Source organism: Loktanella sp. IMCC34160 (assembly GCF_004145845.1).
In the GTDB taxonomy this organism is placed as follows: Bacteria; Pseudomonadota; Alphaproteobacteria; order Rhodobacterales; family Rhodobacteraceae; genus SELP01.
In genome coordinates this window covers 55,387-109,849 of record NZ_SELP01000004.1, presented here as the reverse complement: position 1 = coordinate 109,849, position 54,463 = coordinate 55,387, and the positions used below count along the sequence as shown (strand labels likewise).

Here is a 54,463-nt window from a genome sequence, read left to right as displayed (position 1 = left end):
ATCAGCATCGCCTGCACACCCAGAACCGACCCGGCGGCCAGACCCATCAGGGCAAAGCCCATGTGCGCGATCGAGGAATAGGCCATCAGGCGCTTGATGTTGGTCTGGCCAATGGCGGCCACGGCCCCAAGGAACATCGACACAACCGACAGGAAGGCGACGATCTGCTGCCATTCACCGGAGACCCCACCGAAAGCATCCCAGACCACACGGGCAAACAGCCCCATCGCGGCAACCTTGGGCGCGGTTGCGAAAAAGGCGGTGACCGGGGTGGGCGACCCTTCGTAGACGTCCGGCGTCCACATGTGGAACGGCGCGGCCGAGACCTTGAAGGCGAAGCCCGAGATCAGGAAGACCAGACCGAACAGCAGGCCCAGCGACGGTTCGTGGCTTGCCGCCTCGATGATGCCCGAGAACAGGGTCGTCCCGGCAAAGCCGTAGGTGAGCGAGGCACCATAGAGCAGAAGGCCCGAAGACAGCGCCCCGAGGACGAAGTATTTCAGACCTGCTTCGGTCGATTTCACACTGTCACGGCGCAGCGAGGCCACAACGTAAAGCGACAGGGATTGCAGTTCGAGGCCCATGTAGAGGGCCATAAGGTCCCCGGCGGAGACCATGACCATCATCCCGACGGCGGCCAGCGCGATCAGGATCGGGTATTCGAACCGCAGCAGACCCCGGCGCGCCATGTAATCCTGCCCCATCACCAGAACGGCGGCGGCGGACAGAAGGATCGTCACCTTGGCAAAGCGCGAGAAGGCATCGTCGACAAAGGCCCCGTCAAAGGCCACGGTCACGCCCGACCCGTTCATGCCGATCCACCCGGCGAGCACCACGAACAGCCCCGCGGTGGCCCAAGTCAGGAAGGGGGCGGCCTTGTCCTTGGTCGTGTAGACGGCACCGATCAGCGCCAGCATCGCGTAAACGGCCAGGACGATTTCCGGCAGGACGGTCTGAATATCGGCAGAGATCATCTTGCCTTCTCCTTAATGCGCGGCGGCGGCGGTTGCGGCATCGGCCATCATCTCGGCCGGAATGCTGGCGTGGACATGGTCGACAAGAGCGGCGACGCTGGGCCCGATCACGTCAAGGATCGGGGCCGGGTAGACGCCCAGAAGCAGGGTAAAGAACACGAGCGGGGCAAAGATCATCTTTTCCCGCGCGGTCATGTCGGTGATGGATTTCAGCGCCTCTTTCACCAGTTCACCCATGACGACCCGGCGATACAGCCACAACGCATAAGCGGCCGAGAGGATCACGCCCGAGGTGGCGACCAGCGCCACCCAGGTATTGACCTGGAAGATCCCCATCAGCGTCAGGAATTCACCGATGAACCCCGAGGTGCCCGGCAGGCCCACGTTGGCCATGGTGAAGAACATGAAGATCAGCGCATAGGCGGGCATCCGGTTCACAAGGCCGCCATAGGCCCCAATCTCGCGGGTATGCATCCGGTCGTAGATCACGCCCACGCAAAGGAAGAGCGCGCCCGAGATGAAACCGTGCGACAGCATCTGGAAGATGGCGCCGTCGATCCCCTGCTGGTTCACCGCGAAGATCCCCATGGTGACGTAACCCATGTGCGCGACCGACGAATAGGCGATCAGCTTTTTCATGTCTTCCTGCACCAACGCGACCAGCGAGGTGTAGACGATGGCAATCGCCGACATCCAAAGCACCAGATCGGTCATCACCGTGGTCCCGACCGGGAACATCGGCAGGCTGAACCGCAGGAAGCCATAGCCGCCCATCTTCAACAGGATCGCCGCCAGAACGACCGAGCCTGCGGTGGGGGCCTGAACGTGGGCGTCCGGCAACCAGGTGTGGACCGGCCACATCGGCATTTTCACAGCGAAGCTGGCGAAGAAGGCGAGGAACAGAAGCGTCTGCAACCCGCCGACAACCTGAATTCCCAGCAGACCAAAGGTCTCATGTGCGAAGACATGGGTCATCAGGGTCGGAATATCGGTGGTGCCCGCGTCCATATACATGGCGATCATGGCAACCAGCATCAGGACCGAGCCGATCAAGGTATAAAGGAAGAACTTGAAGGCCGCATAGATGCGGTCCTTGCCGCCCCAGATGCCGATGATCAGGAACATCGGTATCAGCCCCGCCTCGAAGAAGAGGTAGAACAGCACCAGATCCAGCGCCATGAACACGCCCAGCATGAGCGTTTCAAGGATCAGGAAGGCGATCATGTATTCCTTGACGCGGGTGTTCACCTCCCAGGCCGACCAGATGACCAGCGGCATGAGGAAGGTGGTCAGCATCACGAACAGCACGCTGATCCCGTCCACGCCCATCTTGTATTTCAGGCCAAGGATCCAGTCGCGTTCCTCGACGAACTGGAACCCGGTATCGGCGGCGTCGAAGCCGAAGAAGATGAACAGCGAGGCAAGGAACGTCGCCAGCGTGGCGATCATCGCAACCCATTTGGCATTGCGTTGGGCCGCCGCGTCATCGCCCCGCAGGAACAGCGCCAGAATGGCGGCCGCGATCAGCGGGATGAAGGTGGTAATCGACAGAAGACTTTGCATTAGTTCGCCCCCCCGGTGAGAACCACCCAGGTCAGGATTGCCACGATGCCCAGAACCATCGCGAAGGCATAGGTGAAGACGTAGCCGGACTGGGCCCGGCCCGCGAGGCGGGTGAAGAAGGGCACAATGCCCATCGCCAGCCCGTTGATCGCGCCATCAATGATCTTGCCGTCGCCGACCTTCCAAAGGATGCGGCCAAGCGCCTTGGCGGGCTTCACGAAGATCGCGTCGTAAAGTTCGTCAAAGTACCACTTGTTGAGCAGGAAATTGTACAGCGGGCGCTGTTGCTCGGCCAGTTTGGCCGGCCACTCGGGACGCCAGATATACATGATCCACGACAGGGCAAAGCCCAGGATCATCGCTACGAAAGGCGAAACCTTGACCCATTTCGGGGCGTGGTGTGCATCGTCCATCACATGGTTGTCGGCGGCCATATAGATGGCCCCCTGCCCCGGCGCGGCAACGGCATGACCGTCGGCGGCAGGTGCGGCGTGATCGCCTTCTTCCGTTGCGGTGGCGGCGGCATGATCGTCGGCGGCGGCGTCTTCGCCATGTCCGGCATCGGCCACGGTTTCCTCATGGGTGATCCCGAAGAACTTGTTCACCTGATCATGGTCACCAAAGAACGGCCCGTAGAACACCATGCCCGAGAAAATCGCGCCGATCGCCAGAACGCCCAGCGGGGCGGTCATGACGGCGGGGCTTTCATGGGCGTGGTCATGGGTGTGCTTGTCGCCGCGCGGCGTGCCCCAGAAGGTCAGGAACATCAGCCGCCAGCTGTAGAAGCTGGTCATCGCGGCCGCGACCACCAGAAGCCAGAAGGCATAGGCGGTGCCGCCCGCATAGGCGCTTTCGATGATCGCGTCCTTCGACAGGAAGCCGGCAAAGCCGATGGTGGTCAGCGGGATCCCGACACCGGTGATCGCCAGCGTGCCGATCAGCATCGCCCAGAAGGTCAGCGGCAGCTTCTTGCGCAGCCCGCCATAGTTCCGCATGTCCTGTTCATGGTGCATCCCGTGGATCACGGACCCCGCGCCAAGGAACAGCATCGCCTTGAAGAAGGCGTGGGTCAGCAGGTGGAACATGGCGACCGAATAGACGCCCACACCGGCGGCGACGAACATATAACCCAGCTGCGAACAGGTCGAATAGGCGATGACGCGCTTGATGTCGTTTTGCACCAGACCCACGGTCGCGGCAAAGAAGGCGGTCGAGGCGCCAATGAAGACGATGAACTGCTTTGCCTCGGGCGCGAATTCATAAAGCGGCGACATGCGGCACACCAGGAAGACACCGGCGGTGACCATGGTCGCGGCGTGGATCAGGGCCGACACCGGGGTCGGGCCTTCCATCGCGTCCGGCAACCAGGTGTGCAGGAACAGCTGCGCCGATTTCCCCATCGCGCCGACGAACAGGAGGAAGGCCAGCAGGTTCGCGGCGTTCCAGTCGGTCCAGAGGAAGTGCAGCTGCGTTTCGGCCAGATGCGGCGCCTCGGCAAAGATGACGTCGAAATTGATCGAGTCGGTCAGGAAGAACAGGCCGAAAATGCCAAGGGCAAAGCCGAAGTCACCGACCCGGTTGACCACGAAGGCCTTGATCGCGGCGGCGTTGGCACTGGGTTTCTTGTAGTAGAAGCCAATCAGCAGGTAGGACGCGACCCCCACGCCTTCCCAGCCAAAGAACATCTGAACAAGGTTGTCCGATGTCACCAGCATCAGCATCGCGAAGGTGAAGAACGACAGGTAGGCGAAGAAACGCGCCTTGTAGTTGGCCCCTTCGAAATTGTCGTCATGGGCCATGTAGCCCATCGAATACAGGTGGACGAGCGCCGACACCGTGGTGATCACGATCAGCATGATCGCAGTCAGGCGGTCCAGCCGGATGCCCCAGCTGGTGTCCAGCGCGCCGGACTGGATCCAGCGCAGGATTTCAATGTGCTGGGTGGTGCCGTCATGACCAAGGAAGACGACCCAGGACAGGATCGCGGCAAGGAACAGAAGACCGGTGGTCAGCCATTGGGCCGCCGTTTCCCCGATCATCCGCCAGCCGAAGCCCGCGATGATGGCCCCGACAAGGGGTGCGAAAAGGATTGTCGTTTCCATCAATTACAGTCCTCTTTTCGCAACGCAACCCGGTGCGTCACATGTGGTCGATTGCACTTCGTTTTCCGAAACGATCTGTAGCAGATTGCAGCGATTGCAGCGAAGCTGAACAAGTCCATCTTGCCGAGAGATGACTCTCATTCCGCCAAGGGTGTTTTCTTCGGCCTTCAATGCATTATCCCTTCATCACGTTGACGTCTTCAACGTCGATGGTCCCGCGGTTGCGGAAGAAACACACAAGGATCGCCAGCCCGATGGCAGCCTCGGCGGCGGCCACGGTCAGCACGAACAGGGTGAACACCTGACCCACAAGGTCATTGAGATGCGCCGAGAAGGCGACAAAGTTGATATTCACGCTGAGAAGGATCAGTTCGATGCTCATCAACAGGATGATGACGTTCTTGCGGTTCAGGAAGAGCCCGAAGATGCCGATGACGAACAGCGCCGCCGCAACGGTCAGGTAATGTTCAAGTCCGATCATGATTACAGCCCCTGCCCCGGTTTCACGTCTTTCAGTTCCATCGCCTTGGCCGGGTCGCGCATCATCTGGGCGATGATGTCCTGCCGTTTGATGTCTGTGCGGTGGCGCAGCGTCAGCACGATCGCCCCGATCATCGCGACCAGAAGGATCAGGCCGGCCAGTTGGAACAGCATGATGTATTTGTCGTAGATCAGCGCGCCCAGCCCGGCGGTGTTCTGGATCCCGCCCTCGACCGGGGCGGCCAGCCGGGTTTCAAACCCGTCCGAAAAGCCCCATTCGCCAAAGGCCAGCGCCAGTTGCATGATCAGCACCACGCCGATCAGCAGGGCCAGCGGCATGTAGCGGGCCATCTCCGCCTTGAGCGCGGCAAAGTCGATGTCCAGCATCATCACCACGAAGAGGAACAGAACCGCGACCGCGCCCACATAGACGATCATCAGCAGCATGGCGACGAATTCCGCGCCCAGAAGCACGAACAGCCCGGCCGACGACAGGAAGGCGAGGATCAGCCAAAGCACCGAATGGACGGGGTTGCGGCTGAGCACCGTCATCAACCCGCCGGTCAGCGTGCTGATGGCGAAGAGGTAGAAAATGAAAGCACCCACGGTCATGTGTTGTCCTCTTCCATCACTTGGCTGGCGAGTTCCATCGCCTTTGTCATTGCAGGAACGCCGCCGAACATGGCTGCAAGGCCGATGGTTTCGGCCACTTCCTGTTTGGTGGCCCCTGCCTCGATCGCGTGGCGCACGGTCAGCCGGATCTGGCTTTCCGCCTGCGCCCCCATGATCGTCAGACCCATCAGGGTCAGCAGAAGCCGTGTTTTCGCATCAAGCCCCTCGGGGTTGATCCCCTTGCCGAAGAAGCTTTCCATCACGTCCTTGGACATGGTGGGAAACAGCGCTTCGAACCCTTTGGGTGTGAAGGACTCAAGGGCAGGATTCAGGGCCTTTGCCCAGTCCTGCCCGGCCTTCATCATGGCCTCGAAGGGGTTCGGTGCGTCGGTCATTTCAGGCCCTCCAATCGGGCTACAAGTTCATCGCGAATGGTAATGAACTGCTCAAGCTCCCCCGCTTCGGACCATAGGCCAAGATTTTCAGAGGTTTCCAAGTCGCCATTGGAAAGCTTGATCGCCTCGATTGCCGCGACAACCAGTTCCGGATGCTTCCGCACATCCGCGGCATGGGTTGCGAGGCGATTTGCGTCGAATTCACCCACAGCATCGGAGGGCGCTCCGAATGCAGCCGCAACGACCTCTCCTACAACCAGTGCCGCTGCCCCGCCATCAACTTCGACATAACCACCAGATGCCTCCCGACGGATTTCGGCAATCGCTCGGACAAGTGCCGACACACCGAATTGTTCGTAGTCCGCGACAAAATCCATGGCGCTGTCGTTCTCAAGCGTTTCGATTCCCCACGCCCCCATCACATGTCCCCCTCTCGGCGACATGTGCGCAAATTCGCAATATGGTTGGGGGCACAACGGATCATCTGTAGGGCGCGTCCAGTTCAAGGTTGCGGGCAATCTCGGCTTCCCAGCGTTCGCCGTTCGCCAGAAGCTTGTCCTTGTCGTAGTACAGCTCTTCGCGGGTTTCGGTCGAAAACTCGAAGTTCGGACCTTCGACGATGGCATCCACCGGGCAGGCTTCCTGACAGAAGCCGCAGTAGATGCATTTGGTCATGTCGATGTCATAGCGGGTGGTGCGGCGGCTGCCGTCCTCGCGCGGTTCGGCATCGATGGTGATCGCCTGCGCGGGGCAGATCGCCTCGCACAGTTTGCAGGCGATGCAGCGTTCTTCGCCGTTCGGATAGCGGCGCAGGGCGTGTTCCCCCCGGAACCGCGGCGACAGCGGGCCCTTTTCATGCGGGTAGTTCAGCGTGGCCTTCGGGCGGAAGAAATACTTCAGGCCCAGTTGGAACCCTTTCACGAAGTCCCACAGGAGGAAATATTTCGCGGCGCGGCCGTAATCGATCTGCGTCATGGATCAGCCCCCAATCGCCCAGCGGGCCCAGAAGCCGCCAAGCACTTCGAATTTCGCAAGGAATGCCACGATGACCACCCAGGCCAGCGACATCGGCAGGAACACTTTCCAGCCAAGGCGCATCAGCTGGTCATAGCGGTAGCGCGGCGTGATCGCCTTCACCATCGCGAAGATAAAGAAGAAGAACGCCATTTTCGCAACCATCCAGAACACCCCGTCGGGCAGCCCCGGAATGGGCGACAGCCAGCCGCCGAAGAACAACAGCGAGACCAGCGCGCACATCAGCACCACGGCCATCAGTTCGCCGATCATGAACAGCAGGAACGGGGTCGAGGAATATTCGACCTGATAGCCTGCGACGAGTTCGGATTCCGCTTCGGGAAGGTCGAACGGCGGGCGGTTGGTTTCGGCCAGCGCCGAGATGAAGAACAGGAACAGCATCGGGAAGTGCGGCAGCCAGTACCAGCCAAGGATGCCATAGTCGGTATCCTGCGCGCCCACGATATCGCCAAAGTTCATCGACCCGGTCGAAATGATGACCCCGATGATGATCAGGCCGATCGAAACCTCGTAAGAGATCATCTGAGCGGCGGACCGCAGCGAGCCGAGGAACGGGTATTTGGAGTTCGACGCCCAGCCCCCCATGATCACGCCGTAAACCTCGAGCGAGGAGACGGCGAAGACATAGAGGATGGCGACGTTGATGTCCGAGATCACCCAGCCGTCGTTGAACGGGATCACCGCCCAGGCGATCACGGCCAGCACGAAGGAGATCATCGGCGCAAGGAAGAACACGCCCTTGTCGGCGCCTGCGGGCACGACGACCTCTTTCACGATGTATTTGAGGAAGTCCGCGAAGGACTGAAGCAGCCCGAAGGCCCCCACGATGTTCGGCCCCTTGCGCATCTGGACAGCGGCCCAGATCTTGCGGTCGGCGTACATCAGAAAGGCCAGCGCCACCAGAAGCGGCACCAGCACCAGAAGACATTGGCCAAGGATCAGCAGGACGATCCCAAGGTTTGTCGTGGTGAAGAATTCTACCATTGTCTGTCCTCTCACACCGTTGGGATACCGCGTTGGCCGCAATCGGCCACGGTCACTTCGGCGTCTATTGTCCTCAGCCCGTCAGGCAGGGCCGGCGAGATGGTGTAAACAGCATCCGCGCGCCAGATTCCACCCTCTTCGGCGGTAGTTGTGCGCACGTGCCGGGCAAAGCCGTAGCCCCGGATCAGGGCGTATTGGGCGGCCGCGCATTCGGCGTATTTGGTCACGTCCTCGGGTCCGCTGGCCCCGGCCATGCGCACCCGGAAATTGACCAGATCCCCGTCCAGTAGCCGGGTTTCGACCCCCTGATAAGACGGGTTCGCGGCCGCGCGGCCAACCTCTGCGCCCTCTTGCGGGGCACAGGCCGCGGCGACGGCCAGCGCGGATATGGCAAGCGCCCCCCGCATCCCCTACTCCGCAGCCACCTTCGTGGCCTGCCGCGCCTTGGCCCCGGCCGACAGTTCGGCCATCAGCGCGCTTGCGCGGGCGATCGGGTTGGTCAGGTAGAAATCGCGGACCGCGTTGCGGAAACTGGCCTTGCCCAGTTTCTTGGCCTTCAGCGGGGCAAATTCGTTCTCGGCCACCTCGTCGATCCGGGCCAGATGCGGAACGGCCTCGATCAGGGCGTGGCGCAGTTGCGCCATGCTGTCGAAGGGCAGGGTCGCGCCCAGCCCGGCAGAGAGCGCCCGCAGAATGGCCCAGTTTTCCTTGGCCTCGCCGGGGGCAAAGCCCGCCCGCATGGCCAGTTGCGGCCGGCCTTCGGTGTTCACGAACAGACCGTTTTCTTCGGTATAGGCGGCGCCGGGCAGGATGATGTCGGCGCGATGCGCCCCACGGTCGCCATGGCTGCCCTGATAGATGACAAAGGCACCTTCTCCGATCTCCACCTCGTCAGCGCCAAGGCTGTAGATCACCTCGGCCCCGTCGGTGGCGGCCTTCAGCCCGCCCGTCGTCACGGCACCGATGTCCATCGCGCCCACGCGGGCGGCGGCGGTGTGCAGCACCATGAACTTGGACTTGGTTTCAGCGGCCAGCTGCATGGCAGCGGCCAGGACGGCCTCGCCATCGGCCTCTTGCAGAGCGCCCTGACCGACGATGACGATCGACGGCTCTTCCAGAACCTTGCCGAACTTGCCGCCCAGCAGGCCATCAAGCGCGGCGCGGTCGGTGCCCACGTGGACGTAATCATACGTCAGATCAACGGCTTCGCCGATCAGGCCAACGTTGGCGCCGCGTGTCCACGCCTTGCGGATACGGGCGTTCAGCACCGGCGCTTCGTCGCGCGGGTTGGTGCCGATCAGCTGGATATGCTTTGCCTCGTCGATGTCTTCGATGCTGGCGGTGCCAACATAGGCCGACCGATTCCCGGCGGGCAGTTTCGCCCCGTCGGTGCGGCATTCAACTGTACCGCCCAGCCCTTCGACCAACTGCTTCAGCGCAAAGGCGGCTTCGACCGACACCAGATCGCCGATCAGGCCGGCAACCTTTTTGCCCTTCATCGCGGCGGCGGCGGCGGCAAGCGCCTCGTCCCAGCCCGCTTTGCGCAGTTTGCCGTTCTCGCGGATATAGGGGGTGTCCAGACGCTGGCGGCGCAGACCGTCCCAGACAAAGCGGGATTTGTCGGAAATCCATTCTTCGTTCACGCCGTCATGGTTGCGCGGCAGAATGCGCATCACTTCACGACCCTTGGTGTCGACCCGGATGTTCGACCCAAGCGCATCCATCACGTCGATGGTTTCGGTCTTGGTCAGTTCCCAAGGACGGGCGGTAAAGGCGTAGGGCTTGGACACAAGCGCACCGACCGGGCAGAGGTCGATGATGTTGCCCTGCATGTTCGAATCAAGCGTTTCGCCAAGGTAGCTGGTGATCTCGCTGTCTTCGCCGCGTCCGGTCTGGCCCATCTGGGTGATGCCCGCGACCTCGGTCGTGAAGCGCACGCAGCGGGTGCAGGAAATGCAGCGGGTCATGTGGGTTTCGACCAGCGGACCAAGGTCCAGGTCGATCGCGGCGCGCTTGGGCTCGCGGTAGCGGCTGAAGTCCACGCCATAGGCCATGGCCTGATCCTGAAGATCGCACTCGCCGCCCTGATCGCAGATCGGGCAATCCAGCGGGTGGTTGATCAGAAGGAATTCCATCACCCCTTCGCGGGCCTTCTTGACCATGGGGCTATTGGTTTTCACCACCGGCGGCTGGCCTTCCGGGCCGGGTCGCAGGTCGCGGACCTGCATGGCGCAGGAGGCGGCGGGTTTCGGCGGGCCGCCGACGACCTCTACCAGACACATCCGGCAGTTGCCCGCGATGGACAGTCGCTCGTGATAGCAGAAGCGGGGCACCTCGATCCCGGCCTGTTCGCAGGCCTGAATCAGGGTCATGGTGCCGGGCACCTCGAGCTCGTTTCCATCGATAATGAGTTTGCGCAGATCGGACATGGCCAGCCTTTTGGTTCTCTGTCTCCGCGAAATGGGCACGGCATACCATTGCACCGCGCGCATCCGGTCGCGGGCGTTCTAACGCGGCATGGCGCGTGATGCCAGCCACAAGAGCACCGAAAGGGGGGTTTTTTTGCAGGTGCGGCAGGGCGGGCAACTTGCCCCGCCCCGACCACGGTCGCCGATCAGTCGTTCAGCAGGCGGCCGATTTGGCTACCAGCGGCAATTTCTGCCCGGCCGACAGCGCAATAAGTGTCGTATTGGCCCTCGACCGCGCCCATCGACCACAGACGCTGATAGGCAACGGCCTTGAGCCGATCCGCCTCGGCCCGGTCGTTCACATAAGCGTCGATTTCTTCCTCGGTATAGCCAAGGTCGCGGGCGTGGTTCTGCAAAGATTGCAGGAACAGGACCCCGCGCAGCATCCGGGCCGAAATGCCATCGCATTTGTCACCGATTTCATAGGCGATCCCGGCGGCGATCAGACCTTCGCGCACATAGTCCACATCACGCAGCGCAGGCTTCGCCTGCAACATTCCGGCAAAAGCCACGGCAGCCAGTCCGGTCAGGGCGACAGCGGGAACAAATCGGGGCATCGTCATGAACTCCATTTCTGCGCAACCACCGAAACGGCGGCCACGGCAAAACACATCTGTCTTTACCCGGTGATATTCAATAACCCGCCCCTGTCATGGGGAAACCGGGCGGTCTGCCGCCAATCCCGGGGGTCAGGTACAGACCTTTTTTCGCCACTCGGTCGCTGCTGGCAGGTCCGCCCAGCCAAAGGCGCGCCGGGAGGGTCCGTTGTCGCGCAGGTCTGCCAGCCGGTCCATGGCTTCGTCCAGTGTCGGGACATGTCCCTCGGGGATCCACCACATCACGAAATGCTGGTCGCCCAGGACCTCGAACCATTCGGTCCGGCGGTCATAGAATTTCTTGTGGATCGTGCCCCAGACAAACCGTTCAAGACTGGCGACATCTGCCCAGACCGTCAGGTTGGCCACGAATTGCGGATCGCCGTTCAGGGCGTTTTCGGTATTGCCGGTCCCCGGTTCGCCACTGCCCTCCATCATCCAGACGAACCCCGGCATCCGCTTGCCCAGACCATTGACCAGATCAAGCGCCTGCATGAAATCGCGCACGCGGGGATCGTCGGTTGGCGCCAGAAGACGCCCGACATTCAGTTCGGCAAGATGGTGTCCGTCCGGTTGCTGCATTGCCGCGTCCTTTCCGCTGATCGGTCCGGGAAGTCAGACCACAGCCGCCCCGGAAAGGCAAAGGGCGCGCCAGAGTTTCCCCGGCGCGCCCCAGCATTCAGATCGGATCGGCTGGATCAGCCTTCGACTTCCAGTTCGAAGGCGTCGTGCAGCGCCTGAACCGCCAGTTCCATATACTTGCGGTCGATCAGGACCGAGATCTTGATTTCCGAAGTGGCGATGACCTTGATGTTGACCCCTTCCTTGGACAGGGTTTCGAACATCTTGGCGGCGACGCCCGCGTGCGACCGCATCCCGATCCCCACGACAGACACCTTGGCCACGTCCGTATCCGCCTCGAGCCGGTCAAAGGCGATCCGCCCGTCGGCCTTGGCATCGTTGAGCGCCTTTTCCGCGCGAGCCAGTTGGTCCACCGGGCAAGAGAAGGTCATGTCGGTCACGCCGCCGTCGTGGCCCTTGTAGCCCGACTCGGCGATGTTCTGAACGATCATGTCGACGTTCACGCCCGCATCGGCCAGCGGACCGAAGATCGCCGCGGCGATGCCTGGCTTGTCTTCGACGGTCACCAGCGTGACCTTGGCTTCGTCGCGGCTGTAGGCGACACCGGAAACTGCTTTGGATTCCACGATCATTTCCTCCGCGCAGACAAGGGTGCCCGCGTCATCTGAAGGTTCCTCGAAGCTGGAGAGCACCCGCAGCTTCACATTGTAGCGCATCGCCAGTTCAACGGAACGGGTTTGCAGCACCTTGGCGCCAAGGCTGGCGAGTTCGAGCATTTCCTCGAACGCGATCTTGTCGAGCTTGCGGGCCTTGGAGCTGATCCGCGGGTCGGTGGTATAGACCCCGTCGACATCGGTGTAGATATCGCAGCGCTCGGCCTCGAAGGCGGCGGCAAAGGCGACGGCAGTGGTGTCCGACCCGCCCCGGCCAAGGGTGGTGATCCGCCCTTCGGCGCTGACGCCCTGGAACCCGGCGACGACGGCCACCTGGAAGCCTTCGGCGAATTTTCCGTCGATGTTGTCGCGCGGGATGTCGATGAACCGGGCCGCCCCGTGGGCCGAGGTGGTGTTGATCGGGACCTGCCAGCCCTGCCAGCTGCGGGCGACGATTCCCATTTCCTGTAGCCGCAGCGCCATCAGGCCCGCGGTCACGTTTTCGCCCGAGGACACGATCGCATCGTATTCACGCGCATCATACAGCGGCGAGGTTTCGTTGACGAAGCCCACCAGTTTGTTGGTTTCACCCGACATGGCCGAGACAATGACGATCACGTCATAGCCTTTGGCCACTTCCAGCGCGACCCGTTTGGCCGCCCGCTGGATGCGGTCGAGGTTGGCAACCGACGTGCCGCCGAATTTCATAACTAGGATGGGCATTGGACCCCCCGGATTGACAGTCGCGCCCCCTTTAATTGCAAGGCACGGCCTGCGCAATGCGCGATGTTGCGGAAAAGCCGGTCAGGATTGCGGCATGTTGCCCGGATCAGTTCGCCTGCTTGCGGGGTTTGAAGGGCAAGGGCAGGACCGGCACCCCGTCTTCGATCAGGGCCTTGGCCTCTTCCGGCTTTGCCTCGCCATAGATGGACCGTTCGGGCGCGTCGCCGGTGTGCATGGCCCGCGCCTCCTTGGCGAAGGAGAGGCCGACGTATTCCGAATTCTTCTCGACCTCCTCGCGCATCTTGGCCAGCGCCACCTCACGCGGGTCCTTGGGGGCCGACAGGGGTCGGTCGGTCGTGACCGCCGGGGCCATCAGGGATTTTTCCACGCTGGACGATCCGCATTCGGCGCAAGCGACCATTCCGGCCTTGGCCAGTTTGTCGAAGGCGTCGGCGGACTGGAACCAGCTGTCAAAGGTGTGGTCCCGGTCGCATTTCAGCGTGTAGCGGATCATTCGTGGCAAACCCGGTTGCGGTGACTATCCAGATGTAAGCGCTTTTGGCGGGAAGGCAAAGGGGCCTAGCGCAGTGCCTGTTTCGGGTCAAAGCCGTCGATGATTGCCCGAAGCGCCGGTTCGGCCACCTTTTGCGCGGCCTTCTTGCGGGAAAACCACTTGCGCTTGCGTTCGCCCCGTTCGGGCCAGTCGGATTTCAGTTTCCGAACCGACACCGGGTAGACCAACGCAACGATGGGGGCGTCCGCCTTTCCCACGGATTTGACGTAGGTATAGACCCCAAGGCACCGGTCGATCGGATCGCCGACAATCCCGGCCTCTTCCCAGGCTTCGGTCGCGGCGGCCTGCGCCGGGGTTTCCTTATGCATCGGCCAGCCCTTGGGCAGAATCCAGCGCCCGGTGCCCCGGCTGGTAATCAGGCAGATCTGCACCTTGTCGCCCACCACCCGGAACGGCAGCGCGGCGAACTGGGTACGCACGTCGGTCTTGCCACCGGCGCGCAGTTTCAGCGGAAGTTGCGAGGGCAGGGTCACGCCAGATCGCCCTTTTGGGAAGTGTTGCCTGTTATCCCCAAGGTGGCGCAGGCTGCGCCGGGTTGCAACGACAACCTCAGGCGGCGGCGGGGGTTCCGTGTGGGCGTTCCCGGATCGGCAGGTGGATCAGGGCCGAAAACGCCCCCACCCCGACGCCGACCCACCAGACGGCGGTATAGCTGCCGTAAAGGTCATAGAACTTGCCGCCCAGCCAGACGCCCATGAAGCTGCCCAGCTGGTGGCTGAAGAACACGATGCCATAAAGCGTGCCCATGTAGCGGATGCCGTAGATATGGGCGACCAGCCCGCTGGTCAGCGGCACGGTGGCCAACCACAGGCTGCCCATGACCAGCGAAAAGACGATGACCGTCACCGGCGTCATCGGGGTCATGATGAACCATGCCGCGACAATGGTCCGCCCGGCGTAGATGCCCGACAGAAGGTATTTCTTGGGAAACCTGTTACCCAGCCACCCGGCGGTCAGCGTGCCCGCGATATTCGCCAACCCGATCAGCGAAATCGCAACCGCGCCCAGCGCCGACGTGCTGGTGATCCCGGCGCCCGCAAGGAAGCCCGCGCTGTCGATGGGGCCGCACATTTCCGTCACGAAGGCCGGAAAGTGGGCGGTGACAAAGGCCAGTTGATAGCCGCAGGAAAAGAACCCAAGGAAGATCATCGCATAGGACGGGTCTTTGGCGGCCTTCATCAGGATCTGGCCCATGGTCTCTTCCAGCTCGGCCTTGGTGGCCGGGCGGGTGGGGGACCGCATGAAGGGCAAAAGCAGGAGGACCGCAAGAATCGCGGCGGCAAAGGCAACGAAGACCGATTGCCATGTCATGAATCCCAACAGGTATTCGGCCAGCGGCGCGCCAACCACCTGCCCGGCCGATCCGGCGGCGGTGGCGATGGCAAGGCTCATCGACCGGTTTTCCGGGCTCGAGGCGCGGCCCACGACCGCAAGGATCACGCCAAACCCGGTCCCGGCGATGCCAAAGCCGACCAGCACCTCGTACATCTGGTGGGCCAGCGGGGTTGTCGCCCCGGCCGACAGCAAGAGGCCCGCCGCATAGGCGATTGCCCCCATGATGATCGCCTTGCGATCCCCGATCTTTTCCGCAATCGCCCCAAAGATCGGCTGGCCGATCCCCCAGAACAGGTTCTGGATCGCGATGGCGAGGCTGAAATCGGCCCGAAGCCAGCCAAACTCTTCGGCAATCGGGATCTGGAACACCCCGAAGGACGCACGGATGGCAAAGCCCGTCAGGATGACGACACATCCGACGATCAGAACAGGGGTGAAAAGGGGCGCGGATTTGTGCATTTCCGACTGATGCGACGCGCCCGTCGCCAAGTCAAATAATCTTTGGTGCAAGGGATCATCACCGGTGCTGATACCCTGCCTCTTCCCCTGCCCGGCCCTGACATGGCATAGGGCGGATATGAAACTCTTTGTTGGCCTTGGAAATCCCGGCGCGGAATACGCGCAGAACCGCCATAACATCGGCTTTATGGCGCTGGACCAAATCGCGTCCGACCACGGCTTTGGCCCTTGGCGGTCCAAGTTTCAGGGGCAGGTCAGCGAAGGAAAGATCGGGTCCGAAAAGGTGATCCTTCTCAAGCCGCAGACCTTCATGAACCTGTCTGGTCAGTCCGTGGGTGAAGCGATGCGGTTTCACAAGCTGAGCCCGGCGGATGTGGTGGTATTCCACGACGAATTGGACCTTGCCCCGAGCAAATGCCGTCTGAAGACCGGGGGCGGGCACGCCGGCCACAACGGGCTGCGGTCGATCCACCAGCATATCGGGCCGGACTATGACCGGGTCCGACTGGGGATCGGGCATCCGGGCCACAAGGACAGGGTGGCGGGCTATGTCCTGTCCGATTTCGCCAAGGCGGATCAGGACTGGCTTGACGACCTGCTGCGGGGGATCGGCGATGGCGCGCGCGCGCTGGCGGCGGGCGACGGGCCAAAGTTCTTGAACGCGGTGGCGCTGCGGGTTGCCCCGCCCCGGTCGTCGGGGGGCGAACGGGTGCGGGCCGAGGGCAAGCCGGACCCCCTGAAGGCAAAGCCGCCCGCGCCAGAGCCCGCGCCCAAGGACGACACCCGCAGCCCCCTGCAACGGCTGGCCGACAAGTTCCGCTAAGACCTTCCGTCGGGTTTCCTTTGCCAAGGGCGCGACCCTTGGGGCAGGTTCATCCGCAGATTTGGGCGAGAGGGGCGCAGATGAGGACAGTGTTCAAATGGGTCGGGCGCGCGGCGCTTGCGCTGGTTCTGGCGGCGGCGGTTGTCGGCTTCTGGAAGCGCGAGGAAATCACCCGGCTTCTGGCCGTCAACAGCCTGTTTTCCGAAGACAGGATCGTGGGCAACTTCTCGGGCATGGATGGATTGTTCCACACGGTTTCGGTGCTGCGCGGTGACGGACCGGTCAGCCCCCTGCCCGCCGGGCCAGCCTACGACCTGCCCGCCGATGTCGACCAGTGGATCATCGACCGGAACGTGACCGGCCTGGTTGTGCTGCACGACGGCCGTGTGGTGCACGAAAGCTATTACCTTGGCACCGGCGCGGACGATCTGCGGATCAGCTGGTCGGTGGCGAAATCCTTCCTCTCCGCCTTGGTCGGCGTCCTTATCGAGGAGGGCGCGATTGCAGGCCTTGATGTGAAGGTCACGGACTATGCCCCGTCCCTCGCCGGGTCGGCCTATGACGGTGCGACATTGCGGGACGTGCTGCAAATGTCATCGGGGGTGACGTTTGACGAAGATTATCTGGATTTCAACAGCGACATAAACAAGATGGGCCGGGTTCTTGCGCTTGGCGGGTCGATGGACGCTTTTGCCGCCGGACAAGACGAAAGCTTCGCCACCCCCGGCACGGTCTGGCAGTATGTTTCGATCGACACGCATGTGATCGGGATGGTGGTGCGCGGGGCAACCGGGCGGGACATTCCCGGCCTTCTGGCTGAAAAGATCATCGCGCCGCTGGGGCTGGAAGCGGACCCGCTTTATCTGACCGACGGCTACGGCGTGGCCTTTGTCCTTGGCGGGCTGAACCTGCGCACCCGCGACTATGCCCGGTTCGGGCAGATGATCGCGCAGGGCGGTATGTGGCAGGGGCAGCAGATCGTGCCGGCCGAATGGATCGACGCGTCCACCCGGCCCAGCGCGAAAACTGCACAGGGCGCCACGGGATATGGCTATCAATGGTGGGTGCCCGTCGGCGCGACACCGGGCGAAGAGTTCTTTGCCCGTGGCATTTACGGCCAATACATCTACATTGATCGGGCAAGGAATGTGGTGATCGCGGTCAATTCCGCCGACCGTTTGTTCCGGGAACCGGGCGTACACGAAAAGAACATCCAGATCCTGCGCACCATCGCCCGCGACCTGTGAGGCTGCAATGACCGAGAAATACCCATCTACAAACGTCCTTGGCGGCCCGCTGACCGCCTGTTCCATGGACCCGCTGACCGGGTTCTTCCGGGACGGGGCCTGCAATACCTGCGCCGAGGATGCGGGCAGCCACACGGTCTGTGCCGTGATGACGGCGGAATTTCTGGCCTTTTCGAAGTACGTGGGCAACGATCTTTCCACCCCGCGCCCGGAATATGGCTTTGCGGGGCTGGTGCCCGGTGATCGCTGGTGTCTTTGCGCAGGCCGGTTCCTGCAGGCCCATGACGAAGGCTGCGCGCCGCAGGTCGATCTAGCGGCCACGCATCAGCGGGCGCTGGACATCGTGCCGATCGAGGCCCTGACGGCCAATGCTTTGGGGAGGGTCGGAGACTAGTCCGCCCGACGCCGAAGGCCGGCAAACCCAACGCCGGACACCGCCGCAGGTTCGGCCAGAGTTGACGGGCTGAGCGTGTCGTCCAGCAGATCTTCGATAAACAGCGACAGCAGCTGCGGACGGCCAGACACCCCCGCCTTGCGATAGATCGCGTTGGTCTGCGCCTTGACCGTGCCTTCCGACGTGGACCGCAATGCCGCGATATCCGAAATCGACATGCCCTTGATCGCAAACAGCGCCACATCCTGTTCGGCCGGGGTCAGCCCCCATTCGGCAAACCGTTCGTACATGAGGTCGGTGAACGCCCCGGACACCATCCGAAGCTGCCCGTCCAGCTGGGCGTTGCGGGCAAGGGTCCGGCGCAATGTAATCGCACCCACCACAATTCCAAGAAGCAGGCCAAGCGCGGCCCCAATCTCGATATACTCGCTGATCTGCCAGCTGATCGGGGCAAACCCGAGGACAGACGTCAGGATGTTGCCGACGAAGAACAACGCGCAAAGCAGTTGGACGACAATCAGAACGACAAGCACATAGGTCTTTTTCACCGGGTCGATGTCTCCCGGCAGGTCCCAAGAAGAGCGATACCTCGACCCGGTCTTTGGCGGCGATCAACCGTCACACGTCGTCCTCCTTGTCGTCTTCTTCTTCCTCGTCGTCCTCTTCCTCTTCCTCTTCCTCTTCTTCGTCGTCCTCTTCTTCCTCGTCGTCCTCTTCCTCGTCATCATCGTCGTCGTCGGGTTCATCGTCGTCGACGCCGCCCTGCCCGTCCGGATCAAACAGAACCGGCCCGGTGTTTCCGCTGTCATCGTCATCCAGCGCCTGAATGAAGTCGCGCAGAATTTCGCCTGTCGTGGGATTGAACACGATTTCGCGGCGGTATCGGCTGCTGGTCGCGATGATGCGCACACGCCCAAGCAAGGTGTGCGATACCTCGTAGCTGACGAACCCTTGCTGGGTCAGTTGCGCGATGATCTGATCCTGCACACTGTCCGCCCAAGCGGCGCCGGGTAGTGCCAGCATCGCAGTCAGAAATGTTGAGGCCAAAAGACGTTTCATAGCGGTTTCTACCAAGTTGCCCGGAGCGCGGGAAGCGCCCGAAAGAATCAGCCACCGGACCGGCGGCTTTCACCCATCAACAAAGCGCCCTGTTGCGCCGATTTCCATTGCCTTGGGGTTTACGCGTCAGCCCATCGCGCCCCGATTCCGCCCATAAACCAGAGTTTACCAAGAAAAATGGGCCCTCCGCTGCGGCGGAAGGCCCGACTTTCTTCAGGTTCGGCGCAGTCCTAGTCGGCGTCGCGCCCGACAGTATCGGACATGTCAAAGCCCAGATGCCGGGCGACGGTAAAGATGTCCTTGTCGCCGCGACCACAAAGATTCATGCAGATGATGTGATCCTTGGGCAGGTCGGGGGCGATCTTGGCCACATGAGCCAGCGCGTGGGACGGTTCCAGCGCGGGGATGATGCCCTCGGTCTCGCAGCACAGCTGGAACGCCTCCAGCGCCTCCTTGTCGGTGATCGCGACATATTCGGCGCGCCCGACCTCGTGCAGCCAGGAATGTTCCGGCCCGATCCCGGGATAGTCCAGACCCGCCGAGATCGAGAAGCCTTCGAGGATCTGTCCGTCGTCGTCCTGAAGCAGGTAGGTGCGGTTGCCGTGCAGCACCCCAGGACGCCCGCCGGTCAGCGAGGCGCAATGTTCCATTTTCATGTCGACGCCCTTGCCGCCGGCCTCGACGCCGATGATCCGCACGTCCTTGTCATCGAGGAAGGGGAAGAACAGGCCCATCGCGTTCGACCCGCCACCGATTGCCGCGATGATCGTATCGGGCAGGCGGCCTTCGGCTGCCATCATCTGTTCCTTGGCTTCCTTGCCGATGATCGACTGGAAATCCCGGACCATGGCCGGATAGGGGTGCGGCCCGGCAACGGTGCCGATGCAATAGAAGGTGTCGCGCACGTTGGTTACCCAGTCGCGCAGCGCGTCGTTCATTGCGTCCTTCAGCGTGCCACGGCCGGACGTGACCGGGATCACTTCCGCGCCCAGAAGACGCATCCGGAACACGTTGGGCGCCTGACGTTCAACGTCGTGCTTGCCCATGTAGACGATGCATTTCAGCCCGAACTTGGCGCAGACCGTCGCGGTGGCCACCCCGTGTTGGCCCGCGCCGGTTTCGGCGATGATCCGGGTCTTGCCCATGCGGCGGGCAAGGATGATCTGGCCCAGCACGTTGTTGATCTTATGCGCGCCGGTGTGGTTCAGCTCGTCCCGCTTGAAATAGATCTTGGCCCCGCCCAGACGCTCGGTCAGCCGTTCGGCGTAATACAGCGGCGATGGACGGCCCACGTAATTGGTCCAAAGATCGTCCATCTCGGCCCAGAAGGTCTCGTCGGTCTTGGCTCTCTCGTATTCCGCCTCAAGATCGAGGATCAGCGGCATCAGCGTTTCCGACACGAACCGCCCGCCGAAATCGCCGAAGCGGCCGTTTTCATCCGGGCCGGACATGAAGGAATTGAAAAGATCGTTGGCCATGTGCGCTCCTTCGGGTTTGGGCTGTTTTGCTTGCTGCGTCAGGAACTGTAAAGTTCCGAAATCGTCCGGCGCAGCATTGCTGGGGCTTTTTCGCCAAGATAGGCCAATAGGTCGGGCCTGACAGCCTCTGCATAGTCAAAGACATCCGCCTCGGTGTCGAAGACCATACGACCGGTCGATGGTTGCGGGGTCGGGAAGGGTTGGCCCATACGCGCTTCGGCCCATTCGATATCCGCGCGGTTTTCGTCAACAAGCTGGTGCAGATCCGCGGGGATCACCGAAAACTTCGAACTGCCGAAGCCGCGAAGGGCCTGCACCACTTTTCGCCGGTCCTGCAGCGACAGGTCGACCCTTCCTTCGGCGCAGGCGATGCCAAACCTGTAAAGAACCGCGAAGGATTCCGCCGCGAGGGATTCGTTGTTCAACCGGTCGAAATCCGGCGTCTCGACCCCGATCCAACGGGCAAGATCGGCGACGACATCTTGTTCGAATAGCGCGGAGCGGTCGTAGAGGCGCACCGTCACCCGGTCTTCGCCCAGGGTGTCGAACCATGGCTCAATCCGCTTGCGGAAGCCGGGGTAGAGGCGATCCTTGGTGAACCTGTCGTCACCAGTCCCCGCGGCAAGCCCGTAGATGCGTTGGCTCATCAGGCTGGTCATATAGGCCAGGGGTTCACGTAGATAGCAGATGGCCCGGATATCGGGGTGCGTTTCGCGGATGACCTGCACCAGCCCCGGCAGGGTTTGGGGGTGCATTGCGACGGCGGTCAGCGTTTCGGCAGAAATCAGAACTTTGTCGCCAGAGCGGCGCAACAATTTCCCAAGATGGGCCAGCATCTCTGCTTGCCTCGCCGGGTCGCGTCTGGCCCGGCGCAGGCAAATCTGTGAAATCAGATGCGAATGATTGGCCCGTTCATAGGGCAAGTAGGTCAAGCCCGCAGGCGTCGCCGATCGGAACGCGCGCTGAACGGCGCTTGTCCCCGTCTTGTTGAATCCAAGATGCAGGTAGGCCGTGGGTCCGGTCACGACCGGGCGGCCTCGACAAAGGCGGCCATCATGGCCGGGTCCTTTTCGCCGGGCGCGGATTCGACACCCGAGGCGACATCGACCTGCCGGGCCCCGGTCATCTGGACCGCCAACGCGACATTATCAGCGGTCAGCCCCCCGGCAAGCATCCATGGGCGGCGCCAGTATTTGCGGTTCACAAGCCGCCAATCGAAGGGCAGGCCATTGCCGCCCGGCAAGTCCGCACCCTTTGGGGCCTTGGCATCAATCAGCAACTGATCGGCCACGTCGGAATAGATGTCGATCGCCGCCACGTCTTCGGGTCCGGCGATGCCGATGGCCTTCATCACCGGAAGTCCAAAGCGGGCGCGAACCTCGGCCACCCGCTCTGGCGTTTCGGACCCGTGCAACTGGATCATGTCGGCGGTGGTCCGGTCCACGATCTCGGCAATGCCGGCGTCGTCCATATTCACCACCAGCGCGACCTTGGCCACGCCGACGGGCACTTCAAGCATGAGCGCGGCGGCCTGATCGACGGTCACGAACCGAGGGCTTTTGGGAAAGAAGTTGAACCCGACATAGCGGGCACCGGCCGCGACCGCGCCCAAGACCTGATCGCGGGTCTTCAGCCCGCAAATCTTCACCGCCGTGTCTTTGGGCATCAGTTTCCGTCCAGAAGGGCGATGATATCATCCTTGCCGTCGGTCTCGCGCGTGCGGGCCACTTCCCGCCTCAGCTGCTCCAGCTCGCGCGCGCGGACCCGTGCCTCGGCCCGCTGCCGATATTCGCGGATCCATTCCCAGAAGAACCCGATCAGAAGGCCAAGACCGACACCCAGGAACAGGACCACGAACAGCGGCAGTTCGATGACCGGCGAAATCCCGAGCAGTTCGGCCAGCCGATCCGGCATCGCCCGCAGCACGGTTGGTTCACGATTGGCCAGCCCGACAAGGATCAGGCACAGCGCGACAATGGCCCAGAAGGCGTAACGAATGGTTTTCATGTGGCGGAGTTTACGCCCCGTTCAGCCGGTCGCGCAACAGCTTGCCGGTCTTGAAGAACGGAACATGCTTTTCTTCGACTGCGACAGATTCGCCTGTCCGGGGATTGCGGCCAGTCCGCCCATCCCGTTTCTTGACCGAAAATGCGCCGAAACCACGCAGTTCAACCCGATCTCCTCGGGCCATGGCGTCCGTGATTTCTTCGAAGATTGTGTTGACGATCTTTTCGACGTCGCGCTGATAAAGATGCGGGTTTTCGTCTGCGATCTTCTGGATCAGTTCGGACCTGATCATTCCTCAACCCCCCGGGGACGATTTTTATCATTCTCTGCGGGTTGGTCCCGCTCCATCGACCCAGACTATAGGCGGAAAATCGGTTCGCGATACAGGGTTTCGTTCCGATTTGTCGAATAATCCCCGATTCTTGGCGCTCTGGCCGCGTCCGAACGCCCCGCCGGGACGTGAACCGGCCACGGGCCCCGCGCCGATGAAACGATGGTTAGGCATGATTCGCACAGAAAAGGGCCCCGGCGTCACCGCCGGGGCCCCTGTCATCCCAACCGGGTCGGGAATTATTCGTCGCCCTTGAGCGCTGCGCCAAGGATGTCGCCCAGCGACGCGCCCGAGTCGGACGAGCCATACTGCTCAACGGCTTCCTTTTCTTCGGCGATTTCGCGGGCCTTGATCGACAGACCCAGCTTGCGGGTCTTGCTGTCGATGTTGGTCACGCGCACGTCGACCTTGTCACCAACGCCGAAACGCTCGGGGCGCTGTTCGGCACGGTCACGCGACAGATCGGAGCGGCGGATGAAGGACTTCATGCCTTCGTATTCCACTTCGATCCCGCCGTCTTCGATGGCGGTCACGTTCACGGTGATGATCGAGCCACGCTTCACGCCACCAACGGCATCGGCGAACGGGTCACCGTCCAGGGCTTTGATCGAGAGCGAAATGCGCTCTTTCTCGACGTCCACTTCGGTGACCTTGGCCTTGACCATGTCGCCCTTGCGGTAGGACTGGATGGCGTCTTCGCCACGCTCGTCCCAGGACAGGTCGGACAAGTGCACCATGCCGTCGATCTCGCCCGGCAGGCCGATGAACAGACCGAATTCGGTGATGTTCTTGACTTCGCCTTCGACCTCGGTCCCTTCCGGGTGGGTTTCGGCAAAGACTTCCCACGGGTTGCGCATGGTCTGCTTGAGACCAAGGGAAACGCGACGCTTGGCGCTGTCGATTTCCAGAACCATGACTTCCACTTCCTGGCTGGTCGAAACGATCTTGCCGGGGTGGACGTTCTTCTTGGTCCAGGACATTTCGGAAACGTGGACAAGGCCTTCGACGCCCGGTTCCAGTTCCACGAACGCGCCGTAGTCGGTGATGTTGGTCACGCGGCCGGTGTGCACGGTTTCCAGCGCATACTTGGCCTCGACGGCGTCCCACGGATCGTCCTGCAGCTGCTTCATGCCAAGGCTGATGCGGTGAGTTTCCTTGTTGATCTTGATGACCTGAACCTTGATGGTCTCGCCGATCGACAGGATTTCGGACGGGTGGTTGACCCGGCGCCATGCCATGTCGGTGACGTGCAGCAGGCCGTCAACACCGCCCAGATCGACGAAGGCGCCGTATTCGGTGATGTTCTTGACGACACCGTCAACAGCCTGGCCTTCGGTCAGGTTGCCGATGACCTCGGCGCGCTGTTCGGCACGCGATTCTTCAAGGATGGCGCGACGCGACACAACGATGTTGCCACGGCGACGGTCCATTTTCAGAATCTGGAACGGCTGCTTGAGACCCATCAGCGGGCCGGCGTCGCGCACGGGGCGCACGTCAACCTGGCTACCGGGAAGGAACGCAACAGCGCCGCCCAGATCGACGGTGAAGCCGCCCTTGACGCGGCCAAAGATGGCACCGTCAACGCGCAGTTCGTCGGCATAGGCTTTTTCCAGACGATCCCAGGCTTCCTCGCGGCGCGCCATTTCGCGCGACAGGACAGCTTCGCCACGGGCGTTTTCAGCGGCGCGGAGGTAAACCTCGACTTCGTCGCCAACGCTGATTTCCGGGGATTCACCGGGGTTTGCGAATTCTTTAAGTTCGACACGGCCTTCCATCTTGTAGCCGACGTCGATGATGGCCTGGCCTGCCTCGATGGCGATGACCTTGCCTTTGACGACGGAACCTTCTTCGGGGGTGTCGATTTCGAAGCTTTCGTTAAGGAGGGCTTCGAATTCCTCCATGGTGTTTTTAGCGCACATATGCGGTTCGTTTCCTTTTGTGTGTCTATTCGGGCCAGGCGGTTGTCTCCGCCGGTCTTTGGGTTTCGGTTGGTCGAAGCAACGAAGAAAACAAAGAGGGCCGGAATGTTCCGACCCTGCCCCGATCTCTGTTCACGACTGTGCCGCCGCTTCAACAGGCGCGCGTATAGGGGATTTCGCGCCTGTCGACAAGAGGGCGGCGTGGGTTAGCGCTCCATCTCTGGGGTCCAGGTCCAGGCCAGCCAGACAATCGTGGCGGTCGTGGCGATCTCGATCAGGCCGAACATCCAGTAATAGGCGGTGCTGGGGGTCATCAGGGTGGCGATCATCACCACGGTCTTGATCGTCCCGATCCCGATGTTGAACCAGCGGGCGCAGGTGTAGGCCATGATCCGGGTCAGCAGCACCATAAAGATCGGCAGCATCATCAGGACGCCCGCCGCGACAAGGAAGCCTTGGGTCATTTCCACGCCGCCAACCGTGCCGGTCAGCACCTGTTCCAGAACTGTCCGGTCGAACAGCCCGAGGATGTCGCAATAGGCGTAGAGGAACATCACAAAGACCCAGAGCGTGAACAGAAGCTCGCGCCGGGGAAGTTTGTGGGGGGCTTGGGCATTGGGGTGCATGGGGTTCTCCTTGATCCTTGGGCCCGGAATAGGCCCAGTTGCGCCTCATGCGAATTGACAAAATTTGTTGCCAAGTCATACAAATTTGCATGGATAGCCCGAAAATCGACTGGAACCACCTGCGCAGCTTCCTTGCCACGGCCGAGGCCGGGTCGTTTTCCGCCGCGGCCATCGCACTTGGCACGACGCAGCCGACCATCAGCCGTCAGGTCGCGGCACTTGAGGCGACGCTTGGCGTGACCTTGTTCGAACGGGTCGGCCAGCGGATCGAGCTGACCCCCGCGGCCCGCGATCTGGTGCCGATGGCCGCCGACATGAACCGCGCCGCCAGCGCCATCAGCCGGTCCGCCTTTGGCATGTCCCAGACCCTTGCGGGCGAGGTGCGGATCACGGCGACAGACCTGTTCGCCTCGCGCATCCTGCCGCCGCTGATCGCGCGGATGCGGGCGGAAGCGCCCGAGATCACCATCGTCCTGATCCCCGGCAACGATCACAAGAACCTGCAAACCCGCGAGGCCGACATCGCGGTCCGCAATATCCGCCCCACAGAACCGGAACTGATCGGCACCCGCCTGCCTGACGCGACCGGGCGTTTCTATGCGGCGCGCAGCTATCTTGACCGGATCGGGCCGATCAACACGCTGGCCGACCTGTCCCGCGCGGATTTCATCAATATCGACGACCGCGAGGGGTATTTGCAGTTCTACCAGTCGATGGGGTTTCCGGTAACGGCGGCGAATTTTCCCTATGTGACAGAGGACCACAACGTCATGTGGGAAATGGTGCGGGCCGGGCTGGGCATCGGCCCCTGTGACGCGCGGGTTGGCGACGCGGACCCAGATGTTGTCCCCGTCCTGCCGGATCTGCCGCCGATCCCCTTCCCGGTCTGGCTTTTGGTGCATCGGGATGTGCGGTCGAACCGGCGGGTGCGGCACGTGTTCGATTTTCTGGCAGAGGCCTTCAAGGCCGAGGCGGGCGTCAGCCCCTGACCGCGTCCACAACAGCGATGGCGCGGGCGACGGCCTGTTCAATCGTCAGGTCCGAGGTGTCGATCAGCACGGCATCCTCGGCTGGCTTCAACGGCGCGGCGGCGCGGCTTTGGTCGCGGTCATCGCGGGCACGGACATCGGCAGCCACGTCTTCGAGCGTCACCTCATGCCCATTGCCCAGCAACTCGCGATAGCGGCGGTCGGCGCGGGCCTCGACACTGGCGGTCACGAACAGCTTTGCCTCGGCGTCCGGGCAGATCACGGTGCCGATGTCGCGCCCGTCCAGAACCGCCCCGCCATCGCGGCGGGCAAAGGCGCGCTGGAAATCCACAAGCGCCGCGCGGACGTCGGCAATAACGGCAACCTTGCTGGCGGCCTGCGCCACATCCGGCGTGCGTAGATTGTCCGCCTCAAGGTCTTCGGCACACAGGGCACGGGCGGCCTCTACCGGGTCGGCCCCGGCCAGAACCCTGGCCCCGACCGCGCGATACAGCAGCCCGGTGTCCAGATGGGCGAAACCGAAATGCGCCGCGACCGCCTTGGAAATCGTGCCCTTGCCAGCGGCAGCAGGCCCGTCGATTGCGATGGTGAACGCCATGGTCAAAACCCCCGTGGTGTACCGACGTAAATCTCGAACAGCCGGATCGCCCCCAGAACTGCAATCACGCCAATCACGATGCGGGCGCGCCAGTTGGGCTTTGCCGGCTCGTCCGCCATGATCAGCTGTTGTCCCGGCTGACCTGCGCCCCAAGGCTGGCCATCAGCGGCTCGAAAATCGGGAAGGACGTGGCAATCGGGCCGCCATCATCGACGCGCATCGGTTTTTCGGTGGCCATGCCCATGACCATGAAGGACATGGCGATGCGGTGATCCAGTCGGCTTTCAACGGTCACGCCGCCCGGCACATTGCCAAATCCGCGCCCGGTGACGATCCACCAATCCTCGCCCTCGTCCACGGTGACCCCGGCAGCGCGCAGCCCCTTGGCCATCGCGTCGATCCGGTCGGATTCCTTGACCCGCAGTTCCTTGACCCCCTTCATCACGGTCTGACCTTCGGCAAAGGCGGCGACCACGGACAGGACGGGGTATTCGTCGATCATGCTGGCGGCGCGTTCCGGCGGAACCTCGACCCCCTTCAGGTTAGGGCTGAATTTGGCGCGCAGGTCGGCAACGGGTTCGCCGCCCTCTTCGCGCAGGTTCTCATATTCCAGATCGGCGCCCATTTCGCGCAGGGTGGTGAAGAGGCCAGCGCGGGTGGGGTTGAGGCCGATATTCGGGACCAGAACGTCGGACCCTTCGGTGATCAGCGCCGCACAAACCGGGAAGGCGGCCGACGACGGATCACGCGGGACGACGATGGCCTGGGGTTTCAACTCGGGCTGGCCCGTCAGGGTGATGACCCGGCCTGCGTCGGTCTCTTCGACGGTCAGCTCTGCCCCGAACCCCACCAACATCCGTTCGGTATGGTCGCGGGTCGCCTCTTTCTCGATCACGACGGTCTGGCCCGGTGCGTTCAACCCGGCCAGAAGGACGGCGGATTTCACCTGGGCCGAGGGCACCGGCACCGTGTAGGTCACAGGGACCGGATCGGCGGCGCCGACGATGGTCATCGGCAGGCGCCCCCCGGTGCGGCCAAAGGCCTGCGCCCCGAACAGGGCAAGCGGGTCCGTGACCCGGCCCATGGGTCGCGAATTGAGCGAGGCGTCGCCGGTGAAGGTCGCGGTGATCGGCGAGGTCGCCATGCAGCCCATGATCAGCCGGACCCCGGTGCCGGAGTTGCCGCAGTCGATCACCTGTTCCGGTTCCGCAAAGCCGCCGACGCCGACCCCGTTGACCGTCCATTCGCCATTGCCGTGATCCGTCACCTCGGCCCCGAAGGCGCGCATCGCCTTGGCGGTGTCCAGAACGTCCTGCCCTTCCAGAAGGCCGCTGATCCGGGTTTCCCCCACCGACAGTGCACCAAGGATCAACGAGCGGTGCGAGATCGACTTGTCGCCGGGTACGCGGGCCTCGCCCGTAAGGGGGCCGCATTTGCGGGAGGTCATGGGAATGGGAGTGCCGTGGCCGGACATCATGTGGTCCTTCGTGATCAGATGTTAGCGCCCTGATAGACCAGAGCGCGCGCAGGGTCCATAAGGCCCGGCAATGGTGGGTTGAAACCCACCTTACGGGCGCAGAAAGGTCAGGTAATGCGGTGTGCGGCCTTCGCGCAGGGCCTTTTGTTCGTAGCGGGTCGAAATCCAGTCGTCCCAAGGATCGCGCCAGTCAGCGGGCCCTTCGGCTGTCCATTTGAACCCAGCCTTGGGCACCTCTTGCAAGGTCTGGCGCACGTAGTCTTCGATGTCGGTCGCCACGCGGAATTCCGCCCCCGGTTTCAGCACCTCGAACAGGGGCGCAAGGTGATCCTGGGTCACGAAGCGCCGCCGGTGGTGGCGTTTCTTGGGCCAGGGGTCCGGGTAGTTCAGAAAGGCCTTGGCCACCGACCCTTTGGGCAGCACATCGAACAGGTCGCGCGCGTCGCCCGGATGCACGGCAAGGTTTGTCACCCCGGCCTCGCGGATCTTGCCCAGAAGCATGGCGACCCCGTTGATATAGGGCTCGCAGCCGATGATCCCGACGTTCGGATAGCGGGCGGCCATGTGAACCATATGTTCGCCCCCGCCAAAGCCGATCTCGACCCAGATCTCCTGTTTCCCCGGAAACAGGGCGGCAAGGTCCAGCGGGGTCCGGTCGGGGTTTTCCTCCCACCCAACCGCGCCGGGAGAGAGCGCGGCAAGGTCTTCGTCAAGATAGGCTTCCTGCGACTTGCGCAGGCCCTTGCCCTTGAGCCGGCCATAGAAGTTGCGCCACGGGGCGCCGGTGGGATGTGTGTTGTCATCGGTCATGCGCGGCCTCTAGCGCGGGGGCGCGGGCGGATCAATGGGCCGATCACGGCGGGTGGGTCAAGACCCACCTTACACAAGAGGGGCGGAACTGTGCGCCACCCCACACAAGATGTTCAAATCATCCGAATTGTGCGGCGCCCGCAGATCAAGGCAAGTCATGTCAACAGCAACCCCGATAGGAACCCTCGATATGAACTCCACCCAATATGCCGCCCCGCTGGGCCGCGTTTTCCTTGCCTTCATCTTCATCATGGCCGGTGCCCAGAAGATCACCGGCTACTCCGGAACCGCCCAATACATGGAAATGATGGGCGTTCCCGGCGCGCTTCTGCCGCTGGTGATCCTGACCGAACTTGGCGGCGGCATCGCCCTGCTGATCGGCTGGCAGACCCGCATCATCGCCTTCCTTCTGGCGGGCTTCAGCCTGCTGTCCGGCTTCCTGTTCCATCTTGTGCCCTCGTTCGGCATGGAGGGCATGGCCGCCCAGACCGAGATGATCATGTTCATGAAGAACGTGGCGATCGCGGGCGGGATGCTGATGATCGTGGCCCTTGGCGCAGGCACCCTGTCGCTGGATCAGCGCAAGGCCGCAGCAGCCTGACCTGTCCTGAGGGGGCCGTTTGCGCGGCCCCCGCATCAGGCCCAGAAATCGGCAACGCAGCGCCCGTCGCGCGGGGTGTCGTCGAACGTTACCAGCCCATCGAATCGATCCACGGGAATATGGGCAACCACTTCCGGTTCTGCCAATCTCAGGTTGACAGCAATCCGGGTCCGCCCGTCCTTGTTCGGTTCGTGGCCACGCCACCAGCTTACACAGCCGCATGTCGGGCAGAAGTGGAACTCGATATCGCCGCTGTCGGCCCGACGGTAATGATGGGTCGGGCCCGAGGTATGTATCGCCTCGCCTTCCCAATCATAGGCCCAAATGACCCCGTAGCGACGGCAGACAGTGCAGTTGCAGACAGTCGCATCCTCTGGCGTGCGGTCAAAACGCCACTGTACGGCGCCGCAATGGCATTTCCCTTCAATCATCGCCGGTCCTTTCCCCAGATCAGGCCAGTCTAGCCCGTCCCGGTGACAGCGCAACGATCAGGCGTCGGGAATGTGCTCTCCGGTCCAATAGGCATCGTCGGAATACTGGATCCCGACAGACAGGGCGCAGCGCTGGTTCAGATGGCGGCCGAGTTCGGCCCGCAGGTCGGCCAGCAGGGCTTGGGTAAAGGCGTGATCGCGGTGCGGCTTGGTCAGCATTGACAGGGTCAGCAGGCAATGGGTGTGGTGAAACGCTGCCGCCGGGTAGGCCCGGCCCTTGCAGGCACCCGCCCCGCCATCATGGCGCAGGATCAGCTGTTCGATCCCCCGCAAGACCGCGGGGGCGTCGATGTTCAGGTCAGCCGAATATTTCAGCTCTGCATGGGGCATGTCGGCACCTCTTGTTATCCAATTGGCACGATAAGGTGCCGCTTTGCTCCTGCCGACCGCGGGTGGCGCTGATCGCGCCGCCAATTGGGGCGGTCGGCGCGTGGCCAATCTGGCGATTGGCCCAATGGCTGCCGGACCCGACCACTCATCGGCCGGGAACACCCGCAGGATCGCCGGATCAGACCGCCCGCTTCAGCGCGTCGGCCAGATCGGTCCGTTCCCAGCTGAAGCCGCCATCGGCCTCGGGTTTGCGGCCAAAGTGACCATAGGCGGCGGTGCGCTGGTAGATCGGGCGGTTCAGGCCCAGATGGGTGCGGATGCCGCGCGGGGTCAGGTCCATGCATTGGTCGATCGCGCGTTCGATGGCCGCCGGATCGACCTCGCCGGTGCCATGCGTGTCGGCATAGATCGACAGGGGCCGGGCCACACCGATGGCATAGGACAGCTGAATCGTGCATTTGTCGGCCATGCCCGCGGCGACAACGTTCTTGGCAAGATAGCGGGCGGCATAGGCGGCAGACCGGTCCACCTTGGTCGGGTCCTTGCCGGAAAACGCGCCGCCGCCATGGGGGGCCGCGCCGCCGTAGGTATCGACGATGATCTTGCGCCCGGTCAGGCCCGCGTCCCCATCGGGGCCGCCGATCACGAATTTGCCGGTGGGGTTCACGTGCCAGATGGTCTCGGCGCTGATCCAGCCTTCGGGCAGAACTTCGCGAATGTAGGGTTCGACCACATTGCGCACATCATCCGAGGTCATGGATGCATCAAGGTGCTGGGTGGACAGAACGATCGAGGCCACGCCGACCGGTTTGCCATGTTCATAGCGAACGGACAGCTGCGATTTGGCGTCGGGGCCAAGGGTCGGTTCGGTCCCGTTCTTGCGCACCTCGGCCAGCCGCCGCAGGATCGCGTGGGAATACTGGATCGGGGCGGGCATCAGATCGGGCGTTTCGTTGGTGGCAAAGCCAAACATGATCCCCTGATCGCCCGCGCCTTCGTCCTTGTTGTCGGCCGCGTCGACGCCTTGGGCAATATGGGCGGATTGTTCGTGCAGCAGGTTCGTCACTTCGACGGTCTGCCAGTGGAATTTGTCCTGCTCATAGCCGATGTCGCGGATGCAGTCGCGCGCGATCTGGTCGATCCGGCCCATATATTCGGACAGCTTCGCCTGATCGGACAGCCCAACCTCTCCGCCGATTACAACCCGGTTGGTGGTGGCGAAGGCTTCGCAGGCGACCCGCGCTTCGGGTTCTTCCGCGATGAAGGCGTCAAGGACGGCATCGGAAATCCGGTCACAGACCTTGTCCGGGTGCCCCTCGGACACGGATTCCGAGGTGAAGATGTAGTTCGCGCGGGTCATGGGGATGCTCCATTGGGTTTTTCCCGCCACGCCAGGAAGCCGTTGTGACGGGGGATATTGTTCGGAAGTTAGGGCTATTGATCGGCTTGAACAGGGTCAATCGAAAAGCGACGCCGCCCCAAAATGACCCCGGAAATGGCGAGAATTAGCAACAACAGCGCCGGGATGTCGCCCCAGCGCAGATAGGGCGTGGGGCCAAGATCGGCGGGCAAAGGGGCATCTGTCCAGCCGTCCGTGTTCATCGGCAGGCTTTCGGTGATCCGCCCGCGCCCGTCGATCATCGCCGAGACGCCGGTATTAGCGACCCGGACCATCGGGAGGCCCGTTTCGATGGCGCGCAGCCGGGCCTGTGCCAGATGCTGTCGCGGGCCAGTGCCGGGGCCAAACCACGCGTCATTGGTGATCAGCACCAACAGACGGGGCCGGTCGCCCGCGATAACTGCCGCACGAACTTCTTCGGCGAAAATTCCTTCGTAGCAGATCAGCGGAACTGCCTGCCCCAATCCCGGCAGCAGAATACGCGGCACCCCCTGGCCTTTTGAGAACCCGCCCCCTTCCGACGCGGCCAGTCCGCGCAACCCGAACCGTCCGATCACCTCTCCGAAGGGGATGTATTCGCCGAAGGGCACAAGGTGGCGCTTGTCATAGATCGACCGGACCTCGCCCCCCAACCCCAGCACCGCAAGGGCGTTGTAGTACCGGCTTTGGTCGCGCCGGTTCAGGCCAAGGATGACGGGGGCACCGCGGGCCGCCTCGCCCACTTCGTCAAAGATCGGGTCGGCATATTCCATCAGGTAGGGGATCGCGGTTTCCGGCCAGACGACCAGCGCGGGCGGCTGCCCCTGCGCCGTTGCGGTGATCAGGCGGTTGTAGAAGACCGGCACCCGGTCCGGGTCCCATTTTTCGTCCTGTGGTGCGTTGGGTTGTACCAGCCGCACCACGGGCGCACCCGCGTCCGGCGCGGGCGCGGCGCCGGGCGATAGGGCAAATGCGGCAACAGCCCCGCTTAGGACGACTGCACCACCTATGACCCGCCTGCCATCCCAAAGCGCGGTCAGCCCCCAGACCAGCAGCGTGGTCAACAGGATCAGCCCATGCGGCCCGGCAATGGCGGCCAGTTGGGCCAGAGGCGTCTCAATCCAGATGTGCCCGATATTCGCCCAGGGAAAGCCGGTGAAAATATAGGCGCGGCAGACCTCGGCCCCGGCCAGCAGCACGAGGACCCCGGCCCGGCCCAGCCGGAACCGGGCTGTGATCCCGCAGGCCAGCGCCCAGAACAGGGCCAGCCCCGCCGCCATGAACACCACGGCAAAAGGGGCCATCCAGCCGTGGATGTCGGGTTCAACGAAGAAGGGGAAAACGATCCAATGCAGCGCGGTCCCGAAATATCCGGTGCCCAGCGCCCAACCGTCCCAGGCCGCGCCCCGTCCCGTGGGGCGCATCCAGACCACTGCGGCAGCCAGCGCCGGCAGGGTCAGCCACCACAGCCCCCACGGGGCCTGCCCCAATGCCGCGACCGCGCCAAGGACAGCAAATGCGGCCAGCCTGCGCCAGCCGCTATTCGGCAGCATGTGGCAGGCGGACTCGCAACCGCTTGATCCGGCGGGGGTCGGCCTCGACCACTTCGAATTCCGGGCCGGATGGATGGCGGATCACCTCGCCCCGCGCGGGGACATGGCCGGATAGCATGAAGACAAGGCCGCCAAGCGTGTCGACCTCTTCACCGTCGATCTCTTCATGCTCGGTCAGCGGCATCCCGATCTCGGCCTCGAACTCCTCCAGCGGGGTGCGGGCCTGCGCCATGTAGACGCCCGGTTTCTCGCAAGAGAAACTTTCGGCTTCGTCCACGTCATGTTCGTCTTCGATCTCGCCCACGACCTGTTCGATCAGGTCTTCGATGGTCAGCAGACCGTCGGTGCCGCCGTATTCGTCGATCACAAGGGCCATGTGGATCCGCTCGGCCTGCATTTTTTGCAGCAGGATGCCGATGGGCATGGACGGGGGCACGTAGAGAAGCGGGCGCAGCATCGCGCGCATGTCGAATTCAGAGGTGTCGCCGTTGAACCCGTAACGCAGCGCGAAGTCCTTCAGGTTGGCAATCCCGATCGGGGTGTCGAGCGTTCCTTCATAGACCGGGATCCGGGTCAGCCCGCTTTCGCGGAAGACCTCGACCAGTTCATCCTTCGAAATGGTCACCGAAACGGCCACGATTTCCGCCTTGGGGATCGCCACATCCTCGACCCGCATACGGCGCAGGTTCAGCATTCCCGGAACGGGGCTGCCGTTCGCGGGGGCGCGGGACTGTGTCTCGTTGTGCGGATCGCTGTCGTCCTCGACCGGGGTCAAGGCATCGAAAATGCGGCTGAAGAAGCCCTTGCCCTGATTACTCTGGGCCTCGGTCGTCTCTGTCTGGTCCGGTTGCGCGCCATGCGCTGCGCTAGAGGACCCGTCTGCGGTATCGCCCATCTTCTCCTGTATCCATGGCGCGCGGATCTGCCCGGCGCCTTCAGTCTTCCCGGTAATATGGGTCCGGGACCCCCAGTTTGCCAAGTATCTCCACCTCTAAACCTTCCATAAGGGTGGCATCCGGGTCACGGATGTGATCGTAGCCCAGAAGATGTAACACCCCGTGAACGACAAGATGCGTGGTGTGATCGGCCAGTGGCTTGCCCGCCTCGGCGGCTTCGCGGGCGCAAGTATCATAGGAAATCGCAATATCGCCCAGTTCAACCGTGCCGAACATATCGGGCTCGGGCAGGTCCGGCCGGGCGCCGGGGGCATCGGCGCCACGTTCCTCGGCCGGCCAGGACAGCACGTTGGTCGGAACCGCTTTGCCCCGGAATTCGGTATTCAACCCGGCGATCCGGGCATCGTCACAGGCCAGAACCGACAACTCGCAGTCGTCGCTCAGGCCAAGGTGATCCAGAACCGCCTCGGTCGCGGTAGCAACAAGATCGTCGAATCCAACATCAGCCCAGCGGGGATCGGCGATGTCGATACTGATGTCGGCAGTCACAACACGCCGCCGTTGTCCGCCCTGTCGTAGGCTTCGATGATCGCGGCGACCAGCGGGTGGCGGACCACGTCCTTGGCCGTGAAATAATTGAAGCTGATCTTGTCGATCCCCTTCAGAAGCCGTTCTGCATCGGCAAGGCCCGATGTCTGGCCCCGGGGCAGGTCCACCTGACTGCGGTCGCCGGTGATGACCATGCGGCTGCCTTCGCCAAGCCGGGTCAGGAACATCTTCATCTGCATGGTGGTGGCGTTCTGCGCCTCGTCCAGCACGACAAAGGCATTCGCCAGGGTCCGACCCCGCATGAAGGCCAAGGGCGCAATTTCAATGCGCTTTTCCTCGATCAGCTTGGCGGTCTGCTTGCCCGGAAGGAAGTCGTTCAACGCGTCGTACAGCGGCTGCATGAAGGGATCGACCTTGTCCTTCATGTCACCGGGCAAATAGCCGAGCTTTTCCCCGGCCTCGACCGCGGGGCGGGACAGGATGATCCGGTCGACCTTGCCTTCGATGAACAGGTTCACGCCCACGGCGACGGCCAGATAGGTCTTGCCCGTCCCGGCCGGGCCGATGCCAAAGGCCATCTCGTGATTGAACAGGTTGCGGACATAGGCCTTCTGCGCATCGGTGCGCGGCTCCACCAGCTTGCGGCGGGTCTTGATCTCGACCGGGCCTTTGCCGAACATCTCCATCTGGTCGCCCGCAAGCGTGCCGGTATCGGCTTCGGACGACCCCATGCGCAACTCGCGATCCACATCGGCCAGTTCTACGCTGCGCCCGGATTCCAGCCGACCATAAAGGGCCTGAAGCACGTCGCTGGCAGCCTTGCGGGGGGCTTCCTCTCCGACGATGGCAAGGTGATTGCCGCGGCGCAGGATCTGCACTTGCAGGTCGTTTTCGATCTTGGCCAGGTTCCTGTCGTATTCGCCACACAGGTCGATCAGCAGGAAATTATCGGGGAACTCCAAATGGGTTTCGGCAAGTTCCGGGTTGGTTTCAAGCGGGGGCAGGATGCTCGTGGCCAAAAATCGCGACTCCTCTTAGGCGGGCTTGGGTCGATGGTGGCAATTCGGCTTGCCATGCGCAAGGCATGACGCGCGCAGGTCACAACTTTGCGACGAAAAAGGCCGCAGCAGATGCTGCGGCCCTTCTGGCATTCGTGATGTCCGCTGCGCGATCACAGGAAGTCTGGGATCGGCGTGCCGTCCTTGAACGGCCCGGTTGCGGTTTCCGGCGGGGCCACGCCCGAACAGACCGGAAGACCATCCGGCGTCAGACGCTCGGACAGGTATCCTTCGACACCATCGTCGATGATCCAGTGGTCACACCCATTCGGGTCGACCCAGATACCTGCGATCAGCGTGGACAGGTCGTGGGCATTGATCCCGCGGTCGATCGACTTGTCGGCGGGCACGGTGCCATGGGCCGTCAGGCCACCGCCTTCAAAGCCCTCGGCGCCGACACAGGCGGACAGGGATCCGGCCGCTGCAAGGATTGCGATGCTCTTTACTAGGTTCATCTCACTCATCCTCACTTCAGGCAGTAGATTTCGACGCGGCGGTTCTGAGCCATTCCGCCTTCGGGGGTGTCGTTCGGCGCGCGCGGGCTGCGTTCGCCAAAGCCGCGCACATCCGCGACGCGGGCCCCGGCGCCTGCCGCAACCTGTGCAACCGCGTTGGCCCGGTTCGCGGACAGGCGCATGTTGTATTCATCCGAAGCGCGGCTGTCGGTGTGGCCGTAGATCAAGAAGGCAAAGGTGCCATTCGCCATCGACTGCTGGAAGAACTGCGTCAGGCGCTGCCGGTTCGCTGCGTTGATGTTGTGGCGGTCCGTCGCGAACAGCTGGTCCGTCGGGATCACGCCGCAAATCTCGGACCGGTGGCAGACCGGGCGGCCATCGCGGGTCCGGTGTGGCGACATATAGCCCTCGGCCCCGTCATCCATCACCCAATGCTCACACCCATCCGGATCGATCCAGATCCCCGGAATATACCGTTCACCCTGAACAACCCGGCTGTCCTGCGCTGTTGCCGCACCCGCGACCAAGGCCAGACCCAGCGCAGCCGCTGTGATTGCTCCGAAGGTCATACGTGCGGTTTTCTTGATTTCGCTTGCCACAGAAATGCCCTTTACGCTTCCAGCGCGACCGGATTGCTCAAGCCGCGCACTTCAACTCCCGTCATAATCTTACCAAATTTGGGGGATATGGGAAGCTCAAAAGGGTATATATTGTATTCGATTGCAGAACAGTGCCGCCGAATTGCGGCGATTGTTCCGTGTCCCCGTGCGAAATCCAGACGGGTTCTCAGATGGCCCGCTGGCCTCAGCTCTGGCCGATCAGTTCCCCAGCAAGCGAGTTCGGCCCGCTGTCTTTGATTCTGACCCGCGCAATCTGTCCCCGCAGGTCCGCCGGGGCAAGCGCGTGGACGGCGTGCAGATATTCTGATTTTCCAACCATCTGGCCCGGCAGGCGGCCTTCCTTTTCGAACAGGACAGACACCTCGCGCCCGACCATGCTGTCCTGAAGCGCGCGCTGCTGTTGGGTGATCAGCGCCTGCAACCGGGCCAGCCGATCCGAGGCGACCTCGGGGTCGACCATCTTGGTCACCTTTTCGGCCGCGGGGGTTCCGGGGCGGGCCGAATATTTGAACGAGAACGCGGTGCCATAGCCCGCGTCGCGCACGATCGCCAGCGTGTCGTCGAAATCCGCATCCGTCTCACCCGGGAAGCCGACGATGAAATCCCCCGACAGGTGTAGATCGGGACGGGCGGCCCGGATGCGTTCGATCAGCTTCAGATAGCTTTCGGCGGTGTGTTTGCGGTTCATCGCCTTGAGAATCCGGTCCGACCCGGACTGCACCGGCAGATGCAGGTAGGGCATCAGCTTGTCGCAGGTGCCGTGCGCCTCGATCAGCGCGTCGTCCATGTCGTTGGGGTGCGAGGTGGTGAACCGGATGCGGTCCAGCCCGTCGATATCCGACAGCGCCCAGATCAGCCCGGCCAGACCCTTTTCATGCCCGTGATAGGCATTCACGTTTTGGCCCAGCAGTGTAATCTCGCGCACCCCCGCCTCGACCAGTTCGCGCGCCTCGCGCAGGATCCGGTCCGCCGGGCGGCTGACCTCGGCCCCACGGGTATAGGGGACCACGCAGAAGGAACAGAATTTATCGCAACCTTCCTGCACCGTCAGAAAGGCGGTCGGGCCGCGCTTGGCTTTGGGGCGGGATTTCAGGGTTTCGAATTTGTCTTCCTCGGGAAATTCCGTGTCGAGGACCTTTGCCCCCTTTCCCGCCGCCTCTTCCAGGGCGGGAAGCCGGTGATAGGACTGCGGGCCAACCACAAGATCGACCATCGGCTGACGCAGCATGATCTCTTCGCCCTCGGCCTGCGCGACGCAGCCCGCGACACCGATCTTCAGCTCCGGCTTTGCATCTTTCAGCGGCTTCAACCGGCCCAGTTCGGAATAGACCTTTTCGGCGGCCTTTTCCCGGATGTGGCAGGTGTTCAGCAGGATCATGTCCGCATCTTCCGGCGTCGCCGTTTCAACATAGCCCTTGCCGCCCAGCGCCTCGGCCATGCGTTCGCTGTCGTAGACGTTCATCTGGCACCCGTAGGTCTTGATGAACAGCTTCTTTGGCGCGTCGGTCTTGGGATCGGACATCGGGCAGGTTCCGCATTGGCAGGCGTGGCTTGGATCGCGCCTACCTAGCGCGGGCGCCCCAGTCTTGCAATGCACCCGGTTTTAACGGAACTTGCGGCAGTGTCGGGCGGGTCCATTCGGAAGGGTAAACATGGCAGAGCATTATTCGAGCCTCACCTCCTTTCTGCGATTGGGCAAGGTCGCGTTGGCGAAGGGGCCGGTCGCGCTGTTGCTGATCGAAGACGGGGTCGAGATTGCATCGACCCTGCGCCACAATATCGACGCGGGCTTCAAGAAAGTGATCGCCTTCGGATCGCCGGACATCCCCTTCCCGAAGGGGATGGAGGAACTGGTGGTGCGGGTCGATCACGATCTCTCCGCAGAGGGCGCGATGGAGGCCGTGATCAACGGTTGCATCGAAGCGGCACCGAGGGGAACGTGGCTCTACTACAGCTACAACGCCGAATACCTGTTTCACCCGTTTTGCGAACATCGCAACATCGCAGAGATGCTTGCCTTCAACACCGAAGAGCGGCGGGATACGGTTCTGACCTATGTGGTCGACCTCTATGCCGGGGATCTCGACAGCAACCCTTCCGCAGTCTGTCTTGACGATGCCTATCTGGACAAATCGGGCTACTACGCGCTGGCCCGGCCTGACCCCGCAAACCACAATCACCCGAAAGAACGGCAGTTGGATTTCTTCGGTGGTCTGCGCTGGCGGTTCGAGGAACATATCCCGGCCCCGCGGCGGCGGATCGACAGGGTGTCACTGTTCCGGTCCAAGCCGGGGCTGCGCATCCTGCCCAACCACACGTTCAACGACGAGGAATACAATACCTACGCCTGTCCCTGGCACCATAACCTGACGGCGGCGGTCTGTTCCTTCCGGACGGCCAAGGCGCTGAAGCGGAACCCCGGATCGACCTATGACATCCAGACATTCCGCTGGCATAACTCCGCCACGTTCACATGGCATTCGCAGCAGCTTTTGGATCTGGGGCTAATGGAGCCAGGACAGTGGTTCTAGGGACGGTGGTTCTAGGGATGGTGGGTTGAAACCCACCTTACGCCCGTCTGGACACCGCGGCCCGTAAGGTGGGTCTTGACCCACCCTGCCCGGCAAATCCCGGCCCGATCGGCGGCTGGGCACCGCCGAACCGGCTGTCACGATGGACCGAGGAGTAGGGCCAGGCATCGGGGCGCGGCACCAAGCCCGCGCGCACCCGCGCCTCGTGGATCAGTCTGCGATGCGCCTCGAGGTCCGAGGCGTCGCGGATCAGATGCTCCCAGAACCGGCGCTGCCAGATCCCTTTCTCGCCCTTGCGCAGTTGGCTGTCGCGCGGCAATCCCGGCGGCGGCTGGTGGCGCGAAAAGGTGGATTTGATCAACCGCCAGCGCTTCGGGAAATCCGCGTCCCCTTCGGGCAGGGTCCAGATCATGTGCAGATGGTCCGGGAGGATCACCGCCGCGTCGATGTCGAAAGGCCAGCGGGCCTTTGCGGTCGCCACGCAATCGCGCAACAACCCAACCTCGCGCAACAGCAGGTCAGACTGCCGGTCGGCAAGACGGACGGTGAAGAACCATGTGCCCCCGGGCACGAAAAGGCGGCAATAGCAGGACATGGCGCCAGCCTGCCGCAGCATGGTTAATGGTGGGTTAAAACCCACCTTACATCGGTGGGGCAAAGTAAGGTGGGTCTTGACCCACCGCTACAGATCAGCTGCGCCGCAGCCGGATCACCACGTCCACCGCGGCAATCTCTGCCCCATCGGGGGCCTTGGGCAGCCGGCGAATTTCAAGCTGTTCGCTGGGCGCGTCGGTCAGGGCCGCGCTGTCTTCCCAATAGAAGTGCGGGTGGTTCGAGGTATTGGTATCGAAATAGCTTTTCGATCCGTCCACGGTAATCTCGCGCATCAGCCCGGCTTCGCAAAAGGCCCGCAGGGTGTTGTAAACCGTGGCCAGCGACACTTTCTCGCCCGCCTCGCGCGCGGCATCGAACAGCCATTCGGCGGTCACATGCCGGTCCTGTCCGTCGCCTACCAGAAGCGCCGCAAGCGTGACCCGCTGGCGGGTCGGCCGCAGCCCGACCCCGGCAAGCCAATCGCCGCCGCGCGTTTCCATCTGGGTGTCGAGTTCCCGCATACCGGCCCCGTGTCTATATCCGATCATCAACATATGTCGCTTTGCCCCGGGAATTCAAATGAAAACGGGCCCGACAAGGGCAGACGTCCCGCGCGCCGCGCTTGCCCTGCTTCGGTCCCCGGTGATAGACGGGCTGAAACGGATCAGAGGAATGGATACGCCCGGCATGGCCCAATACCCCACAAGTTTCGACAAGGATGACCTGCTGAAATGCGCCCGCGGCGAATTGTTCGGCCCCGGCAACGCGCAGCTTCCGGCCCCGCCGATGCTGATGATGGACCGCATCACCGACATCTCGGGTGATGGCGGCCTGCACGGCAAGGGCCATGTGGTGGCAGAATTCGACATTACCCCCGACCTGTGGTTCTTCGACTGCCACTTTCCCGGCAACCCGATCATGCCGGGGTGCCTTGGCCTTGACGGGCTGTGGCAGCTGACCGGCTTCAACCTTGGCTGGCGCGGTTGGCAGGGCCGCGGCTATGCGCTGGGTGTGGGCGAGGTCAAGCTGACCGGCATGGTCCGCCCGGACCGCAAGATGCTGACCTACAAGGTCGATTTCACCAAGGCCGTGCAGACCCGCCGCCTGACCATGGGCGTCGCCGACGGTATCGTCGAGGCCGATGGCGAGGTGATCTATCAGGTTACGGGCATGAAGGTCGCGCTAAGCGAGAGCTGAGCGGTTGGCCCTGATCCCCACCGATCCTGTCGCGTTTCCGACGCGGCAGGAGTTGCGGAGCTGGTTCACCGCGCACCACGAAACGCATCAACAGCTTTGGGTGCGCATCTTCAAGAAAGGGTCGGGCACGCAATCCGTGACCTGGGATGACTGCGTGATCGAGTCGATTGCCTGGGGCTGGATCGACGGCATCAAGCAACGGTGCGACGAGGCGTCCTACTTTCAGCGCCTGACCCCGCGCCGCCCCCGATCCAATTGGTCACAGCGCAATTGCACCCATGCAGATCAGTTGATCCGCGACGGGTTGATGATGCCCCCCGGTCTTGCACAGGTTGAGGCCGCGAAGGTCGATGGCCGCTGGGATGCGGCCTATGCCGGTTCGCGCGACATGGAGATTCCGACCGATTTCCTGGCCAAGCTGGACGAAAACCCAGAGGCCAGAGCTTTCTACGCCACGCTCAACCGGGCGAACCTTTTCGCGATCTACCACCGGCTGCATTCCGCGAAGAAGCCCGAAACCCGCGCGCGCCGGATGGAACAGATCATCGCGCAGCTTGGCCAGCAGAAGAAATTCTATTGAAGGGCACAGGCCGCGGACCGGCGCAACGGCGAGGGGGTCAATCCCGAACCGGCGCCTGCTAATTGCTTGCCCCCTCCCCGCCCCTGTCCTACACACGATCAAGGACTGAAAAGGAGCCGTTCATGCGCCGTGTCGTCGTAACAGGACTTGGGATCGTATCGCCGATTGGCAACAACGCCGCAGAGGTGGACGCCGCCCTGCGCGCTGGCAAATCGGGGATCGAGGCGGTGCCGGAGATGGCAGAGCGCGGGTTCCGCAGCCAGATTGCCGGGACGCTCAAGATCGACGTGGCCGAGCATGTGGACAAACGGACCCTGCGGTTCATGGGGCCGGGTGCCGCCTATGCCCATATCGCCATGGGGCAGGCCATCGCCGACGCAGGTCTGGACGAAAGCCTGGTTTCCAACCCGCGCACCGGGCTGATTGCCGGATCCGGCGGGCCATCGACCAGCGCCATGTTCGCCGCGCATCAGGTGGTTCTGAACTCGGGCAGCCCGAAGCGGATCGGGCCGTTCGCGGTGCCGAAATGCATGTCGTCGACCATCTCGGCCAACCTGTCGACCGCCTATAAGATCAAGGGGATCAACTATTCGATCACCTCGGCCTGCTCCACCTCGCTGCATTGCATCGGCAACGCGGCCGAACAGATCATGCTGGGCAAACAGGACGTGATGTTCGCCGGCGGGGGCGAGGAACTGGACTGGACCCTGTCCTGCCTGTTCGACGCCATGGGCGCGATGTCGTCCAAATATAACGACACGCCGACAAAGGCGTCGCGCGCGTTCGACGCGGGCCGCGACGGGTTCGTGATCGCGGGCGGCGGCGCAATCGTGGTGCTGGAAGACTACGAGTACGCCAAGGCGCGCGGCGCGAAGATTTACGCCGAAGTCACCGGCTTTGCCGCCACATCGGACGGGCACGACATGGTCGCGCCGTCGGGCGAAGGCGGCGAACGGGCCATGCGCGAGGCGTTGCGGACCCTGCCCGAGGGCCGCAAGGTCAGCTACATCAACGCACACGGCACCTCGACCCCGGTCGGGGATGTGGGTGAGGTGCAGGCGGTGCGCCGGGTCTTTGGTGACGGATCGACGCCGCCGATCTCCTCGACCAAGTCGATGACCGGGCACAGCCAGGGCGCGACCGGTGCGCAGGAAGCCATCTATTGCCTGCTGATGTTGCAGGGCGACTATATCGCCCCGTCGATCAACGTCGAAACGCTGGACCCGGAATTGAAGCCGGCCGAGATTGCCACCAGCCTCGTTGAAAACGCGGGCCTTGATACGGTGATGACCAACAGCTTTGGCTTTGGCGGCACCAACGGGTCGATGCTTTTGTCCCGGCTGGCCGACTAAAGGTCAGGTTTTCACGGGCATGTCTTGCTGAAAATCTCTATGATTGTCAGCCAACAGATGGTTTACGCTGCGGCAAGTGGTTGCCGCGGCGACCAGTTCAGCAGCTAGAAGAACGGAGTGCACGGCATGACCATTTCCATGGAAGGCAAGCGCGGGTTGATCATGGGCGTGGCCAACGACCGGTCCATCGCCTGGGGGATCGCGCGGGAAATGCACAAGGCCGGGGCGGAACTCGCGTTCAGCTATCAGGGCGAAAACCTGAAAAAGCGGGTCGGGCCGCTGGCGGCAGAGGCCGGGTCCGACATTCTGATCGAAGCGGATGTACTGGATGATGCCTCGCTCGACCGGGCCTTTGCGGAACTGAAGGACAAGTGGGGCAAGATCGATTTCCTCGTTCACGCCATCGCATATTCCGACAAGGACGAGCTGACCGGGCGGTTCATCAACACCAGCCGCGCCAATTTCCAGAACTCGATGACGATCAGCTGCTATAGCTTCATCGACGTGGCCCGCCGCGCGGCGGAGATCATGACCGATGGCGGCACGCTCCTGACCCTGACCTATCAGGGGTCCAGCCGGGTCACCCCCTATTACAACGTCATGGGCGTGGCCAAGGCCGCGCTCGAGGCATCGGTGCGCTATCTGGCCGACGATCTGGGCCCGCAGGGGATCCGGGTTAACGCGATCAGCCCCGGCCCGATGAAAACCCTTGCCGGGGCCGCCATCCGCGGCGCCCGCCGCACCTTCCGCCATACCGAGGAAAACGCGCCGCTGCGCCAGAACGCCAGCCTTGCCTCGGTCGGTGGGACGGCGGTCTACCTTGCGTCGGACGCAGGAATGCACACCAGCGGGGAAATCATCCGCGTCGATGGCGGCTATCACGTGATGGGGATGCCGCATATCGACAACCTAGGGCAGCCGGGCTGATCCATCTGGCGGGGTGGGTTGAAACCCACCTTGCGTTCAGGGGCTCTGCCCCTCTGGCCCGTACCGGGCCATTCACCCCGGGATATTTTTGACCCAAAGAAGGGGGCTGGACTCAGCGTCCATACTTCTTTGGGCCTCAAATATCCTCTGGGGGTCCGGGGGGCGAAGCGCCCCCGGGTAAGGTGGGTTTTAACCCACCGCCCCCAAAAGTTCAGGCCGCGTCGAAGCTGACCAGTTCGATATCGAAAATCAGGTCTTGCCCGGCCAGCCGGTGATTGGCGTCAAGGACCACTTCGGTCTCAGTCGCCTCGACCACGGTCACGGGAACGACCTGCCCGTTGGGGGCCTGCATCTGCAACATGGTGCCCGGATCGGTCGGGATGTGATCGGGGATCTCGGCGCGTGGGATCGCCTGACGCGCGGAGGGATCGGCCTCGCCGTAGGCTTCGGCGCAGGGCACATCGACGGTTTTCTTGTCGCCGACCGCCATGCCCGGAATGGCCTTGTCCAGCCCGGGAATGATCTGTCCGGACCCCACGGTAAACTCCAGCGGGTCACGGCCCTGGCTGGAATCAAAAACTTCGCCCGTCTTCAGGGTGCCGGTGTAGTGAAGGCGCACGGTGTCGCCCGCTTTGACTTGCGTCATGATAGGTCCAATCTGTTTTGGGGGTGCGAATTTCGAAGGCCGCGTCTCTCGCGGGTGCTTCTGAAGTGATGGGGGCACCCTAAGGATCGTTGCCCCGGAATGCAAACGGGCCTTCCCAAACCGCCCTGTCCCGTGCCAACCTGCGGCAACAACAGAAAATTTCCGGGGGCTTCATGACGATCACAACCTGCATCTTCGATGCCTATGGCACTTTGTTCGACGTCAACGCCGCGGCCCGGCAGGTTGCCGAGGAACCCGGACAGGACAAATTGGCCGAGGTCTGGCCGAAACTGTCGGCCGATTGGCGCGCCAAGCAACTGGAATACAGTTGGCTGCGGACCATTGCCGACCGTCATATCGATTTCTGGCAGGTTACGCAGGATGGGCTGGACTGGGCGATGGATGCAGCGGGCCTGCATGACAACGCCCTGCGCGCCCGGCTCTTGGCTGTTTACAAGGAACTTCCCGCCTACCCCGAGGTCCCGGCCATGCTGGAGGCGCTGAAAGCCAGGGGGATGAACATCGCGATCCTGTCAAACGGATCGCCTACGATGCTGGTATCCGCCGTGCGCTCCGCTGGGATCGGCCAATGGTTGGACGATGTGCTGTCGGTCGAAGAGGTGGGCGTCTTCAAGCCGCACCGCGCGGTCTATGATCTGGTCTTCGACCGCTACGGCGAAACGCAGGACAAGGTCCTGTTCGTGTCGTCGAACGGCTGGGACGTGTCCGGGGCCGCCGGATACGGGTTCACGACCATTTGGGCCAACCGGGCGGGCCTGCCCGCCGACCGGCTGTGGGCCAGCCCGCACCGCATCCTGCGCGACCTGAGCGAGATCCCGGACCTGATCTGATGCCCCATATCACCGCCGCCGACGGCACCCGCCTGTATTACGAGGAAGCAGGCAGCGGCCTGCCCGTGCTTGCCCTGCCCGGGCTGACCCGCAACACCACCGATTTCGACCATGTCGCCGCCCATCTTCCCGGCGTCCGCCTGATCCGCATGGACTATCGCGGACGGGGCCGGTCTGACTGGGCCGATCCCGCCACCTATACCGTCCCGCAAGAGGCGCAGGATGCGCTGGCGCTGCTGGACCATCTGGGCGTGGAAAAGACCGCGATCCTTGGCACCTCGCGCGGGGGGCTGATTTCCATGGTGCTGGCGATGATCGCCAAGGACCGGCTGCTTGGCGTGGCCCTGAACGACATCGGCCCGGTGATCGAAAACCGGGGCCTGTCGGTCATCAAGGACTACGTCGGCCGCAACCCGGCGCAAAAGACCTATGCCGAGGCGGCAGAGTTCCGAGACCGCAACTGGGTGCATTTCAAGAACGTGCCGATGTCGCGCTGGCTGCAAGAGGTCGCCCAGCATTACGAGGAAACCGACAAGGGCCTTGTCATCCGCTATGACCCGGCCCTGCGCGGTCCGGTTCTGGCCGCCTTCGACACCACCCCGCCGGATTTGTGGCCGCTGTTCGATGCCTTCGACGGCCTGCCGCTGGCCCTGATCCGGGGTGCGAATTCGGACCTTCTGTCGGTCAAAACCGCCGATGAAATGGCCCGCCGCCACCCCGGCCTGATCCGCGCCGAAGTGCCCGACCGGGGCCATGTGCCATTTCTGGACGAACCCGAAGCCGTCGCCGCGCTGCATCGCTGGCTGGAGGAAATGCAATGAACATCGACATGATCCGCGCCGCAGCCGGGCGGCTGAAGGGCCATGCCCTGCGCACGCCGCTTTTGGCCTCGCCGTTTCTGGATGAGATCGCGGGCCGCCGTGTGCTGCTGAAACCCGAGTGCTTGCAGCACACCGGCAGCTTCAAGTTTCGGGGTGGCTGGTCTGCCGTGTCCGCCCTGTCGGACGATCAGCGCAAGGCGGGCGTCATCGCCTTTTCCAGCGGCAACCATGCGCAGGGCGTGGCCCGTGCTGCCCGCGAAATGGGTGCGCCTGCCGTGATCATCATGCCCGCCGACGCGCCCAAAGTGAAAATCGACAACACCCGCGGTCTGGGGGCCGAGGTGGTTCTGTACGACCGTGAGACCGAGGACCGGGACGAGATCGGCGCGGCCCTGTCCGCTGAACGCGGACTGACCCTGATCAAGCCTTTCGACGAACCGCAGGTGATCGCCGGACAAGGCACCACGGGGCTTGAGATTGCCGAGGATGCCAAGGCGCTGGGGATCGACACCGCCGATGTGCTTGTCTGCTGCGGCGGTGGCGGTCTGACCTCGGGCATCGCGCTGGCCTGCGCGGCGGATGCGCCCGGCCTGCGCGTCCGCCCGGTCGAGCCGGAGGGGTTCGACGATGTGAAACGCTCGCTTGCGACCGGCACGGTCCAGACCAATGCCCGCAAATCCGGGTCGATCTGCGACGCGATCATCACCCCCCGCCCCGGCGACCTGACATTCCCGATCATGAAGCGGCTGTGCGGACCCGGGATCGCAGTGCCCGAGGAAGACTGCCGCCGCGCCATGGCTGCCGCCTTTAACCACCTGCGGGTAGTGATCGAACCGGGCGGCGCGGTGGCGCTTGCCGCGGCCCTTTATCACGGTGACCAGATTGAGGGCGACGCGGTCATCTGCACCGCTTCGGGCGGCAACGTCGATGCCGACCTCTTTGCCGGGGTGCTGCGCGACTATGGCTAGTGGCCGCCGGGCGATTTGACATCGCCCCGACCCCGCCCCACCATTCGCGGCGATAGCGCCCGGAAGGACAGCCCATGACCCGTTTCACGATTGCCAGTTTCAACGTCAAGAACCTGATCGGCCCGGACAAGGAATACTACGAATTCCAGACCTACACGCCCGAGGAATACGCGTGGAAAAAGGACTGGCTGGCGGATCAGGTGCTGACGATGGACGCCGACATTGTCGGCTTTCAGGAGATATTCGAGGAAGAGGCGCTGCGCGATGTGGTCGCCGAGGCGGACGCGCGCGGCATCGCCGCCAACAGCGCCAATATCCCCGATGCGTCCAAGCGGTATCACCGCAAGGCGATCTTCCGAAAACTGGCCTATACCCCCTATTCCGGCGCGGCGCTGGCCTTTGCCCCGAATGCCGCCGACGGCGAACCGGGCCAGCGGCGACCGGGCGTTGCGATCCTGTCCCGGTTCGGGTTCGCCGAAGCCCCGCAAATCCTGCAGGATCTGCCCGACCCGCTGGAGATCCCTTTCCAGCCCCTGCGCGGGCTGGAAGATGGCGACAGCGGCATGTTCCGCCTGCACCGCCTGTCCCGCCCGATCCTGAAGGTGCGTATCCCCGTGGGCGGAGAGGTCATTACCGTCTTCAACTGCCACCTGAAATCCAAATTGGGCGAATATATCAAACCAAAAGGGGCCGAATTCGCCCCGGAAGAGGTGCTGACCCGATATGATCCCATGGGCCGCGCAATGGGTAGCCTGCGGGCAGGTCTGCGCCGCATGGCCGAAGCATGGGTGCTGCGCGAGGCGATCATCGAAGAACTGGACGCGGGCCACCCGGTTGTGGTCATGGGCGATTTCAACGATGGCGAACATGCGGTCAGCTCGGAAATCATCGCCGGAGAGGTGCCATTCAAAAACTACAGCTGGATGCTGCGCCACGACGCCAAGGACTATTCGGACCGCTATACCAAGGAAGAAAACGCCCGCATCACCGAGATGGTCGAACGTGTCCGCCTGCATTCGGCGGAAAAGCTGTTCGTGCGGAAATCGTTGCGCGACATGGTCTTCACCTCGGCCTTCGGTGGGATCTATGAATCGATTGACCAGATCTACCTGTCGCGGCATTTCCACCCCGATTACAAGAAACGTATCGGCGAGATGGAATATTTCAGCGTGCTGAACGATCACCTGACCGACGGCTCGCATCCAGAGGCGCCCTATAACAAGCTCGCCTCGGACCACGGGCAGATCGTGGCCCATATGCGGATCGGCGAGGATGACTGAAACCTTTGTGGAGCGGGCAGGCATCCGCCTGTTCAGCCGGGTCGATGGCGCGTCTGACCCTGCTGCGCCGACAGTGGTCTTTGCCAATTCGCTTGGCACCGACCTGTCGATCTGGGACGGGGTGGTGGCCGACCTGCCCGCCGGTGTGCGGATCATCCGCTATGACAAGCGCGGGCATGGCCGGTCGGATGTGCCGCCTGCCCCCTATACCATGGGCGCGCTCGTCTCTGATGCCGAGGCGGTCTGTGATCACCACGAGGTGCGCGACTGTGTCTTTGTCGGCCTGTCCATCGGCGGGATGATCGCGCAAGGGTTGGCGGTAAAGCGACTGGACCTGATCCGGGCGCTGGTCCTGTCCAACACGGCCGCGAAAATCGGGTCGCCCGCCCAATGGCGCGACCGGATCGAGGCGGTCCGCGCAGGCGGTGTCGAGGTGCTGGCCGATGCCACGATGGAACGTTGGTTTTCCCGCGACTTCCGCGAGGCGGGCAAACATCTGCCGTGGCGTGCCCATCTGGCCGCCTGCCCGGCAGAGGGTTACATCGGCTGCGCCGCCGCCATCGCGGGCACGGATTTCTACACGCCCACCAGCGGGCTGCGCCTGCCGACCCTTGGCATCGCCGGGTCCGAAGACGGGTCGACCCCGCCGGACCTTGTCCGCGAAACCGTGGACCTGATCCCCGGATCGCGGTTCGAACTGATGCGGCGGGTCGGGCACGTGCCCTGCATCGAAGACCCCGCTGGCTATGCGGCCCTGCTGACGGGATTTCTGAAAGAGATCGGCCATGTCTGACTTTCTTCTGGTGCACGGCTCCGGGCATGGTGCGTGGTGCTGGGATCGCGTGGTCCCGGCGCTGGAAAGGCTGGGCCACAGTGCCCGCGCCATTGACCTGCCCGGCGCGGGCGACGACCCGACGCCGCATGATCAGGTGACGCTGGCGCGCTATGCGCAGGCCGTCGCCGATGCGGTGAAAGGCGGCGAAGTGCTGGTCGGTCATTCCGCCGGTGGCTATGCGATCACCGCCGCGGCGGAGTTGGTGCCGGACCGAATTGACCGGCTGATCTACCTCTGTGCCTATGTGCCGGTCCCGGGAATGACACTTGCCGACCGGCGGCGCTCGGCGCCCAGCCAGCCGCTCATGGACGCCGTCAGCGTGGATGCAGGGCGCATTGCCTTTACCGTGGACCCGGCCAAGGCCGCGTCGAAGTTCTACAATGACATGGATGAAACGCTTGCGGCTTGGGCCGTGTCGAAGCTGCGCCCGCAGCCCATCGCACCACAGGAAACCGTGGTGGACCTGCGCCGCTCTCCGGCCCTGCCCCGGCGCTATATCCGCTGCATGAACGACCAGACGATCCCGCCGGAGTTTCAGGTCACAATGACCGAAGACTGGCCGCCCGATACGGTAACTGAAATGCCGACATCGCATTCGCCCTTCCTGTCGGACCCCGACGGGCTGGCCGCGATCCTGGACCGGTTCGCGCGGGACTGACGCAGCAAGAGGGTTGCAAAACGAACCAACCGGTTTAGATCGGGGGAACCTTTGCCACCCTCGTGCGAGTGCCCCATGAAAAACCGCTATGCGATTGCCTTTATCCTGATCACGGTCGTGATGGATTCCATGGGCGTCGGCCTGATCATGCCAGTCATGCCGCGCCTGATCCAAGAGGTGCACGGCGGCGATCTTGGCAATGCCGCGATCTGGGGTGGGGTTCTGGCCACGGCCTTTGCGGTCATGCAATTCCTGTTCGGCCCCACCGTGGGCAGCCTGTCCGACCGCTACGGGCGGCGGATTGTCCTGCTGACCTCGCTGTTGTTCATGGCGCTTGATTACGTCCTGATGGCCGTGGCCTGGACCATCTGGCTGTTGCTGATCGGGCGGGTAATTGGCGGGATCACAGCAGCGACCCATTCGACCGCGAACGCCTATATGGCCGATATTTCCAAGCCCGAGGAAAAGGCCGCGAATTTCGGGCTTGTCGGTGCGGCCTTCGGCCTTGGCTTTGTTCTGGGGCCAATCATCGGCGGGCTTTTGGCCGGATGGGGCATCCGCGCGCCCTTCTATGCCGCGGCGGTTCTGGCGGCGTCGAATATGGTGTTCGGCTGGCTGGTGCTGCCCGAAACCGTGACCGACGCAATCCGCCGTCCGTTTAGCTGGCGGCGCGCAAACCCGATGGGGGCGTTCAAGCATATCGGCGACCTGCCGGGGTTGAAGCGGCTGATGTTGATCGTCTTCGTCTATGGCATCGCCTTTTTCGTCTACCCGGCGGTCTGGGCCTATTTCGGGATGGAGCGCTTCGGCTGGTCCGAACAGATGGTCGGCCTGTCACTGGGTGCCTTCGGCATCTCGATGGCGGTCGTTCAGGCGGTGCTGATCCGACCGATCATCGCCCGGCTGGGGGAGCGCAAGACCGTGGTCCTTGGGCTGGGGCTGGACGTGGTTGCCTTTGTTGCGCTGGGTTTCGTTGAAAACGGCTGGATCGCGCTGGCGATGACCCCGATCACCGCGCTTGGGTCCATCGCGGGTCCGGCGTTGCAAGGGATCATGTCGCGCACCGCGCCCGATGATCAGCAGGGCGAATTGCAGGGCACGCTCGCGTCGATCAACGCGGTGGGCATGATCATTGCGCCGCTCCTGATGACGCAGATTTTCTGGTATTTCACCAGCGACAGCGCGCCCTTCTACCTACCCGGCGCGCCATTCCTTCTGTCGGCGGCGCTGGTCGCGGGCAGTATCGCGATTTTCCTCGCGGACAGGCCGCAGACCCAACCCGCCTGACCTGTCCCCTCCGCGACGTCGCCTGTCGTTTCAGGGGCTTGCGCGACTCAGGGCCATCGGCGCACCCTGCGCCGAAATGCGGGAAAAGGGAGAGGCGCATGGCACAGGTAAAGGCGGCGGTTTGCCACGAATTCGGCAAACCCCTCGTGGTGGAAAACGTAGAGCTTCGGGCCCCCATCGCGGGCGAGGTCGAAGTGACCCTTGCCGCCTGCGCGATCTGCCATTCCGACATCACCTACGCCTCGGGCGCGTGGGGTGGGTCGCTTCCGGCGGTCTACGGGCACGAGGCGGCGGGACACGTCAGCGCGGTCGGCGCCGGCGTCAGCGGGATCAAGGTTGGCGATCCGGTCGTCGTTACCCTGATCCGGTCCTGCGGCACCTGTGCGCCCTGTTCGTCGGGCAAGCCGACGATCTGCGACACCGCCTATGATGGCGACCACGGTCCGCTGAAGACCACCGATGGCGGCAAGCTGCATCAGGCGATGGCGACCGGAGGCTTTGCCGAAAAGGTAGTCGTGGACCAAAGTCAGGTCGTGCGCCTGCCCGACAGCATGGACCTTGTGGCCGCGTCGCTTCTGGCGTGCGGTGTGATTACCGGCGTCGGGGCCGTGGTGAATGCCGCCGCCCTGCGCGCCGGTCAGGACGTGGTGGTGATTGGCGCGGGCGGCGTCGGGCTAAACGCGATTCAGGGCGCGCGGATCGCCGGTGCCCGCCGGATCGTCGCCGTTGACATGTCTGAAGAGAAACTGGCCATCGCCCGCGATTTCGGCGCGACCGATACGGTGCTGGCGACCGACCCGGAACCCTGGCGCGTGGCCAAGGATGCAATGGGCCGTGGGGCCGATGCCGTTTTGGTGACCGTCGGGGCCGCCCCGGCCTATGACGCCGCACCGCGTTATATCGCCAAGGGCGGCAAGGTCATCATGGTCGGCATGCCCGCGACTGGGGCCGAAAGCCACTACGAGGCCGCCAATTTCGCCGCCGCCGGTCAGGCGATGGTCGGCTCGAAAATGGGCGACACGGTGATCAAGCGCGACATCCCCTGGATGGTGGACCTGTATGAACAAGGACGGTTGAAGCTGGATGAACTGGTGTCCGGCCGCTGGAGCCTTGACCAGATCAACGAGGCGATCGAGGACACCAAATCCGGATCGGCCAAGCGCAACGTGATTGTGTTCACGAGCTGATGTCAGTCGGGGTCAAAGGCACCATCCCAGGCGAAACCGGCAATGGTCTGTTCGGTTCCTTTCAGCTTGCGATAAAGCCCGAGGGCCGGATCATTGTCCGGCTCCGTGCCCAGCCAGACCCCATCACAACCCATCGCCCGCGCCGCGTCGATCAGCGCCGCGGTCACAGCCGTCGCAATGCCCTGCCGCTGAAATTCTTCGCGGGTCCCAACCTCGTTGATGAACATCGACGGGGCCTTGTCGGGGTGCAGCAGGACCGTGCCGCTGGCAAATCCCAAGATATCTCCGCCCTTGATCGCCACGACCATGCGGTGAAGATCGCTGCCCAGAAAGGCGCGGGCCTGTGCCAGATCGACGGGATTGTCGAACAGACCCGGCCGCACATTCAGCACAAGGTCAAGGTCGTCGGGGCGCAAGATCCTGATTTCCATCGGGGCCTCATTTCCAAAGGACGTCACCATGAAACTAGCTGATCTTGATATCATCGTCACCTCGCCCCCGGCGCCCGGCTGGGGCGGGCGATACTGGATCCTTGTGAAGGTCACGACCGATACCGGGATCATTGGTTGGGGCGAATGCTATGCCTCCTCGGTCGGTCCGGATGCGATGACCCATGTCATCCGCGACGTGTTCGAACGGCATATGGCCGGGGAAAACCCTGAAAATATCGAACTCATGTTCCGGCGGGTCTATTCCTCGGGCTTCACGCAGCGGCCGGACCTGACGGTGATCGGCGCGTGGTCGGGGCTTGAGATCGCCTGCTGGGACATTCTGGGCAAGGACCGCGACCGCCCGGTGCATGCGCTGATCGGCGGACGGGTCAATGACCGTATCCGCGCCTATACCTATCTTTATCCGACCCGCAAAACCCACAGCCTGCCCGCCTTCTGGGTTGATGCACAGATGGCCGCCGAAAGCGCCGCCGACATGGTCGACAAAGGCTATACGGCGGTGAAATTCGATCCGGCGGGCCCCTATACCATCCGGTCGGGCCACATGCCGTCAATGCGCGACATCAGCCGGTCGATCGAGTTCTGCGAGGCGATCCGGGGCGCCGTTGGCGACAAGGCCGACCTGTTGTTCGGCACCCATGGCCAGTTTTCGACCGGCGGCGCAATCCGCATGGGCGCGGCCATCGCCCCCTATTCGCCGCTTTGGTACGAAGAGCCGATCCCGCCGGACACCCTGCGCGAGATGCAGAAGGTGGCCGAGGCGGTGACAATCCCTGTCGCCACCGGCGAACGCCTGACCACCACCCGCGAATTTGCCGAGGCGCTGCGGTCGGGCGTCCAGATCCTGCAGCCCGCCCTTGGCCGGTCCGGTGGCATCTGGGAAACCCGCAAGATCGCCGTTCTGGCCGAGGCATGGAATGCGCAGATGGCCCCGCACCTTTATGCCGGTCCCATCGAATGGGCCGCCAATGTGCAGCTTGCCGCCGCCATCCCGAATATCCTTATGGCCGAAACCATCGAAACCGATTTCCACGCCGCGCTGATCCGCGACACGATCCGGGTCGAGGGGGGCT

General features: G+C 63.1%; 62 protein-coding genes and 1 riboswitch (2 of these 63 running past the window's edge). Of the genes, 19 read left to right on the top strand and 43 right to left on the bottom strand.

The window, feature by feature from the left end:
- The 17 genes from nuoN to EU803_RS11590 form a co-directional block, all read right to left on the bottom strand.
- Positions 1 to 974: the 5' portion of an NADH-quinone oxidoreductase subunit NuoN gene (gene nuoN, locus EU803_RS11670; RefSeq protein ID WP_129683000.1), read on the bottom strand. Its footprint begins 463 nt before the window's first position; the window shows 974 of its 1,437 coding nt (coding positions 1–974); its start codon is at positions 972 to 974; its stop codon lies off the left edge, out of view.
- A gap of 12 nt (positions 975 to 986) precedes the next feature.
- On the bottom strand, positions 987 to 2,537 hold the full coding sequence (locus EU803_RS11665; RefSeq protein ID WP_129682998.1) for an NADH-quinone oxidoreductase subunit M: 1,551 nt from the start codon (positions 2,535 to 2,537) through the stop codon (positions 987 to 989).
- Positions 2,537 to 4,639 (bottom strand): NADH-quinone oxidoreductase subunit L, encoded by a 2,103-nt coding sequence (gene nuoL, locus EU803_RS11660; RefSeq protein ID WP_129682996.1) that lies wholly within the window; start codon positions 4,637 to 4,639, stop codon positions 2,537 to 2,539. The genes EU803_RS11665 and nuoL overlap by 1 nt, the downstream gene beginning before the upstream one ends.
- Positions 4,640 to 4,814: 175 nt before the next feature.
- On the bottom strand, positions 4,815 to 5,120 hold the full coding sequence (gene nuoK, locus EU803_RS11655; protein WP_129682994.1) for an NADH-quinone oxidoreductase subunit NuoK: 306 nt from the start codon (positions 5,118 to 5,120) through the stop codon (positions 4,815 to 4,817).
- A 2-nt stretch (positions 5,121 to 5,122) separates the two neighbouring features.
- On the bottom strand, positions 5,123 to 5,731 hold the full coding sequence (locus EU803_RS11650; protein ID WP_129682992.1) for an NADH-quinone oxidoreductase subunit J: 609 nt from the start codon (positions 5,729 to 5,731) through the stop codon (positions 5,123 to 5,125).
- On the bottom strand, positions 5,728 to 6,126 hold the full coding sequence (locus EU803_RS11645; RefSeq protein WP_129682990.1) for a carboxymuconolactone decarboxylase family protein: 399 nt from the start codon (positions 6,124 to 6,126) through the stop codon (positions 5,728 to 5,730). Before EU803_RS11645 ends, EU803_RS11650 begins: the two co-directional genes overlap by 4 nt.
- Positions 6,123 to 6,545, bottom strand: a complete 423-nt coding sequence (locus tag EU803_RS11640) for a DUF4259 domain-containing protein (RefSeq protein WP_277985708.1) — start codon at positions 6,543 to 6,545, stop codon at positions 6,123 to 6,125. Before EU803_RS11640 ends, EU803_RS11645 begins: the two co-directional genes overlap by 4 nt.
- A gap of 61 nt (positions 6,546 to 6,606) precedes the next feature.
- On the bottom strand, positions 6,607 to 7,101 hold the full coding sequence (gene nuoI, locus EU803_RS11635; RefSeq protein ID WP_129682986.1) for an NADH-quinone oxidoreductase subunit NuoI: 495 nt from the start codon (positions 7,099 to 7,101) through the stop codon (positions 6,607 to 6,609).
- Between the two features lie 3 nt (positions 7,102 to 7,104).
- The gene (gene nuoH, locus EU803_RS11630; RefSeq protein WP_129682984.1) at positions 7,105 to 8,145 is read right to left on the bottom strand and encodes an NADH-quinone oxidoreductase subunit NuoH; all 1,041 of its coding nucleotides are present in this window, start codon (positions 8,143 to 8,145) and stop codon (positions 7,105 to 7,107) included.
- Positions 8,146 to 8,156: 11 nt separating this feature from the next.
- The gene (locus EU803_RS11625; protein ID WP_129682982.1) at positions 8,157 to 8,552 is read right to left on the bottom strand and encodes a hypothetical protein; all 396 of its coding nucleotides are present in this window, start codon (positions 8,550 to 8,552) and stop codon (positions 8,157 to 8,159) included.
- Positions 8,553 to 8,555: 3 nt separating this feature from the next.
- The gene (gene nuoG, locus EU803_RS11620; RefSeq protein ID WP_129682980.1) at positions 8,556 to 10,574 is read right to left on the bottom strand and encodes an NADH-quinone oxidoreductase subunit NuoG; all 2,019 of its coding nucleotides are present in this window, start codon (positions 10,572 to 10,574) and stop codon (positions 8,556 to 8,558) included.
- Positions 10,575 to 10,759: 185 nt separating this feature from the next.
- Positions 10,760 to 11,170 (bottom strand): DUF5333 domain-containing protein, encoded by a 411-nt coding sequence (locus EU803_RS11615; RefSeq protein ID WP_129682978.1) that lies wholly within the window; start codon positions 11,168 to 11,170, stop codon positions 10,760 to 10,762.
- Between the two features lie 132 nt (positions 11,171 to 11,302).
- Positions 11,303 to 11,791, bottom strand: coding sequence for a DUF3291 domain-containing protein (locus EU803_RS11610; protein WP_129682976.1), 489 nt, complete (start codon positions 11,789 to 11,791; stop codon positions 11,303 to 11,305).
- Between the two features lie 116 nt (positions 11,792 to 11,907).
- Complete coding sequence (locus EU803_RS11605) at positions 11,908 to 13,167, bottom strand: aspartate kinase (RefSeq protein ID WP_129682974.1); 1,260 nt, start codon at positions 13,165 to 13,167, stop codon at positions 11,908 to 11,910.
- Positions 13,168 to 13,273: 106 nt separating this feature from the next.
- Positions 13,274 to 13,681 (bottom strand): DUF1178 family protein, encoded by a 408-nt coding sequence (locus tag EU803_RS11600; protein WP_129682972.1) that lies wholly within the window; start codon positions 13,679 to 13,681, stop codon positions 13,274 to 13,276.
- Positions 13,682 to 13,746: 65 nt separating this feature from the next.
- Positions 13,747 to 14,214 carry an NUDIX hydrolase gene (locus tag EU803_RS11595; RefSeq protein ID WP_242494353.1) on the bottom strand — a complete coding sequence of 156 codons (468 nt, stop codon included), beginning with the start codon at positions 14,212 to 14,214 and terminating at the stop codon, positions 13,747 to 13,749.
- Between the two features lie 76 nt (positions 14,215 to 14,290).
- The gene (locus tag EU803_RS11590) at positions 14,291 to 15,535 is read right to left on the bottom strand and encodes an MFS transporter (RefSeq protein WP_129682970.1); all 1,245 of its coding nucleotides are present in this window, start codon (positions 15,533 to 15,535) and stop codon (positions 14,291 to 14,293) included.
- 118 nt (positions 15,536 to 15,653) lie between these two features.
- Between EU803_RS11590 and pth the strand changes: the two genes are divergently transcribed.
- The 3 genes from pth (at position 15,654) to EU803_RS11575 (ending at position 17,999) form a co-directional block, all read left to right on the top strand.
- Positions 15,654 to 16,358 (top strand): aminoacyl-tRNA hydrolase, encoded by a 705-nt coding sequence (gene pth, locus EU803_RS11585; RefSeq protein ID WP_129682969.1) that lies wholly within the window; start codon positions 15,654 to 15,656, stop codon positions 16,356 to 16,358.
- An 80-nt stretch (positions 16,359 to 16,438) separates the two neighbouring features.
- A complete protein-coding gene (locus tag EU803_RS11580) occupies positions 16,439 to 17,605 on the top strand; it encodes a serine hydrolase (RefSeq protein WP_129682967.1) in 1,167 nt (388 codons plus the stop codon).
- Between the two features lie 7 nt (positions 17,606 to 17,612).
- Positions 17,613 to 17,999, top strand: a complete 387-nt coding sequence (locus tag EU803_RS11575) for a DUF2237 domain-containing protein (RefSeq protein WP_129682965.1) — start codon at positions 17,613 to 17,615, stop codon at positions 17,997 to 17,999.
- Here EU803_RS11575 and EU803_RS11570 read toward each other — a convergent pair.
- From EU803_RS11570 to EU803_RS11530, 9 genes are all read right to left on the bottom strand, one after another.
- Positions 17,996 to 18,547 (bottom strand): LuxR C-terminal-related transcriptional regulator, encoded by a 552-nt coding sequence (locus EU803_RS11570; RefSeq protein ID WP_129682963.1) that lies wholly within the window; start codon positions 18,545 to 18,547, stop codon positions 17,996 to 17,998. The two genes, EU803_RS11575 and EU803_RS11570, sit on opposite strands and share 4 nt — an antisense overlap.
- Before the next feature lie 70 nt (positions 18,548 to 18,617).
- Complete coding sequence (locus EU803_RS11565) at positions 18,618 to 19,058, bottom strand: hypothetical protein (protein ID WP_207209195.1); 441 nt, start codon at positions 19,056 to 19,058, stop codon at positions 18,618 to 18,620.
- 230 nt (positions 19,059 to 19,288) lie between these two features.
- On the bottom strand, positions 19,289 to 20,536 hold the full coding sequence (gene trpB / locus EU803_RS11560) for a tryptophan synthase subunit beta (protein WP_129682962.1): 1,248 nt from the start codon (positions 20,534 to 20,536) through the stop codon (positions 19,289 to 19,291).
- 38 nt (positions 20,537 to 20,574) lie between these two features.
- Positions 20,575 to 21,372, bottom strand: coding sequence for a hypothetical protein (locus tag EU803_RS11555; RefSeq protein ID WP_129682960.1), 798 nt, complete (start codon positions 21,370 to 21,372; stop codon positions 20,575 to 20,577).
- Between the two features lie 185 nt (positions 21,373 to 21,557).
- Entirely contained in the window at positions 21,558 to 22,202 is a 645-nt protein-coding gene (locus tag EU803_RS11550) for a phosphoribosylanthranilate isomerase (RefSeq protein WP_129682958.1), read from the bottom strand.
- Positions 22,202 to 22,543 (bottom strand): lipopolysaccharide assembly protein LapA domain-containing protein, encoded by a 342-nt coding sequence (locus EU803_RS11545; protein WP_129682956.1) that lies wholly within the window; start codon positions 22,541 to 22,543, stop codon positions 22,202 to 22,204. The genes EU803_RS11550 and EU803_RS11545 overlap by 1 nt, the downstream gene beginning before the upstream one ends.
- A 10-nt stretch (positions 22,544 to 22,553) precedes the next feature.
- On the bottom strand, positions 22,554 to 22,835 hold the full coding sequence (gene ihfB, locus EU803_RS11540) for an integration host factor subunit beta (RefSeq protein ID WP_129682954.1): 282 nt from the start codon (positions 22,833 to 22,835) through the stop codon (positions 22,554 to 22,556).
- Positions 22,836 to 23,113: 278 nt separating this feature from the next.
- Entirely contained in the window at positions 23,114 to 24,793 is a 1,680-nt protein-coding gene (gene rpsA / locus EU803_RS11535; protein ID WP_129682952.1) for a 30S ribosomal protein S1, read from the bottom strand.
- 206 nt (positions 24,794 to 24,999) lie between these two features.
- On the bottom strand, positions 25,000 to 25,419 hold the full coding sequence (locus EU803_RS11530) for a DUF6326 family protein (RefSeq protein ID WP_129682951.1): 420 nt from the start codon (positions 25,417 to 25,419) through the stop codon (positions 25,000 to 25,002).
- 89 nt (positions 25,420 to 25,508) lie between these two features.
- On the opposite strand from EU803_RS11530, the gene EU803_RS11525 reads away from it, so the two are divergent.
- Positions 25,509 to 26,408, top strand: coding sequence for a LysR family transcriptional regulator (locus tag EU803_RS11525; RefSeq protein ID WP_129682949.1), 900 nt, complete (start codon positions 25,509 to 25,511; stop codon positions 26,406 to 26,408).
- Here EU803_RS11525 and cmk read toward each other — a convergent pair.
- From cmk to trmB, 3 genes are all read right to left on the bottom strand, one after another.
- Positions 26,398 to 27,006 (bottom strand): (d)CMP kinase, encoded by a 609-nt coding sequence (gene cmk / locus EU803_RS11520; RefSeq protein WP_129682947.1) that lies wholly within the window; start codon positions 27,004 to 27,006, stop codon positions 26,398 to 26,400. The two genes, EU803_RS11525 and cmk, sit on opposite strands and share 11 nt — an antisense overlap.
- Before the next feature lie 121 nt (positions 27,007 to 27,127).
- Positions 27,128 to 28,480, bottom strand: coding sequence for a 3-phosphoshikimate 1-carboxyvinyltransferase (aroA, locus tag EU803_RS11515; protein ID WP_129682945.1), 1,353 nt, complete (start codon positions 28,478 to 28,480; stop codon positions 27,128 to 27,130).
- A 93-nt stretch (positions 28,481 to 28,573) separates the two neighbouring features.
- Entirely contained in the window at positions 28,574 to 29,293 is a 720-nt protein-coding gene (trmB, locus tag EU803_RS11510) for a tRNA (guanosine(46)-N7)-methyltransferase TrmB (protein ID WP_129682943.1), read from the bottom strand.
- 190 nt (positions 29,294 to 29,483) lie between these two features.
- Here trmB and EU803_RS11505 point away from each other — a divergent pair, with 190 nt between their 5' ends.
- Positions 29,484 to 29,894 (top strand): DoxX family protein, encoded by a 411-nt coding sequence (locus EU803_RS11505; protein ID WP_129682941.1) that lies wholly within the window; start codon positions 29,484 to 29,486, stop codon positions 29,892 to 29,894.
- 35 nt (positions 29,895 to 29,929) lie between these two features.
- Here EU803_RS11505 and EU803_RS11500 read toward each other — a convergent pair whose 3' ends face one another.
- The 10 genes from EU803_RS11500 to miaB all read right to left on the bottom strand — a co-directional run bounded on the left by EU803_RS11500 (position 29,930) and on the right by miaB (position 38,746).
- A complete protein-coding gene (locus tag EU803_RS11500; protein WP_129682940.1) occupies positions 29,930 to 30,325 on the bottom strand; it encodes a GFA family protein in 396 nt (131 codons plus the stop codon).
- Positions 30,326 to 30,382: 57 nt separating this feature from the next.
- Positions 30,383 to 30,715 (bottom strand): hypothetical protein, encoded by a 333-nt coding sequence (locus EU803_RS11495; RefSeq protein ID WP_129682938.1) that lies wholly within the window; start codon positions 30,713 to 30,715, stop codon positions 30,383 to 30,385.
- 178 nt (positions 30,716 to 30,893) lie between these two features.
- Positions 30,894 to 32,075, bottom strand: a complete 1,182-nt coding sequence (gene metK / locus EU803_RS11490; protein WP_129682937.1) for a methionine adenosyltransferase — start codon at positions 32,073 to 32,075, stop codon at positions 30,894 to 30,896.
- Positions 32,076 to 32,080: 5 nt separating this feature from the next.
- A riboswitch (SAM-SAH riboswitch) is annotated at positions 32,081 to 32,129 on the bottom strand.
- Between the two features lie 20 nt (positions 32,130 to 32,149).
- Positions 32,150 to 33,646, bottom strand: a complete 1,497-nt coding sequence (lnt, locus tag EU803_RS11485) for an apolipoprotein N-acyltransferase (protein ID WP_129682935.1) — start codon at positions 33,644 to 33,646, stop codon at positions 32,150 to 32,152.
- Positions 33,633 to 34,541 (bottom strand): hemolysin family protein, encoded by a 909-nt coding sequence (locus tag EU803_RS11480; protein ID WP_129682933.1) that lies wholly within the window; start codon positions 34,539 to 34,541, stop codon positions 33,633 to 33,635. The genes lnt and EU803_RS11480 overlap by 14 nt, the downstream gene beginning before the upstream one ends.
- Before the next feature lie 40 nt (positions 34,542 to 34,581).
- Positions 34,582 to 35,091 carry an rRNA maturation RNase YbeY gene (ybeY, locus tag EU803_RS11475; RefSeq protein ID WP_129682932.1) on the bottom strand — a complete coding sequence of 170 codons (510 nt, stop codon included), beginning with the start codon at positions 35,089 to 35,091 and terminating at the stop codon, positions 34,582 to 34,584.
- On the bottom strand, positions 35,088 to 36,110 hold the full coding sequence (locus EU803_RS11470; protein WP_129682930.1) for a PhoH family protein: 1,023 nt from the start codon (positions 36,108 to 36,110) through the stop codon (positions 35,088 to 35,090). Before EU803_RS11470 ends, ybeY begins: the two co-directional genes overlap by 4 nt.
- Positions 36,111 to 36,262: 152 nt before the next feature.
- Positions 36,263 to 36,604 carry a hypothetical protein gene (locus EU803_RS11465; protein ID WP_129682928.1) on the bottom strand — a complete coding sequence of 114 codons (342 nt, stop codon included), beginning with the start codon at positions 36,602 to 36,604 and terminating at the stop codon, positions 36,263 to 36,265.
- 11 nt (positions 36,605 to 36,615) lie between these two features.
- A complete protein-coding gene (locus EU803_RS11460) occupies positions 36,616 to 37,173 on the bottom strand; it encodes an OmpA family protein (RefSeq protein WP_129682926.1) in 558 nt (185 codons plus the stop codon).
- A 235-nt stretch (positions 37,174 to 37,408) separates the two neighbouring features.
- Positions 37,409 to 38,746 carry a tRNA (N6-isopentenyl adenosine(37)-C2)-methylthiotransferase MiaB gene (gene miaB / locus EU803_RS11455; RefSeq protein WP_129682924.1) on the bottom strand — a complete coding sequence of 446 codons (1,338 nt, stop codon included), beginning with the start codon at positions 38,744 to 38,746 and terminating at the stop codon, positions 37,409 to 37,411.
- A gap of 130 nt (positions 38,747 to 38,876) precedes the next feature.
- Here miaB and EU803_RS11450 point away from each other — a divergent pair, with 130 nt between their 5' ends.
- Positions 38,877 to 39,755 (top strand): hypothetical protein, encoded by an 879-nt coding sequence (locus EU803_RS11450; RefSeq protein ID WP_129682922.1) that lies wholly within the window; start codon positions 38,877 to 38,879, stop codon positions 39,753 to 39,755.
- 37 nt (positions 39,756 to 39,792) lie between these two features.
- On the opposite strand, the gene EU803_RS11445 is transcribed toward EU803_RS11450, so the two are convergent.
- Together EU803_RS11445 and irrA are read right to left on the bottom strand one after the other, a co-directional pair.
- On the bottom strand, positions 39,793 to 40,371 hold the full coding sequence (locus EU803_RS11445) for a transposase (RefSeq protein ID WP_207209194.1): 579 nt from the start codon (positions 40,369 to 40,371) through the stop codon (positions 39,793 to 39,795).
- A gap of 73 nt (positions 40,372 to 40,444) precedes the next feature.
- Positions 40,445 to 40,870 (bottom strand): iron response transcriptional regulator IrrA, encoded by a 426-nt coding sequence (gene irrA / locus EU803_RS11440; RefSeq protein ID WP_129682920.1) that lies wholly within the window; start codon positions 40,868 to 40,870, stop codon positions 40,445 to 40,447.
- Between the two features lie 166 nt (positions 40,871 to 41,036).
- Between irrA and fabA the strand changes: the two genes are divergently transcribed.
- The 4 genes from fabA (at position 41,037) to EU803_RS11420 (ending at position 44,405) form a co-directional block, all read left to right on the top strand.
- Complete coding sequence (gene fabA / locus EU803_RS11435) at positions 41,037 to 41,546, top strand: bifunctional 3-hydroxydecanoyl-ACP dehydratase/trans-2-decenoyl-ACP isomerase (protein WP_129683707.1); 510 nt, start codon at positions 41,037 to 41,039, stop codon at positions 41,544 to 41,546.
- Between the two features lie 4 nt (positions 41,547 to 41,550).
- Positions 41,551 to 42,126: a YdeI/OmpD-associated family protein gene (locus EU803_RS11430; RefSeq protein WP_207209193.1), complete on the top strand. Its 576-nt coding sequence runs from the start codon at positions 41,551 to 41,553 to the stop codon at positions 42,124 to 42,126.
- A 122-nt stretch (positions 42,127 to 42,248) separates the two neighbouring features.
- Complete coding sequence (gene fabB, locus EU803_RS11425; protein ID WP_129682918.1) at positions 42,249 to 43,478, top strand: beta-ketoacyl-ACP synthase I; 1,230 nt, start codon at positions 42,249 to 42,251, stop codon at positions 43,476 to 43,478.
- A gap of 126 nt (positions 43,479 to 43,604) precedes the next feature.
- The gene (locus EU803_RS11420; RefSeq protein WP_129682916.1) at positions 43,605 to 44,405 is read left to right on the top strand and encodes an enoyl-ACP reductase; all 801 of its coding nucleotides are present in this window, start codon (positions 43,605 to 43,607) and stop codon (positions 44,403 to 44,405) included.
- A 211-nt stretch (positions 44,406 to 44,616) separates the two neighbouring features.
- Here the strand turns inward: EU803_RS11420 and EU803_RS11415 are convergent, their stop codons facing one another.
- A complete protein-coding gene (locus tag EU803_RS11415; RefSeq protein ID WP_129682914.1) occupies positions 44,617 to 45,051 on the bottom strand; it encodes a peptidylprolyl isomerase in 435 nt (144 codons plus the stop codon).
- A gap of 173 nt (positions 45,052 to 45,224) precedes the next feature.
- On the opposite strand from EU803_RS11415, the gene EU803_RS11410 reads away from it, so the two are divergent.
- The 8 genes from EU803_RS11410 to EU803_RS11375 all read left to right on the top strand — a co-directional run bounded on the left by EU803_RS11410 (position 45,225) and on the right by EU803_RS11375 (position 52,938).
- Positions 45,225 to 45,902, top strand: coding sequence for a haloacid dehalogenase type II (locus EU803_RS11410; protein ID WP_129682913.1), 678 nt, complete (start codon positions 45,225 to 45,227; stop codon positions 45,900 to 45,902).
- Entirely contained in the window at positions 45,902 to 46,723 is an 822-nt protein-coding gene (locus EU803_RS11405; protein WP_129682911.1) for an alpha/beta hydrolase, read from the top strand. Before EU803_RS11410 ends, EU803_RS11405 begins: the two co-directional genes overlap by 1 nt.
- Complete coding sequence (locus EU803_RS11400) at positions 46,720 to 47,691, top strand: threonine/serine dehydratase (protein ID WP_129682909.1); 972 nt, start codon at positions 46,720 to 46,722, stop codon at positions 47,689 to 47,691. The genes EU803_RS11405 and EU803_RS11400 overlap by 4 nt, the downstream gene beginning before the upstream one ends.
- A gap of 74 nt (positions 47,692 to 47,765) precedes the next feature.
- The gene (locus EU803_RS11395; RefSeq protein WP_129682907.1) at positions 47,766 to 48,971 is read left to right on the top strand and encodes an endonuclease/exonuclease/phosphatase family protein; all 1,206 of its coding nucleotides are present in this window, start codon (positions 47,766 to 47,768) and stop codon (positions 48,969 to 48,971) included.
- Complete coding sequence (gene pcaD, locus EU803_RS11390; protein ID WP_129682905.1) at positions 48,964 to 49,764, top strand: 3-oxoadipate enol-lactonase; 801 nt, start codon at positions 48,964 to 48,966, stop codon at positions 49,762 to 49,764. The genes EU803_RS11395 and pcaD overlap by 8 nt, the downstream gene beginning before the upstream one ends.
- Positions 49,757 to 50,464 carry an alpha/beta fold hydrolase gene (locus EU803_RS11385; protein ID WP_129682903.1) on the top strand — a complete coding sequence of 236 codons (708 nt, stop codon included), beginning with the start codon at positions 49,757 to 49,759 and terminating at the stop codon, positions 50,462 to 50,464. Before pcaD ends, EU803_RS11385 begins: the two co-directional genes overlap by 8 nt.
- Before the next feature lie 75 nt (positions 50,465 to 50,539).
- On the top strand, positions 50,540 to 51,751 hold the full coding sequence (locus EU803_RS11380) for a TCR/Tet family MFS transporter (protein ID WP_129682901.1): 1,212 nt from the start codon (positions 50,540 to 50,542) through the stop codon (positions 51,749 to 51,751).
- A gap of 98 nt (positions 51,752 to 51,849) precedes the next feature.
- Entirely contained in the window at positions 51,850 to 52,938 is a 1,089-nt protein-coding gene (locus EU803_RS11375; RefSeq protein WP_129682899.1) for a zinc-binding dehydrogenase, read from the top strand.
- Positions 52,939 to 52,940: 2 nt separating this feature from the next.
- On the opposite strand, the gene EU803_RS11370 is transcribed toward EU803_RS11375, so the two are convergent.
- On the bottom strand, positions 52,941 to 53,369 hold the full coding sequence (locus tag EU803_RS11370; protein WP_165352827.1) for a GNAT family N-acetyltransferase: 429 nt from the start codon (positions 53,367 to 53,369) through the stop codon (positions 52,941 to 52,943).
- Between the two features lie 28 nt (positions 53,370 to 53,397).
- Here EU803_RS11370 and EU803_RS11365 point away from each other — a divergent pair, with 28 nt between their 5' ends.
- Positions 53,398 to 54,463, top strand: partial view of a mandelate racemase/muconate lactonizing enzyme family protein gene (locus tag EU803_RS11365; protein WP_129682895.1) — the 5' portion only. It continues 164 nt past the right edge of the window; the window shows 1,066 of its 1,230 coding nt (coding positions 1–1,066); its start codon is at positions 53,398 to 53,400; its stop codon lies beyond the right edge, outside the window.

Bases quoted from the DNA above. Each gene is read 5' to 3' on its own strand.
- EU803_RS11665 (WP_129682998.1), bottom strand. From the start codon at position 2,537: ATGCAAAGTCTTCTGTCGATTACCACCTTCATCCCGCTGATCGCGGCC.
- nuoL (WP_129682996.1), bottom strand. From the start codon at position 4,639: ATGGAAACGACAATCCTTTTCGCACCCCTTGTCGGGGCCATCATCGCG.
- nuoK (WP_129682994.1), bottom strand. From the start codon at position 5,120: ATGATCGGACTTGAACATTACCTGACCGTTGCGGCGGCGCTGTTCGTC.
- EU803_RS11650 (WP_129682992.1), bottom strand. From the start codon at position 5,731: ATGACCGTGGGTGCTTTCATTTTCTACCTCTTCGCCATCAGCACGCTG.
- EU803_RS11645 (WP_129682990.1), bottom strand. From the start codon at position 6,126: ATGACCGACGCACCGAACCCCTTCGAGGCCATGATGAAGGCCGGGCAG.
- EU803_RS11640 (WP_277985708.1), bottom strand. From the start codon at position 6,545: ATGGGGGCGTGGGGAATCGAAACGCTTGAGAACGACAGCGCCATGGAT.
- nuoI (WP_129682986.1), bottom strand. From the start codon at position 7,101: ATGACGCAGATCGATTACGGCCGCGCCGCGAAATATTTCCTCCTGTGG.
- nuoH (WP_129682984.1), bottom strand. From the start codon at position 8,145: ATGGTAGAATTCTTCACCACGACAAACCTTGGGATCGTCCTGCTGATC.
- EU803_RS11625 (WP_129682982.1), bottom strand. From the start codon at position 8,552: ATGCGGGGGGCGCTTGCCATATCCGCGCTGGCCGTCGCCGCGGCCTGT.
- nuoG (WP_129682980.1), bottom strand. From the start codon at position 10,574: ATGTCCGATCTGCGCAAACTCATTATCGATGGAAACGAGCTCGAGGTG.
- EU803_RS11615 (WP_129682978.1), bottom strand. From the start codon at position 11,170: ATGCCCCGATTTGTTCCCGCTGTCGCCCTGACCGGACTGGCTGCCGTG.
- EU803_RS11610 (WP_129682976.1), bottom strand. From the start codon at position 11,791: ATGCAGCAACCGGACGGACACCATCTTGCCGAACTGAATGTCGGGCGT.
- EU803_RS11605 (WP_129682974.1), bottom strand. From the start codon at position 13,167: ATGCCCATCCTAGTTATGAAATTCGGCGGCACGTCGGTTGCCAACCTC.
- EU803_RS11600 (WP_129682972.1), bottom strand. From the start codon at position 13,681: ATGATCCGCTACACGCTGAAATGCGACCGGGACCACACCTTTGACAGC.
- EU803_RS11590 (WP_129682970.1), bottom strand. From the start codon at position 15,535: ATGCACAAATCCGCGCCCCTTTTCACCCCTGTTCTGATCGTCGGATGT.
- pth (WP_129682969.1), top strand. From the start codon at position 15,654: ATGAAACTCTTTGTTGGCCTTGGAAATCCCGGCGCGGAATACGCGCAG.
- EU803_RS11580 (WP_129682967.1), top strand. From the start codon at position 16,439: ATGAGGACAGTGTTCAAATGGGTCGGGCGCGCGGCGCTTGCGCTGGTT.
- EU803_RS11575 (WP_129682965.1), top strand. From the start codon at position 17,613: ATGACCGAGAAATACCCATCTACAAACGTCCTTGGCGGCCCGCTGACC.
- EU803_RS11565 (WP_207209195.1), bottom strand. From the start codon at position 19,058: ATGAAACGTCTTTTGGCCTCAACATTTCTGACTGCGATGCTGGCACTA.
- trpB (WP_129682962.1), bottom strand. From the start codon at position 20,536: ATGGCCAACGATCTTTTCAATTCCTTCATGTCCGGCCCGGATGAAAAC.
- EU803_RS11555 (WP_129682960.1), bottom strand. From the start codon at position 21,372: ATGCTGGCCCATCTTGGGAAATTGTTGCGCCGCTCTGGCGACAAAGTT.
- EU803_RS11550 (WP_129682958.1), bottom strand. From the start codon at position 22,202: ATGCCCAAAGACACGGCGGTGAAGATTTGCGGGCTGAAGACCCGCGAT.
- EU803_RS11545 (WP_129682956.1), bottom strand. From the start codon at position 22,543: ATGAAAACCATTCGTTACGCCTTCTGGGCCATTGTCGCGCTGTGCCTG.
- ihfB (WP_129682954.1), bottom strand. From the start codon at position 22,835: ATGATCAGGTCCGAACTGATCCAGAAGATCGCAGACGAAAACCCGCAT.
- rpsA (WP_129682952.1), bottom strand. From the start codon at position 24,793: ATGTGCGCTAAAAACACCATGGAGGAATTCGAAGCCCTCCTTAACGAA.
- EU803_RS11530 (WP_129682951.1), bottom strand. From the start codon at position 25,419: ATGCACCCCAATGCCCAAGCCCCCCACAAACTTCCCCGGCGCGAGCTT.
- EU803_RS11525 (WP_129682949.1), top strand. From the start codon at position 25,509: ATGGATAGCCCGAAAATCGACTGGAACCACCTGCGCAGCTTCCTTGCC.
- cmk (WP_129682947.1), bottom strand. From the start codon at position 27,006: ATGGCGTTCACCATCGCAATCGACGGGCCTGCTGCCGCTGGCAAGGGC.
- aroA (WP_129682945.1), bottom strand. From the start codon at position 28,480: ATGTCCGGCCACGGCACTCCCATTCCCATGACCTCCCGCAAATGCGGC.
- trmB (WP_129682943.1), bottom strand. From the start codon at position 29,293: ATGACCGATGACAACACACATCCCACCGGCGCCCCGTGGCGCAACTTC.
- EU803_RS11505 (WP_129682941.1), top strand. From the start codon at position 29,484: ATGAACTCCACCCAATATGCCGCCCCGCTGGGCCGCGTTTTCCTTGCC.
- EU803_RS11500 (WP_129682940.1), bottom strand. From the start codon at position 30,325: ATGATTGAAGGGAAATGCCATTGCGGCGCCGTACAGTGGCGTTTTGAC.
- EU803_RS11495 (WP_129682938.1), bottom strand. From the start codon at position 30,715: ATGCCCCATGCAGAGCTGAAATATTCGGCTGACCTGAACATCGACGCC.
- metK (WP_129682937.1), bottom strand. From the start codon at position 32,075: ATGACCCGCGCGAACTACATCTTCACCTCGGAATCCGTGTCCGAGGGG.
- lnt (WP_129682935.1), bottom strand. From the start codon at position 33,646: ATGCTGCCGAATAGCGGCTGGCGCAGGCTGGCCGCATTTGCTGTCCTT.
- EU803_RS11480 (WP_129682933.1), bottom strand. From the start codon at position 34,541: ATGGGCGATACCGCAGACGGGTCCTCTAGCGCAGCGCATGGCGCGCAA.
- EU803_RS11465 (WP_129682928.1), bottom strand. From the start codon at position 36,604: ATGAACCTAGTAAAGAGCATCGCAATCCTTGCAGCGGCCGGATCCCTG.
- EU803_RS11460 (WP_129682926.1), bottom strand. From the start codon at position 37,173: ATGACCTTCGGAGCAATCACAGCGGCTGCGCTGGGTCTGGCCTTGGTC.
- miaB (WP_129682924.1), bottom strand. From the start codon at position 38,746: ATGTCCGATCCCAAGACCGACGCGCCAAAGAAGCTGTTCATCAAGACC.
- EU803_RS11450 (WP_129682922.1), top strand. From the start codon at position 38,877: ATGGCAGAGCATTATTCGAGCCTCACCTCCTTTCTGCGATTGGGCAAG.
- EU803_RS11445 (WP_207209194.1), bottom strand. From the start codon at position 40,371: ATGCTGCGGCAGGCTGGCGCCATGTCCTGCTATTGCCGCCTTTTCGTG.
- irrA (WP_129682920.1), bottom strand. From the start codon at position 40,870: ATGCGGGAACTCGACACCCAGATGGAAACGCGCGGCGGCGATTGGCTT.
- fabA (WP_129683707.1), top strand. From the start codon at position 41,037: ATGGCCCAATACCCCACAAGTTTCGACAAGGATGACCTGCTGAAATGC.
- fabB (WP_129682918.1), top strand. From the start codon at position 42,249: ATGCGCCGTGTCGTCGTAACAGGACTTGGGATCGTATCGCCGATTGGC.
- EU803_RS11420 (WP_129682916.1), top strand. From the start codon at position 43,605: ATGACCATTTCCATGGAAGGCAAGCGCGGGTTGATCATGGGCGTGGCC.
- EU803_RS11415 (WP_129682914.1), bottom strand. From the start codon at position 45,051: ATGACGCAAGTCAAAGCGGGCGACACCGTGCGCCTTCACTACACCGGC.
- EU803_RS11410 (WP_129682913.1), top strand. From the start codon at position 45,225: ATGACGATCACAACCTGCATCTTCGATGCCTATGGCACTTTGTTCGAC.
- EU803_RS11405 (WP_129682911.1), top strand. From the start codon at position 45,902: ATGCCCCATATCACCGCCGCCGACGGCACCCGCCTGTATTACGAGGAA.
- EU803_RS11400 (WP_129682909.1), top strand. From the start codon at position 46,720: ATGAACATCGACATGATCCGCGCCGCAGCCGGGCGGCTGAAGGGCCAT.
- EU803_RS11395 (WP_129682907.1), top strand. From the start codon at position 47,766: ATGACCCGTTTCACGATTGCCAGTTTCAACGTCAAGAACCTGATCGGC.
- pcaD (WP_129682905.1), top strand. From the start codon at position 48,964: ATGACTGAAACCTTTGTGGAGCGGGCAGGCATCCGCCTGTTCAGCCGG.
- EU803_RS11385 (WP_129682903.1), top strand. From the start codon at position 49,757: ATGTCTGACTTTCTTCTGGTGCACGGCTCCGGGCATGGTGCGTGGTGC.
- EU803_RS11380 (WP_129682901.1), top strand. From the start codon at position 50,540: ATGAAAAACCGCTATGCGATTGCCTTTATCCTGATCACGGTCGTGATG.
- EU803_RS11375 (WP_129682899.1), top strand. From the start codon at position 51,850: ATGGCACAGGTAAAGGCGGCGGTTTGCCACGAATTCGGCAAACCCCTC.
- EU803_RS11370 (WP_165352827.1), bottom strand. From the start codon at position 53,369: ATGGAAATCAGGATCTTGCGCCCCGACGACCTTGACCTTGTGCTGAAT.